At 66.1% G+C, this 57265-nt stretch carries 49 protein-coding genes (1 of these 49 cut by a window edge); 26 read left to right on the top strand and 23 right to left on the bottom strand.

The features are described from left to right. Nucleotides 1-110: 110 nt before the first annotated feature. The 5 genes from mtnA to ligA form a co-directional block, all read right to left on the bottom strand. The gene (gene mtnA / locus ACFX4F_RS08665; RefSeq protein ID WP_380654186.1) at nucleotides 111-1175 is read right to left on the bottom strand and encodes an S-methyl-5-thioribose-1-phosphate isomerase; all 1065 of its coding nucleotides are present in this window, start codon (nucleotides 1173-1175) and stop codon (nucleotides 111-113) included. Between the two features lie 46 nt (nucleotides 1176-1221). After that, nucleotides 1222-1956 (bottom strand): DUF3011 domain-containing protein, encoded by a 735-nt coding sequence (locus ACFX4F_RS08670; protein WP_205406002.1) that lies wholly within the window; start codon nucleotides 1954-1956, stop codon nucleotides 1222-1224. Between the two features lie 137 nt (nucleotides 1957-2093). Then, entirely contained in the window at nucleotides 2094-3050 is a 957-nt protein-coding gene (gene epmA / locus ACFX4F_RS08675; RefSeq protein ID WP_375070080.1) for an EF-P lysine aminoacylase EpmA, read from the bottom strand. Next, a complete protein-coding gene (locus ACFX4F_RS08680) occupies nucleotides 3047-3532 on the bottom strand; it encodes a GNAT family N-acetyltransferase (protein WP_025876917.1) in 486 nt (161 codons plus the stop codon). Before ACFX4F_RS08680 ends, epmA begins: the two co-directional genes overlap by 4 nt. A gap of 51 nt (nucleotides 3533-3583) precedes the next feature. After that, nucleotides 3584-6055 carry an NAD-dependent DNA ligase LigA gene (gene ligA, locus ACFX4F_RS08685; protein WP_380654264.1) on the bottom strand — a complete coding sequence of 824 codons (2472 nt, stop codon included), beginning with the start codon at nucleotides 6053-6055 and terminating at the stop codon, nucleotides 3584-3586. Between the two features lie 181 nt (nucleotides 6056-6236). Here ligA and ACFX4F_RS08690 point away from each other — a divergent pair, with 181 nt between their 5' ends. Next, nucleotides 6237-7361 carry a pyridoxal phosphate-dependent aminotransferase gene (locus ACFX4F_RS08690; protein ID WP_380654191.1) on the top strand — a complete coding sequence of 375 codons (1125 nt, stop codon included), beginning with the start codon at nucleotides 6237-6239 and terminating at the stop codon, nucleotides 7359-7361. 199 nt (nucleotides 7362-7560) lie between these two features. Here ACFX4F_RS08690 and zipA read toward each other — a convergent pair whose 3' ends face one another. From zipA to ACFX4F_RS08720, 6 genes are all read right to left on the bottom strand, one after another. Then, nucleotides 7561-8298: a cell division protein ZipA gene (gene zipA, locus ACFX4F_RS08695; protein WP_099820762.1), complete on the bottom strand. Its 738-nt coding sequence runs from the start codon at nucleotides 8296-8298 to the stop codon at nucleotides 7561-7563. A 46-nt stretch (nucleotides 8299-8344) separates the two neighbouring features. After that, the gene (gene smc, locus ACFX4F_RS08700; RefSeq protein WP_380654194.1) at nucleotides 8345-11848 is read right to left on the bottom strand and encodes a chromosome segregation protein SMC; all 3504 of its coding nucleotides are present in this window, start codon (nucleotides 11846-11848) and stop codon (nucleotides 8345-8347) included. 402 nt (nucleotides 11849-12250) lie between these two features. Then, complete coding sequence (gene rplI / locus ACFX4F_RS08705) at nucleotides 12251-12703, bottom strand: 50S ribosomal protein L9 (RefSeq protein WP_089236101.1); 453 nt, start codon at nucleotides 12701-12703, stop codon at nucleotides 12251-12253. Nucleotides 12704-12808: 105 nt separating this feature from the next. Next, nucleotides 12809-13039 carry a 30S ribosomal protein S18 gene (gene rpsR / locus ACFX4F_RS08710; RefSeq protein ID WP_002804494.1) on the bottom strand — a complete coding sequence of 77 codons (231 nt, stop codon included), beginning with the start codon at nucleotides 13037-13039 and terminating at the stop codon, nucleotides 12809-12811. Nucleotides 13040-13050: 11 nt separating this feature from the next. Beyond that, nucleotides 13051-13488, bottom strand: coding sequence for a 30S ribosomal protein S6 (gene rpsF, locus ACFX4F_RS08715; protein WP_025876882.1), 438 nt, complete (start codon nucleotides 13486-13488; stop codon nucleotides 13051-13053). A 224-nt stretch (nucleotides 13489-13712) separates the two neighbouring features. Beyond that, nucleotides 13713-14051, bottom strand: coding sequence for an iron-sulfur cluster assembly accessory protein (locus ACFX4F_RS08720; RefSeq protein WP_171954515.1), 339 nt, complete (start codon nucleotides 14049-14051; stop codon nucleotides 13713-13715). A 130-nt stretch (nucleotides 14052-14181) separates the two neighbouring features. On the opposite strand from ACFX4F_RS08720, the gene asnS reads away from it, so the two are divergent. The 12 genes from asnS to ACFX4F_RS08780 all read left to right on the top strand — a co-directional run bounded on the left by asnS (nucleotide 14182) and on the right by ACFX4F_RS08780 (nucleotide 24691). Next, nucleotides 14182-15576 (top strand): asparagine--tRNA ligase, encoded by a 1395-nt coding sequence (asnS, locus tag ACFX4F_RS08725; RefSeq protein ID WP_099820767.1) that lies wholly within the window; start codon nucleotides 14182-14184, stop codon nucleotides 15574-15576. A 33-nt stretch (nucleotides 15577-15609) separates the two neighbouring features. After that, nucleotides 15610-15909, top strand: coding sequence for a hypothetical protein (locus tag ACFX4F_RS08730; RefSeq protein WP_006376524.1), 300 nt, complete (start codon nucleotides 15610-15612; stop codon nucleotides 15907-15909). Nucleotides 15910-15916: 7 nt separating this feature from the next. Then, nucleotides 15917-16231, top strand: coding sequence for a hypothetical protein (locus ACFX4F_RS08735; protein WP_380654200.1), 315 nt, complete (start codon nucleotides 15917-15919; stop codon nucleotides 16229-16231). 9 nt (nucleotides 16232-16240) lie between these two features. After that, complete coding sequence (locus tag ACFX4F_RS08740; RefSeq protein WP_380654203.1) at nucleotides 16241-16879, top strand: FMN-binding negative transcriptional regulator; 639 nt, start codon at nucleotides 16241-16243, stop codon at nucleotides 16877-16879. Between the two features lie 73 nt (nucleotides 16880-16952). Then, nucleotides 16953-17615 (top strand): carbonate dehydratase, encoded by a 663-nt coding sequence (gene can / locus ACFX4F_RS08745; protein ID WP_099820769.1) that lies wholly within the window; start codon nucleotides 16953-16955, stop codon nucleotides 17613-17615. Nucleotides 17616-17638: 23 nt separating this feature from the next. Further along, the gene (locus ACFX4F_RS08750; RefSeq protein WP_099820770.1) at nucleotides 17639-18163 is read left to right on the top strand and encodes a 3-hydroxyanthranilate 3,4-dioxygenase; all 525 of its coding nucleotides are present in this window, start codon (nucleotides 17639-17641) and stop codon (nucleotides 18161-18163) included. Nucleotides 18164-18323: 160 nt separating this feature from the next. Continuing rightward, nucleotides 18324-19598 carry a kynureninase gene (gene kynU / locus ACFX4F_RS08755; protein WP_099820771.1) on the top strand — a complete coding sequence of 425 codons (1275 nt, stop codon included), beginning with the start codon at nucleotides 18324-18326 and terminating at the stop codon, nucleotides 19596-19598. Nucleotides 19599-19627: 29 nt separating this feature from the next. Continuing rightward, a complete protein-coding gene (locus ACFX4F_RS08760; protein ID WP_380654208.1) occupies nucleotides 19628-20995 on the top strand; it encodes an FAD-dependent oxidoreductase in 1368 nt (455 codons plus the stop codon). Next, nucleotides 20995-22434 (top strand): exodeoxyribonuclease I, encoded by a 1440-nt coding sequence (gene sbcB, locus ACFX4F_RS08765; RefSeq protein ID WP_099820773.1) that lies wholly within the window; start codon nucleotides 20995-20997, stop codon nucleotides 22432-22434. Before ACFX4F_RS08760 ends, sbcB begins: the two co-directional genes overlap by 1 nt. Next, a complete protein-coding gene (locus tag ACFX4F_RS08770) occupies nucleotides 22431-23117 on the top strand; it encodes a DUF2461 domain-containing protein (RefSeq protein WP_099820774.1) in 687 nt (228 codons plus the stop codon). Before sbcB ends, ACFX4F_RS08770 begins: the two co-directional genes overlap by 4 nt. Then, complete coding sequence (locus ACFX4F_RS08775) at nucleotides 23117-24097, top strand: aldo/keto reductase (protein ID WP_380654213.1); 981 nt, start codon at nucleotides 23117-23119, stop codon at nucleotides 24095-24097. The genes ACFX4F_RS08770 and ACFX4F_RS08775 overlap by 1 nt, the downstream gene beginning before the upstream one ends. A 42-nt stretch (nucleotides 24098-24139) precedes the next feature. Further along, complete coding sequence (locus tag ACFX4F_RS08780) at nucleotides 24140-24691, top strand: DUF2939 domain-containing protein (protein ID WP_380654216.1); 552 nt, start codon at nucleotides 24140-24142, stop codon at nucleotides 24689-24691. An 82-nt stretch (nucleotides 24692-24773) separates the two neighbouring features. On the opposite strand, the gene ACFX4F_RS08785 is transcribed toward ACFX4F_RS08780, so the two are convergent. The 3 genes from ACFX4F_RS08785 to ACFX4F_RS08795 all read right to left on the bottom strand — a co-directional run bounded on the left by ACFX4F_RS08785 (nucleotide 24774) and on the right by ACFX4F_RS08795 (nucleotide 31723). Continuing rightward, nucleotides 24774-25718, bottom strand: a complete 945-nt coding sequence (locus tag ACFX4F_RS08785) for a 5'-nucleotidase (protein WP_033831508.1) — start codon at nucleotides 25716-25718, stop codon at nucleotides 24774-24776. Nucleotides 25719-25764: 46 nt separating this feature from the next. Then, nucleotides 25765-26538 (bottom strand): NAD kinase, encoded by a 774-nt coding sequence (locus tag ACFX4F_RS08790; protein ID WP_089236114.1) that lies wholly within the window; start codon nucleotides 26536-26538, stop codon nucleotides 25765-25767. Between the two features lie 208 nt (nucleotides 26539-26746). Then, a complete protein-coding gene (locus tag ACFX4F_RS08795) occupies nucleotides 26747-31723 on the bottom strand; it encodes an NAD-glutamate dehydrogenase (RefSeq protein WP_380654221.1) in 4977 nt (1658 codons plus the stop codon). Nucleotides 31724-31973: 250 nt separating this feature from the next. On the opposite strand from ACFX4F_RS08795, the gene ACFX4F_RS08800 reads away from it, so the two are divergent. From ACFX4F_RS08800 to ACFX4F_RS08810, 3 genes are read left to right on the top strand one after another with little or no spacing between them, the layout of a single operon-like run. Next, nucleotides 31974-32630 (top strand): TetR/AcrR family transcriptional regulator, encoded by a 657-nt coding sequence (locus tag ACFX4F_RS08800; protein ID WP_025876846.1) that lies wholly within the window; start codon nucleotides 31974-31976, stop codon nucleotides 32628-32630. Beyond that, nucleotides 32630-33895 (top strand): efflux RND transporter periplasmic adaptor subunit, encoded by a 1266-nt coding sequence (locus ACFX4F_RS08805; RefSeq protein WP_380654224.1) that lies wholly within the window; start codon nucleotides 32630-32632, stop codon nucleotides 33893-33895. Before ACFX4F_RS08800 ends, ACFX4F_RS08805 begins: the two co-directional genes overlap by 1 nt. 14 nt (nucleotides 33896-33909) lie before the next feature. Further along, nucleotides 33910-37083 carry a multidrug efflux RND transporter permease subunit gene (locus ACFX4F_RS08810; RefSeq protein ID WP_025876842.1) on the top strand — a complete coding sequence of 1058 codons (3174 nt, stop codon included), beginning with the start codon at nucleotides 33910-33912 and terminating at the stop codon, nucleotides 37081-37083. A 157-nt stretch (nucleotides 37084-37240) separates the two neighbouring features. Here the strand turns inward: ACFX4F_RS08810 and ACFX4F_RS08815 are convergent, their stop codons facing one another. Further along, nucleotides 37241-37528 carry a hypothetical protein gene (locus ACFX4F_RS08815; protein ID WP_236512460.1) on the bottom strand — a complete coding sequence of 96 codons (288 nt, stop codon included), beginning with the start codon at nucleotides 37526-37528 and terminating at the stop codon, nucleotides 37241-37243. Between the two features lie 145 nt (nucleotides 37529-37673). Then, on the bottom strand, nucleotides 37674-38822 hold the full coding sequence (locus tag ACFX4F_RS08820; protein WP_265952562.1) for an acyl-CoA dehydrogenase family protein: 1149 nt from the start codon (nucleotides 38820-38822) through the stop codon (nucleotides 37674-37676). Between the two features lie 162 nt (nucleotides 38823-38984). Here ACFX4F_RS08820 and ACFX4F_RS08825 point away from each other — a divergent pair, with 162 nt between their 5' ends. Genes ACFX4F_RS08825 through metH form a run of 3 tightly spaced genes read left to right on the top strand, consistent with a single transcriptional unit; the run spans nucleotide 38985 to nucleotide 43758 of the window. Then, a complete protein-coding gene (locus ACFX4F_RS08825; protein WP_089236121.1) occupies nucleotides 38985-39914 on the top strand; it encodes a metalloregulator ArsR/SmtB family transcription factor in 930 nt (309 codons plus the stop codon). A 7-nt stretch (nucleotides 39915-39921) separates the two neighbouring features. Continuing rightward, a complete protein-coding gene (locus ACFX4F_RS08830) occupies nucleotides 39922-41016 on the top strand; it encodes a homocysteine S-methyltransferase family protein (RefSeq protein WP_380654230.1) in 1095 nt (364 codons plus the stop codon). A gap of 57 nt (nucleotides 41017-41073) precedes the next feature. Next, a complete protein-coding gene (gene metH / locus ACFX4F_RS08835) occupies nucleotides 41074-43758 on the top strand; it encodes a methionine synthase (protein ID WP_380654234.1) in 2685 nt (894 codons plus the stop codon). A gap of 71 nt (nucleotides 43759-43829) precedes the next feature. On the opposite strand, the gene ACFX4F_RS08840 is transcribed toward metH, so the two are convergent. The 6 genes from ACFX4F_RS08840 to ACFX4F_RS08865 form a co-directional block, all read right to left on the bottom strand. Continuing rightward, nucleotides 43830-45902 carry an acyltransferase family protein gene (locus ACFX4F_RS08840; protein ID WP_380654237.1) on the bottom strand — a complete coding sequence of 691 codons (2073 nt, stop codon included), beginning with the start codon at nucleotides 45900-45902 and terminating at the stop codon, nucleotides 43830-43832. Nucleotides 45903-45953: 51 nt separating this feature from the next. After that, a complete protein-coding gene (locus ACFX4F_RS08845) occupies nucleotides 45954-46637 on the bottom strand; it encodes a DUF2058 domain-containing protein (protein ID WP_380654240.1) in 684 nt (227 codons plus the stop codon). 10 nt (nucleotides 46638-46647) lie between these two features. Next, nucleotides 46648-46887 carry a SlyX family protein gene (locus tag ACFX4F_RS08850; protein ID WP_025876828.1) on the bottom strand — a complete coding sequence of 80 codons (240 nt, stop codon included), beginning with the start codon at nucleotides 46885-46887 and terminating at the stop codon, nucleotides 46648-46650. Next, entirely contained in the window at nucleotides 46880-48229 is a 1350-nt protein-coding gene (locus ACFX4F_RS08855) for a UDP-glucose dehydrogenase family protein (protein WP_380654244.1), read from the bottom strand. Before ACFX4F_RS08855 ends, ACFX4F_RS08850 begins: the two co-directional genes overlap by 8 nt. A 23-nt stretch (nucleotides 48230-48252) precedes the next feature. After that, nucleotides 48253-49230, bottom strand: coding sequence for an FKBP-type peptidyl-prolyl cis-trans isomerase (locus ACFX4F_RS08860; protein ID WP_099820787.1), 978 nt, complete (start codon nucleotides 49228-49230; stop codon nucleotides 48253-48255). A 96-nt stretch (nucleotides 49231-49326) separates the two neighbouring features. After that, entirely contained in the window at nucleotides 49327-49914 is a 588-nt protein-coding gene (locus ACFX4F_RS08865) for a glutathione peroxidase (protein WP_380654248.1), read from the bottom strand. Between the two features lie 622 nt (nucleotides 49915-50536). On the opposite strand from ACFX4F_RS08865, the gene ACFX4F_RS08870 reads away from it, so the two are divergent. The 6 genes from ACFX4F_RS08870 (at nucleotide 50537) to ACFX4F_RS08895 (ending at nucleotide 54884) form a co-directional block, all read left to right on the top strand. Beyond that, the gene (locus ACFX4F_RS08870; RefSeq protein WP_012511573.1) at nucleotides 50537-50896 is read left to right on the top strand and encodes a GntR family transcriptional regulator; all 360 of its coding nucleotides are present in this window, start codon (nucleotides 50537-50539) and stop codon (nucleotides 50894-50896) included. Further along, a complete protein-coding gene (locus ACFX4F_RS08875; RefSeq protein WP_089236130.1) occupies nucleotides 50896-51786 on the top strand; it encodes an ABC transporter ATP-binding protein in 891 nt (296 codons plus the stop codon). Before ACFX4F_RS08870 ends, ACFX4F_RS08875 begins: the two co-directional genes overlap by 1 nt. Continuing rightward, the gene (locus ACFX4F_RS08880; RefSeq protein WP_099820790.1) at nucleotides 51783-52808 is read left to right on the top strand and encodes an ABC-2 transporter permease; all 1026 of its coding nucleotides are present in this window, start codon (nucleotides 51783-51785) and stop codon (nucleotides 52806-52808) included. The genes ACFX4F_RS08875 and ACFX4F_RS08880 overlap by 4 nt, the downstream gene beginning before the upstream one ends. A 23-nt stretch (nucleotides 52809-52831) precedes the next feature. Next, complete coding sequence (locus tag ACFX4F_RS08885) at nucleotides 52832-53716, top strand: GIN domain-containing protein (protein WP_205405950.1); 885 nt, start codon at nucleotides 52832-52834, stop codon at nucleotides 53714-53716. Nucleotides 53717-53749: 33 nt separating this feature from the next. Then, nucleotides 53750-54352, top strand: coding sequence for a DUF2884 family protein (locus ACFX4F_RS08890; protein ID WP_099820792.1), 603 nt, complete (start codon nucleotides 53750-53752; stop codon nucleotides 54350-54352). Between the two features lie 106 nt (nucleotides 54353-54458). Beyond that, a complete protein-coding gene (locus ACFX4F_RS08895; protein ID WP_380654255.1) occupies nucleotides 54459-54884 on the top strand; it encodes a hypothetical protein in 426 nt (141 codons plus the stop codon). Nucleotides 54885-54966: 82 nt separating this feature from the next. Here the strand turns inward: ACFX4F_RS08895 and ACFX4F_RS08900 are convergent, their stop codons facing one another. Further along, nucleotides 54967-56406: a class II fumarate hydratase gene (locus tag ACFX4F_RS08900; RefSeq protein ID WP_380654258.1), complete on the bottom strand. Its 1440-nt coding sequence runs from the start codon at nucleotides 56404-56406 to the stop codon at nucleotides 54967-54969. 295 nt (nucleotides 56407-56701) lie between these two features. Between ACFX4F_RS08900 and purB the strand changes: the two genes are divergently transcribed. Then, nucleotides 56702-57265, top strand: partial view of an adenylosuccinate lyase gene (gene purB / locus ACFX4F_RS08905; protein ID WP_380654261.1) — the 5' portion only. The gene runs 804 nt beyond the window's last position; 564 of the gene's 1368 nt are visible here — the first part of the coding sequence; it begins with the start codon at nucleotides 56702-56704; the stop codon falls past the right edge of the window.

A 57265-nucleotide genomic window follows, 5' to 3' on the forward strand; every position in this document is an offset into this window, starting at 1 on the left:
TAGGGGGTTCAGCAGCCCCTGTAGAGCCGAGCCCATGCTCGGCTGCGGTGGATTCCCCGGCTGAGCCGAGCATGGGCTCGGCTCTACAGACATGCTCGACCGCGCCCGCGTCAGCCGCCGAAGGCGGCGCGCATGTTCTCCGCGGTCGGGTTCAGGATCACCCCCCGCTCGGTCACGATGGCATCGATCAGCTCGCCCGGGGTGACATCGAACACCGGGTTCCAGGCGGCGATGCCCTCGGCCACGGTGCGGGTGCCGCCCACGCCGTACAGTTCGCCCGGATCACGCTGCTCGATCTCAATTTGGCTGCCGTCCACGGTATCCATGTCCACCGTCGAGGACGGCGCCACCACCATGAACTTCACCCCGTGGTGGCGGGCCGCGATGGCCAGCTGGTAGGTGCCGATCTTGTTGGCGGTATCGCCGTTGGCGCAGATCCGGTCGGCGCCCACGATCACCCACTGCACGGCACCGGTCTTCATCAGGTGCGAAGCGGCCGAGTCGGCGATCAGCGTCGCGTCGATGCCATCCTGCTGCAGCTCCCACACGGTCAGGCGCGCACCCTGCAACCACGGCCGGGTCTCGCCGGCGAACACCCGGACAATGCGGTCCTGGGCCATCCCGGCGCGGATCACGCCCAACGCCGTACCGAAGCCGGCGGTGGCCAGCGAACCGGTATTGCAATGGGTCAACACGCCGCTGCCGGCCTCGATCAGGCCGGCACCGAGGGCGCCCATATGGCGGTTGGCGGCCAGGTCTTCTTCAGCGATGGCCTGTGCCTCGGCCTCCAGCAGCGCCTTCCAGTCGGCACCGGCGGCACTCAGGCAACGCCGCATGCGTGCCAGCGCCCAGGCCAGGTTCACTGCGGTCGGGCGTGAGGCATTCAGCCGCTGCAGCGCCGGTTCCAGCTGCTGCAGGGCGTGCGCGCCGTCGGCGGCCTGCACATTACGTGCGGCCAGCACCACACCCCAGGCGGCAGCGATGCCGATGGCCGGCGCACCGCGCACGGTCAGGGCGTGGATGGCGGCGGCCACCTCATCGCTGTCATGGCAGGCCACATGCTCGACCACGAACGGCAGCTTGCGCTGGTCAAGCAGTTGCAGGGTATCGCCGGTCCACAGGATCGGGCGGATGTGGTCGTAGCGGGCGTAGTCGAGGTCGGTGGCGGTATTCATGGGCCCATTGTAGGGCCACGCCACGCGCGGATGGATCCTGTCCGGATCAGTTCACCGAAAATTCGGCGCGGCAGCCGCCGTCGACCCAGATGCCGTTGCGGTTCCAGCCCCAGGTGCTGCCTTCCTCGCACGGGGTGCTGGAAAGCTGGTTGGAGATGGTGGCGCTGGTGGAGATGCTGGCGCCACAGAAGCGGCGCTTCTTGGACTTGGATTCGCAGGTCAGCCGGCGCGGCATGTCGACGAAACGGCCCTGCTCGTCGGCCACCTCGAAGTCACCCTGGCAACCGCGGGTGGTCCATACCTCATTGCGCTTGTAGCCCCAGCCCTGCCCTTCCCGGCACGGCAGCACCGACAGCTGGCGCAGCAACCGCACCGGCGCACCATCCAGGCGCACCGGGCAACTCTGCGGGCGACCGTTGGACTCACAGCGCACCACCCGCCGCACCAGACGCTTGCGACCCTCGGTCGACGGCGCCGCTGCATCCGTCTCGGCCGGGCGCGCGCGGAACTCGGCACGGCAGCCCAGGGTCACCCACACGCCACTGCGGTCGGTGCCCCACTCGCTGCCACGGATGCAGCTGTTGCTGGACAACTGGCGGATCAGGTCGACGCCGTTGCTGACATCGATATCGCAGTGCACCCAGCCCATGTCGCGGGATTCACAGGTCACCACTTCGCTGTCATAGCCAAGCGACTGCGCCGATGCGGTCGACGGAAGCAGGCCACCCCATATCGCCACGGAGTACATCGGTGCCGCTACGACCGCGAACCACTTGACCAAAGCCTTCCCCATGAATGGATGAACCACGACGCAAGTGTGCGGTATCGGCTGTGATAAGAGCATCATCGTGCTTGCTGAATCAAGCGCGACAAAACGCGTTTTCGTTCAGCCTGCCAGGTCCATGGGAAATCGTCGGGTCATGCGTGGGCGAAATCGAATGCAAGTACATCTGCAATGCGCGGTGTACGGTGCATCGCCATCAACAGGCGATCAATGCCAACGGCAACGCCGGCACAGTCGGGCATCAAAGGCAGTGCATGCAGCAACGCTTCATCCAATGCGGGCTGTACCTGTCCGCGCGCGTGGCGGCGCTGCAGGTCATGCTGGAAACGCGCGCGTTGTTCAGCCGCATCGTTCAGTTCGTGATAACCGTTGGCCAGTTCCACCGCGCCCAGGTACAGCTCGAAACGCTCGGCCAACGGCGGTGTGCCGGCACGGATGCGCGCCAGTGCCGCCTGGCTGGCGGGCCAGTCGTGGACGACGGTCATGACCGCGTCATCGAAATGCGGTTGGATACGGTGGGTCATCAACAGATCCAGCCAGTCATCGCGGGTCAGGCCCACCGGATCGATGTGCACCTCACCCAGCGCAGCGCGCAGCGCTGCCTCATCGGCATCGAACGGGTCCACGCCTGCGTGCTGCTGGAACAGTTCGCGATAGCTCAGCACACGCAACGTCGCGCTGCGCCCCACCAGCGCCAGCGCCTGCCCCACCAGTTCTGCGGTTTCCTGCAGCAGCCGATGGTGGTCCCAGCCAACCCGATACCACTCCAGCATGGTGAACTCGGGATTGTGGCGGCCGCCCGCTTCGCCGTTGCGGAACACCCGGCCCAGCTCATAGCAGTCGCCCACGCCGGCAGCGAGCAGTCGCTTGAGCGGGAACTCCGGCGAGGTGCGCAGCCAGCGGCGGCGACCGCCCGCATCGACGTGGCCGCTGAAATCGGTGTGGAAGCTGTCGATGTTCGGCTCGGTGTTGCCCGCCACCGACAGGATCGGCGTTTCCACCTCCAGCACGCCACGCTCGGCGAAGAAGCGCCGCACCAGTGCATTGAGGGTGGCGCGCTGTTGCAGGCTGCGCAGCAGTGCCTCGCTCACAGGATGCCCTCCGGGCGCGGATGATCCAGCGGCAGGGTCAGCAGATCGCGGGTGTCATCGATGTAGCCGCTGGCCAGATACAGGCGGCGCGCCAGTTCGTTGTGATGATTGACCTCCAACCGCAGCCGGCTCACGCCGCGCCCCCGCGCGCGCTGTTCGCAGATGGCCAGTGCCCGCTTGCCACGGCCACGGCCGCGTGCGCGGTGGCTGAGATAGAGCTCGTCCAGCAGCATGAAATGGCCGCCCTGCTCCAGGCTGAAGCCCATCGCGATCACCGCATAGCCGACGACGGCTGCGGCCTCGTCCAGCCACAGCAGCACTTCACCGTTGCGCGGATCGGCCAGCAGCGCATCGACACCACGGCGCACGCGCGCATCGTCGAATTCGATCTTGTCTTCGGCGTAGAAATCGCGCATCAGCGCGATCAGCAGTTCCTCGTCGGCACGGGTGGCCAAGCGGAAATCCAACGGAGCGGTCTGCATCAGTGTTCCTCTGCGGTTGCGTGCCGGGCGCCTGCGCACCCGGCCGATTCATCATTCGTGTTCGGAGAGGTAGGCCAGCAGGCGCTCTTCATCCCACACCGGAACGCCCAGCGCTTGCGCCTTGTCCAGCTTGGAACCGGCCTCGGTGCCGGCCACCACGAAACTGGTCTTCTTCGACACGTTGCCGGACACCTTGGCGCCCAGCGCCTCCAGGCGCTCCTTGGCCGTATCGCGATTGAGCTGGGCCAGCGTGCCGGTCAGCACCACCGTCTGCCCGTCCAGCGGGCCGGCCACCACTTCGGCCAGGGCTGGTGCGCTGGCCAGGATGTGCTTCATCTCCACTTCGGCCGCCAGCAGCATCGCGCCATGGCCCTCGCTGTCCAGCCAGTCAGCGACGCCTCGCGCGGTGTCATCGGGCAGGCCGGCGTTGACGAACTGGCCGTGTTCGGCGTCCAGCACCGATTGTGCGCTGGGCAGTGCGGCGACCAGCTTCTCGGCACGCAGGCGGGTGATGCCGGGAATCTCCGCTTCCACCAGCAGCTGGGCCAGGTCAAGTCCTTCGCGCAGCCTTGCGCTCGGCGGATGCACGTCGCTGATACGTACCTGCCCTACCTGCAGCAGTGCATCGATGGCCTGCTGGTTGCCCTCCTGCTCGAAGAAGTGACCCAACGAACGTGCCACCTCGCCACCGATATCCGGAACGCGCTTGAACAGCGGCCACGGCAGACGGCGGATCAACGCCAGATCGCCAAACCACTGTGCCAGCGCCTTGGCGGTGCTCTCGCCGACGTGCTCGATACCCAGTGCGAACAGCAGTCGTTCCAGCGTCGCGTCACGGCTGGCGTCGATCGCAGCAATCAGGTTGTCGGCCCACTTGGTGGCGATCTTCTTCGTGTTCCATTCGAAGGCTGCCGGCTGCGCCAGTGCCTGTGCGCGCCATCCGGCATCGTTGCCATCCAGCTTCAACACGGCGTTGAGCACCGCGCCGCTGCCTTCGGCTGGCAGGTGTAGTTTCAGACTGGCCGCCAGTGCCGATGGGTCTTCAGCATCCAGCACCAGCTTCAGGTGCAGCAGCTGGTCACGGCTGAGGCGGTACAGATCGGCCACGCTCTTGACGATGCCGGCGTCCACCAGGGTTTCGATGTACTTGTCGCCAAGGCCGTCGATATCCATCGCACGTCGGGAGGCGAAATGGGCGATGGCTTCCTTGCGCTGTGCCGGGCAGGACAGCTCGCCCGAGCAGCGCCAGGCAGCAGCGCCTTCCTCGCGCACGATCTCCGAGCCGCATACCGGGCAGCTGGCCGGCATCTGCCAGGGCGTAGTGCCCGCAGGGCGGCGATCGAGGATGACGCTGACCACTTCCGGGATCACATCGCCGGCACGTCGCACGATCACGCTGTCGCCCACGCGCACGTCCAGCCGTGCGATCTGGTCAGCGTTGTGCAGGGTGGCGTTGGAGACGATCACTCCAGCCACCGCTACCGGCGCAAGACGTGCCACCGGCGTGGCAGCACCGGTGCGGCCGATCTGGATTTCGATGGCTTCCAGGGTAGTGCTCTGTTCCTGCGCCGGGAACTTGTGCGCGATGGCCCAGCGCGGTGCACGCGAAACGAAGCCCATGGTCTGCTGGCCGGCGCGATCATCGAGCTTGTAGACCACACCATCGATATCGAATGCCAGGCTGTCGCGACGCTCGCCGATGTCCCGGTAATAGGCCAACAGGCCGTCGCTGCCCTCCACCACCTTGCACAGGTCGCTGACCGGGAAGCCCCATTCGCGCAGCTGTGCCAGCGTGCCCGAATGCGTATCGGGCAACTCACCGCCCTGTACTTCACCGGTACCGTAGGTGAAGAAGCTGAGCCTGCGCTGCGCGCTGATCTTCGGGTCAAGCTGGCGCAGCGAACCGGCGGCGGCATTGCGCGGATTGGCCAGCACCTTGCCGCCGTGCAGGCGCGCGCGTTCGTTGTAGGCCTCGAAGTCGGCGCGGGCCATGTAGACCTCGCCACGCACTTCCAGCACATCCGGCCAGTCCTTGCCTTTCAGGCGTTTGGGGATGTCACCGATCTCGCGCAGATTGGCGGTCACGTCCTCGCCGGTGCTGCCATCGCCACGGGTGGCGCCCAGCACGAAATGGCCGTCCTCGTAACGCAGGCTGATCGCCAGGCCGTCCATCTTCGGTTCGGCGGAAAAACGCAGGGTGCCGCGGCGCAGACGCTCATCGATGCGGCGCACGAAGTCGGCGACTTCCTCATCGCTGAAGGCATTGGACAGCGACAGCATCGGCACGGCATGGGTGACTTCTGCGAAGCGTCCCGACGGCCGGGCGCCCACCTGCTGGGTCGGGCTGTCGGCACGGGCAAGATCGGGATGCTCGCGCTCCAGCGCCTCCAGCTCACGCACCAGACGGTCGTAGTCGACGTCGGGGATCTCCGGCGCATCCAGCTCGTGATAGGCGCGGTTGGCCTGGGCGATCTGCCGGCGCAGGTCTTCGGCACGTTCGGCGGGGCTGGGGCTCATCGGAATCCGCGGGTTCTGGGATGGCCGGGAATTCTACCGCGCCTGCGCGTTAGGCCCTGTCTGCGGCGTCGAGCCAGGCTCAACGGGCGGCGAACAGCAGGCGTGCGCGGCTCGACTCTGGACAACCGCTTGCCGGTAATCATTGCCAGCGCTAGCGTGCGTCGATAGCCCTTCAGGAACCGCGCCTGTGACCCTGCCCGCCTCCCGCCGCCACTTCCTGCAACTGGCCGGCGCCGGTCTCGCTCTTGCCAGCAGCGGCCTGCCTCGGCCCGCCCTGGCACAGCCAGCAACTGTGGCCCCGCCAACCGCCAATGAAGGCGCGGTACTGCTGAATTTCAACGAGTGCCCGTATGGCCCCTCGCCCGCCGCACAGCAGGCGGCGCGCGACAGCATCGCCAGCTGCGGGCGTTACCGCTTCGCCTTGGCCGGTGAGGTGCGCGATGCCTTCATCGCCCAGGCCGGCGTTCCCGCCGACCACGTGCGCCTGTATCCGGGCTCCAGCGAGCCGCTGAACCGCGCGGCGACGATGTGGACCGGCCCGCAGGCGGGCCTGGTGGTGGCCGACCCGACCTTCGAGACATTGGGTGAGATGGCAGCCGCGCGCGGCGCGCATGTGCAGAAGGTGCCGCTGCGCAGCGATGGTGCGCACGACCTGCGCGCGATGGTGGCCGCCGCGCACGCGCGACCGACTGGCCTGCTGTACGTGTGCAATCCCAACAACCCCACCGGCTCGATCAGTCCCCCCGACGAACTGGCTTGGCTGCTGGCCAACAAGCCGGTCGGCACCCGCGTGCTGCTGGACGAGGCCTACCTGCAGTACAGCGAACAGCCCAGCCTGATTGCGCAGGTGGCCCGGCGCGATGACCTGATCGTGCTGCGCACCTTCTCCAAGCTGTACGGCATGGCCGGCCTGCGTCTTGGCGTGGCGGCAGCACATCCCGAGCGCCTGCGCGAGCTGGCCAGCCTGGGCGAGAACCCGCTGCCGGTGCCTGCGCTTGCGGCGGCACTGGCCAGCCTGCGTGACCCGCAGCTGGTTCCGCAGCGACGCCTGCAGAATGCCAAGGCCCGGCAGACCACCATCGCCTGGCTGGGCAAGCGTGGCTTCCACTGCCTGCCGACGGAAGCGAACTGCTTCGTGGTGGATGTGCAACGTGACGGCGCGGCCTTCGCCAAAGCCATGGCGGACAACGGCGTGGTGATCGGCCGCAGCTGGCCGATCTGGCCGCAGCGCGTGCGCGTGACCGTGGGCACCGAGGAAGAGATGGTGCGCTTCCGCAGCGCGTTCGCGAAGGTGGCGGGCGTACCGGCCTGACCCGGTTGGTGGGGGCGAACCTTGATTCGCCCCATCCACGCATGGCGTGGATCTACTACCGGCAGAACCTTGGTTCCCCCGTCCACGCATGGCGTGGATCTACTACTGGCAGAACCTGAGTGCCCCCATCCACGCATGGCGTGGATCTACGGGTCTGGTGGGTGCCGACCGTTGGTCGGCACGCCAGGATCTGCTGCGCTTACCAGCGCGGCGTCTTGGTCAGCGGCGGGGCCTGGTGCTGGCGGTCATAGGCGCGCAGCTCATCACGGATGTGGGCGATGCGCTGGCGACCGAGCGCGTTGCGGCCGTCATCCAGTACCACGCCATCCAGCAGCTCGGCCATGCGCTGCACGGTCGGCAGCATCTTCTCCCAGGCGTCCAGCGCGGTCAGCGGCGCCGGCAGGGTCAGGAAGAAGGCGATGGCCGGGGTTTCCATGGCGCGGATGTTGCCCATGTCGAAGCTGCCCGGCTTCATGATGCTGGCCATCGAGAAGATCGGGCCGCGTTCGGGATGCCCCTCGACCAGCCGGTGGAACACATTCATGTGGCCAAACACCAGGCCGGTCTTTTCCGCGGCCACGACGATGTCTTCGCCACGCAGCTGTTCGCCGGCGCGGGCGGCCACGAACAATGAAACGATCTTGTCGAAATCCTGGGTCGCGCGCTTGCCCAGATCGCTCGCCGCGCCATCAACATCGGGCAGCCCCAATTCGGCCTGCTCGACCGTCTCGCCCATGCCAGGCTCGACGCGGGCGTCGGCCACGGGTACGCCATCCTCGCCCAGCACCGGCTCGCGGCGCTCGCCGCTGGTCGGCTCGGCGCTGTCCAGACGACGGCCCTGGGGCTTCTTCTTGGGACGGCCAAACAGGAAGATCGCAGCGACCAACAGCAGGCCGGCGGCCAGGATGCCGATGCGCAACAGTGCCGTGTCGGACATTCGTTAGGTTCTCCGGCTAGTTCATTCAGGTAACTAGGATGGCACGTCAGGCCGCGCCCGCCAATCGCGCGGCTTCTTCCAGGTCCACGCTGACCAGGCGGCTGACGCCCGGTTCGCGCATCGTCACGCCCGACAACTGGTGCGCTGCTTCCATCGTGGCCTTGTTGTGGCTGACGAACAGGAACTGCACCTTCTCGCTCATTTCCTTGACCATGTTGGCCAGGCGGCCGACGTTGGCTTCATCCAGCGGCGCGTCCACCTCGTCCAGCAGGCAGAACGGCGCCGGGTTGAGCTGGAAGATCGCAAACACCAGCGCCACGGCGGTCATCGCCTTTTCGCCACCGGACAGCAGCGAGATGCTCGACACCCGCTTGCCCGGGGGGCGCGCCATGATGGTCACACCGGTGTCGAGAAGGTCTTCGCCGGTCAGTTCCAGGTAGGCGTGGCCGCCGCCGAACAGGCGCGGATACAGGGCCTGCACACCGGCATTGACCCGATCGAAGGTGTCCTTGAAACGGCCGCGGGTCTCGCGGTCGATCTTGCGGATCGCATCTTCCAGGGTCTCCAGCGCCGTGGTCAGATCCACGTGCTGGGCGTCCAGATACTCCGAGCGCTGCGAGGCTTCGCCATATTCGTGGATCGCGGCCAGGTTGACCGGCTCCAGCCGGCGCATGCGGCCATCGATCTGGTGCACGGCTTGTTCCCAGTCGCCCAGGCGCGCGTCTTCGGGCAGCGTGTTGATCACATCCTGCAGTACGAAACCGGCCTTCTCCACTGCGCCCTGCAGGGTTTCGGCACTGAGCACCAATGCCTGCTGGTCCAGCTTGCGCTGCGAAATGCGCTCGCGCTGGGACAACGCCTGCTCGTCGCGCTGGTGGCGGGTCTGCTCGTAATTGCGCAGCTCGGCGTCGATGCCGTCCAGCAGCGTGCGCGCCTCGGTCAGCACGCGATCGGCACGCACACGCTCTTCCAAGGCGTTCTGGTGCTCTGCCTGCAGCGACTCGACCGGTGTATCGCCTTCGTCCAGCTGCGAATGCAGTTCGCCCAGGCGCGAATCCAGCTGGCTACGCTGGGTACTCATGCGTTCCAGCGCCTGGCTCAACGAGGCCACCTGGGCGCGCTGCGATTCCAGGGTCAGGGCCAACGCGTGCGAACGCTCGCGTACCACGCGGGCGGCGTCGCGGGCCAGATCACGCGCCTCGGTCAACTGACGGCGTTCGCCCTCCAGGCCCTGCCGGTTCGACTCCAGGTCGCCCATGCTGTTGACCGCATTCTCCAGCCGCGAACGCGCTTCCCGCGCCTGTTCGCGATTGATGTCCAGGGTCTCCAGCAACTGGCTGAGCTCGCCTTCGATGCGGTCGATGCGCGTACGTGCCGCCTCGACCTTGCCCTGCTGGCCCTGCAGCTGGCCGGCCAGTTCGGACACCGCGCGGTGCGCCAGGTACAGCGCCCGCTGCGCATCCTCGCGCTGCTGTTCGGCGGCCAGCAGGTGCTCACGGAAACCGGCCAGCTGTTCTTCCAGTTCGGCTTCGCGCGACTGCAGCTGCTCGATCTGCTCGCGCAGCTCGTTGATTTCGCGTTCGCGCAGCAACGCGCCCTGCTTGGCGGCGCCGGAGCGCGATACGCGCACCCAGCCCTCGCCCAGACGCTCGCCGCCCTGGGTGATGATGGAATCGCCCTCAGGCAGGCTGGCCTGCAGCGCGTTGGCTTCGGCGAGGTCGCGCGCGCCGTGCAGTCGCGCAAGCAGGCGACGGATCGGCGCCGGGCCGCGCACGCGTGCCGCCAGCGAGGTCGGCGCGACCTTCAGGTCCGCGCCGTCATTGGCGACCAGCGCGATGCGGCCTTCGCCCAGCTCGCCCAGCGCGTCGACCAGGCTGGCGGGGTCATCGACCAGAACGCCTTCGATCAATTGGCCGAGGGCGCTTTCCACCGCGTTTTCCCAACCGGCATCGACATCCAGGCGCTCGCCCACGCGTGCGGCCGAATCCAGGCCACGCGACTTCAGCCAGGCCACCGCCGCGCCCTGCTCCTGGCCGAGTGCGGCCTGCTGCAGGGTTTCCAGCGAGGACAGGCGCCCGCGCAGACCATTGACCTGCTTGCGCAGTTCGGCCAGTTCGTTCTGGCCGCTGCGCTGCTGCTCCTGCACGGCAGCGACACCGTGCTTGCGCTCCTCGACCTGTTCGGTCAGCTCATCCAGCGCGGTCTTCTGCGTGTCGTGCTGCAGATGCAGTTGTTCGAAGACTTCATCCAGCGCATCCACGTCAAGGCCTGCGCGCTCGGCCGCCAGCGCTTCGCGGCGACGATCGGCGTCAAGGATCTGCTTGTCCAGGTAGTCCACGCGGGTGCGCTCGACCTCGCCGGCGCGCGAGGCTTCCGAGCTCTGCGACGTGTGCTGCTCCCAACGCTGCTGCCAATCGGACAACCGCGCTTCGGCCTCGCGCAGGCCTTCCTGCTTGATCTCGTTCTCTTCCTGCAGCGCTTCCAGCTGCGGGGTGGCCGCATCGACCGCTTCGCGCAGCACCAGCAGCTTGGCTTCGTCACCACTGATGTGCTGGCCCAGTTCGGCCAGTGCCTGGCGGGTTTCATCGCGCGCCTTGTGCAGGCGCTGCGACAGTTCGCGCTGGTGCTGGATCTGCTGTTCGAGACGGGCCAGCGTGCTGCCCACCTGGTAGACCTCGGCCTGCGCGGCATTGAGCGCGTCTGCAGCCTCCTCGCGGCGCACACGCGAGGTCTCGATCCGCGCCTCTGCGTCACGCTGGTCGGCAATCAGCTGCTGAAGCTTGGTTTCTTCTTGCGACAGGCCTTCGCGCAGCTTGGACAGGCGACCATCCAGGCCGCGGTATTCCAGCGCCTTCCACTCGGCGTCCTTGACCCGGCGCTCTTCCTGCAGCGTCTGGTACTGCTCGGCCTGTTTGGCCTGCCGCTTGAGGTGTTCAAGCTGCTTGGTGATTTCCTCGCGCAGATCGCCAAGGCGGTCCAGGTTCTCGCGGGTGTGGCGGATGCGCGTCTCGGTTTCCTTGCGGCGCTCCTTGTACTTGGAGATTCCGGCGGCCTCTTCCAGGTACACGCGCAGGTCTTCCGGGCGCGCCTCGATGATCTGGCTGATCATGCCCTGCTCGATGATCGAGTAGCTGCGCGGGCCCAGGCCGGTGCCGAGGAACAGGTCGGTGATGTCGCGGCGGCGGCACTTGGTGCCGTTGAGGTAGTAGTTGCTGCTGCCGTCGCGACTGACGGTGCGCTTGACCGAGATCTCGTTGAACGAGGCGTACTCGCCGGAAATCGTGTGATCCGAATTGTCGAAGATCAGCTCGACGGTGGCCTGCGACACCGGCTTGCGGGCATTGGAACCGGAGAAGATCACGTCGGTAAGCGAGTCACCCCGCAGGCGGCTGGCCGAACTCTCGCCCATGACCCAGCGCACCGCATCGATGATGTTCGACTTGCCGCAGCCATTGGGGCCCACCACGCCGGTCATGTTGGTCGGCAGGTGCAGGGTGGTCGGATCGACGAAGGACTTGAAGCCGGACAGCTTGATCGTGGAAAGACGCATGGCGTGATTGGGTTCCGGGCAAGGGCCTTACGGCCGCCACCATAGTGGATGTCAGGTCAGCCAGCACCTCAAGCCATTGATTTCAAAAGAATTCAACAGGGCCAAGGGTGACGCAATGGAATGAGTATAGCGGGGCCAATGTTCCACGGGCGGGATGACGGGAGGAGGAAGCTCCGCGCTCACGCCCGCTCCTGCTCTCCGGCGTCGCCGCAGGCCGCTCCGGATGCCGACGCGTGTCCGGAAAATGGAAGCAAGGTGTTGATATTCATGGATTCATGCTGAATCCGCCGGCACATGCGTCACCCGCCAAGCACCGGCCCGGCCAGGTCGCCTTCGCCCAAAACAAAAACGGGCACCCTTGCGGGCGCCCGTTCTGGTGATACCAGGCCTTGCGGCGTGGGATCAGGCCTTTTCGGCTTCAACCACGACCTTGACGGTGGTCTCGACGTCCGCGTGCAGGTGCACCAGGACTTCGTACTCGCCAATGTTGCGGAAGGCGCCTTCGCCCAGGATGACTTCGCTCTTGCTCAGCGGCAGGCCAGCAGCGGTGAAGGCATCGGCGATTTCGCGGGCGCCGACCGAGCCGTACAGCTTGCCTTCGGTCGAAGCGTTGGCGGCGACGGTCACGCTCGCGCCTTCCAGCTTGGCCTTGCGGGCTTCAGCGTCGGCGTGAATGGACTGGGCCTTGGCTTCGTAATCAGCGCGCTTGGCTTCGAACTCGGCCTTGTTGCTCTCGGTGGCCGGAACGGCCTTGCCCTGCGGCACGAGGAAATTACGGCCGTAGCCCGGCTTCACGTCGACCAGGTCGCCGAGGTTGCCGAGGTTGGTGACTTTCTGCAGGAGGATCAGCTGCATGGTATTGCTCCAGATAAGTTATTCGTTAGCGAGGCGCGGGCCCCGCAACAAAGGCTGTCCGAATAGCTGGCACAGCGGGGGCAGCGCGGAGCTGCCCCGCCGGCATCAGACGTCGTGGTTGTCGGTGTACGGAATCAGGGCCAGGAAGCGAGCGCGCTTGACGGCGGTCGCCAGCTGACGCTGGTACTTCGACTTGGTACCGGTGACGCGGCTCGGCACGATCTTGCCGTTCTCGGTCAGGTACTGGCGCAGGGTGTTGAGATCCTTGTAGTCGATCTCCTTGACACCTTCGGCCGTGAACTTGCAGAACTTGCGGCGACGGAAGAACTTGGACATGTCAGTGCTCCTTAGGCGGCCGAAGCGGCGTCGTCGCCGGCATCGTTGTCAGCGGCGGGGGTGGTTTCGCCTTCTTCGTCATCACGACGACGACGCTCACCACGCTCGGGCTTGTCGCCCTTCTCGTCCTTGCTCTTCATGATCAGCGACTGCTCGGTGTCAGCCTCGTCACGCTTGATGACCAGGTTGCGCAGCACGGCGTCGTTGAAGCGGAAGCTCTCGGTCAGTTCGGTCAGAACAGCCTGGTCGACTTCGATGTTCAGCAGCACGTAGTGCGCCTTCACCAGGTTCTGGATCGGGTACGCCAGCTGGCGGCGGCCCCAGTCTTCCAGACGGTGGATGGTGCCGTTGCCGTTCTCGACCAGCGACTTGTAGCGCTCGATCATGGCCGGGACCTGCTCGCTCTGGTCCGGGTGGACCATGAACACGATTTCGTAATGACGACTCATGTTTTTCTACCTTTCGGATGTGGCCTTGCGGCCGGACAGCCCCCCGCCGTTGATACCGCGGTGGGGCAAGGGATCCTGCCAGGGAGGCAGGAAGCCGCGCATTATGGCGCAGATGGGGGGGCTGGGCAACCGGTGCGTAACCGGGCCAGCTGAACCGGGGGCGCCCTGCTCCCGTGCCGACCAAGGTCGGCAGCTACCAAAGCGGGGCCAGGCCCCGCCAGCACTCAGGCCTTGTCGGCGTCGGTGGTGAAGCTCTCGCCGCAGCCGCACTCGGCGGTGGCATTCGGGTTGCTGAACGTGAAGGTCTCGCTCAGGCCGTGCTTGCCGAAGTCGATCACGGTGCCGTCCACCAAGGCCAGGCTCTTGGCGTCGACGTAGATCTTCACCCCGTCCTGGTCGAACACGGTGTCGTCCGCGCGCTCGTCGCGGGCCAGGTCGGTGATGTGGCCCCAGCCGGAGCAGCCGGTCTTGGTCACGCCAAAGCGCAGGCCCAGCGCGCCGGGGGTCTGGGCGACGAAGCGCTGTACGCGCTCGAAGGCAATAGGGGTCAGGCGGACAGCCATGATGGATCACTCCAGAGGTACCGGGACATTATAGGGAGCCGATGACCGCAGAAATGCCTCGCAAGCAGAACGCTGCAACCGGTAAACTCCCGTGTTCAGAGATCGAGTCGATCAGCAGAGGATTCAAGTCATGACGGTGGTCAGCGTTGAACATGCGCTTGCCGGGAAGATCCCGGAAGGTGGCGAAGTCACGGTACGCGGTTGGGTGCGCACGGTGCGCGGTTCAGCAAATCTGGCTTTCGTGAATGTGACCGACGGCTCCTGCTTCGCCCCGATCCAGGTCGTGGCCGGCGACGCGCTGGCCAACTTCGACGAAATCAAGCGCCTGACCACCGGCTGCTCGCTGGTGGCCACCGGCACTTTGGTGAAGTCGCAGGGCAAGGGCCAGTCGTTTGAGATCCAGGCCAGCGCGGTCGAGGTGGTCGGCTGGGTCGAAGACCCGCTCACCTACCCGATCCAGCCCAAGCCGATGACGCCGGAGTTCCTGCGTGAAGTGGCGCACCTGCGCCCGCGCACCAACCTGTTCGGCGCGGTCACCCGCATCCGCAACTGCCTGGCCCAGGCCGTGCACCGCTTCTTCCACGAGAACGGCTTCAACTGGATCAGCACCCCGATCATCACTACCTCCGATGCCGAAGGCGCCGGCCAGATGTTCCGCGTGTCCACCCTGGACATGGTGAATCTGCCGCGTGATGCCCAGGGCGGGATCGACTTCAGCCGCGACTTCTTCGGCAAGGAAACCTTCCTGACCGTGTCCGGCCAGCTGAACGTCGAGGCTTACTGCCTGGCGCTGAGCAAGGTGTACACCTTCGGCCCGACCTTCCGCGCCGAGAACAGCCACACCACCCGCCACCTGGCGGAGTTCTGGATGATCGAGCCGGAAATCGCCTTCGCCGACCTGGCCGAAGACGCACGCCTGGCCGAAGAATTCCTGAAGTACCTGTTCCGCGCAGTGCTCAACGAGCGCGGCGACGACCTGGCCTTCATCGCCGAGCGCGTGGACAAGAACGCGATCACCAAGCTGGAAGACTTCATCAACGCGCCGTTCGAGCGCATCGACTACACCGATGCGGTCGCCCTGCTGCAGAAGTCCGGCAAGAAGTTCGACTTCCCGGTCGAATGGGGCCTGGACCTGCAGACCGAGCACGAGCGCTGGCTGACCGAGGAACACGTCGGCCGCCCGGTGGTGGTGACCAACTACCCCGAGCACATCAAGGCCTTCTACATGCGCCTGAACGATGACGGCAGGACCGTCGCCGCGATGGACGTGCTGGCCCCGGGCATCGGCGAGATCATCGGTGGCAGCCAGCGCGAAGAGCGTCTGGATGTGCTGGATGCACGCATGGCGCAGTTCGGCCTGGATCGCGAGCATTACAGCTGGTACCGCGATTTCCGCCGCTACGGCTCGGTACCGCACGCCGGTTTCGGCCTCGGCTTCGAGCGCCTGGTGGTCTACGTCTGCGGCCTGTCCAACATCCGCGATGCGATCCCCTACCCGCGCGCCCCGGGCAGCGCGGACTTCTAAGCCCACACGCCCGACCACGGAGGTACTGCCCCCATGACCCTGTTCTTCGCCCTGTGTTTCGTCGGCGTGGCAGTGGCCGGGTTCAGTGCCTTCGTGATTTTCTGGCCGCTGACCCTGGTGCATGTGCGCGACCGCCATCCGGCGCTGGCGCAGCGCTTCGGCAGTGGCGCCTTCCTCAAGCCCGATGCGCTGGGCTGGCTGCTGCGGCGCGAATACCGCACCCAGCCGGACCGCTCGCTGTCCGGGCTGGCGACGCCCGCCTGGGTATCGCTGCTGACCCTGCTGGCCGGACTGGGCATGGCTGCCCTGCTCTGGCTGGCCTCGCTCTGGTAAGACACACATGAACGACCTTTCCCACGCCCGCGACAGCTGGTGGCTGGCCAGCCTCGGCAACACCCTGATCTGGGCACGCCTGCGCATCCGCGAGGCCGGCACCGCCGAAGTGCTCGACAGCGACGGCAATACGCTGAGCTACGACAGCGAGGACACCGCCCGCTCGCAGCTGTTCGACGCCGAGTTCGTCGAGTACGACGGCCTGGACGAAGAAGATGCGCTGGTACGCGGCTTCTCGCTGCATGAGGTGCAGCCACCGCAGGCGGGCAGCGACGAAGGCCTGCGCGGGCGCATGGTGCAGTCACTCGGCAGTAGCGCCTGAGGCCAACCGATGTTCACCCCGCGCGCTTTCGCACAGACCGACCTGCAGTGGCTGGATCGCCTGTTGGCGCGTGATCCATTCGTCACCGTGCTCACCGCCGGTGGCGACGGCCTGCCTGAACTGACCCGGCTGCCGGTGCTGTACCAGCGCGACGGCAACCACATCGAGCTGCGCGGCCACTGGGCCCGCGCCAACCCGCAGGCACGCCACAGCGGTGCGGCCAAGGTGCTGGTGGACGGGCCGCATGGCTATATCTCGGCCAGCTGGTACCCGGACAAGGAGCCTGCCGCGCGGGTGCCTACCTGGAACTACGCCGCCGCCGAGCTGCGCGGCCAGCTGCAGACCTTCGATGATACCGATGCCCTGGCCCAGCTGGTCAGCGATACCGGTGACCGCTTCGAAGCCAGCGTCGGTCAGGCGTGGAAGTTCGAACCCCAGCGCGACGACCACCGCCGCCAGCTGCGCGGCATCATCGGCTTCCGCTTCACCGTCGAACAGGTGCAGCTGACGTTGAAGCTGAGCCAGAACCACCCCGAGGCCAACCAGCAGGCGGTGATGGCCGAGCTGGAACGCCTGGACAATCCCCATTCCACCGAACTGGCGCAGTGGATGCGCCGGTATCGCGACGAAGCCGCCGCAGGCAGCTGAGCGCCCTGTTTCCCGCGACGACGCGACCAGAACGGCCGCGCCTTGCCCCCACCCGACGTCAGGGACCCCGAACATGAAAGACATCCACAAGCTGCTGCAGAACAACCGCGACTGGGCGGACCGGATCGAGAAGGAAGACCCGGACTTCTTCCATCAGCTGGCCAAGCAGCAGCATCCGGAATACCTGTGGATCGGCTGCTCCGACTCGCGCGTGCCGGCCAACCAGATCATCGGCATGGCTCCGGGCGAAGTGTTCGTGCATCGCAACGTAGCCAACGTGGTGGTGCACACCGACCTGAACTGCCTCAGCGTGATCCAGTACGCCGTGGACCAGCTGAAGGTGAAGCACATCCTGATCGTCGGCCACTATGGCTGCGGCGGCGTGCACGCCAGCTTGAACAACACGCGGGTGGGCCTGGCCGACAACTGGTTGCGCCATGTCGGTGACGTGGCACAGAAGCACGCGGCGATCATGGACGCGATCGAGGAGCCGGAGCTGAAGCATGCACGCCTGTGCGAACTGAACGTGATCGAGCAGGTGGTCAACGCCTGCCGCTCGACGATCGTGCAGGACGCCTGGGCACGCGGCCAGAAGCTGATGGTGCACGGCTGGGTGTACAGCCTGAAGGATGGCCGCGTGCGCGAAATGGGCATCGACGTGGGCGCGCCGGAAGACCTGCAGCCTGCGTATGAGAAGGCCCTGTCCTACGTTCCGCGCCACGGCCGGCGCGACTGACCCTTCCTCCCACGGACATCCCCATGCTTGCCTCCCCCATCAACCTGCTGGGCTGGATCGAGGAAAACCGGCATCTGTTGAAGCCGCCGGTCGGCAACAAGATGATCGACAACGGCGATTTCATCGTGATGGTGGTCGGCGGACCGAACAGCCGCACCGATTTCCACTACGACGAAGGACCGGAGTGGTTCTATCAGTTGGAAGGCGAAATGGTGCTGAAGGTGCAGGAGGATGGCGCGGTGCGCGATATCCCGATCCGCGCTGGCGAAATCTTCCTGCTGCCGGGCAAGGTGCCGCACTCACCGCGGCGCCCACCCGGCGGCGTCGGCCTGGTGGTGGAACGCAAGCGCCTGCCGCATGAACGCGATGGCGTGATCTGGCATTGCGAGCGCTGCAACCACAAGCTGTACGAAGAGTACTTCACGCTGCAGAACATCGAAACCGACCTGCCGAAGGTGTTCGCGCGCTACCAGGCCAGCCTGGAACTGCGCACCTGCAGCGAGTGCGGCCACGTGGATCCGTTGCCGGCACCAGCGCGGGCTGGCTGACAATCCGCCCTTGTAGAGCCGAGCCCATGCTCGGCTGTGGGCCCACGTAGCCGAGCATGGACTCGGCTCTACAGGCTTGGCGGCATGCATGCTTCCCCGCCACCGGCTACGCCATGCCAGGCGCTACACTGACAGCCCCGTTGCAGCCTGTTGCCCGACCATGTCCGACCTGCTCAGCCGCACCCACGCCATTGCCCTTGATGCCGCCGATCCGCTGCGGCCGCTGCGGCAGGAATTCCTGATTCCGCGCCACGGTGGTGGTGAGCAGACCTACTTCGTCGGCAACTCGCTGGGCCTGCAACCGCGCGGCGCGCAGGCGGCGGTGCAGGAAGTGATGAAGCAGTGGGGCGAACTGGCGGTGGAAGGCCACTTCACCGGACCGACCCAATGGCTGTCGTACCACCGACTGGTCAGCGCACAGTTGGCGCGCGTCGTCGGCGCCCTGCCCAGCGAAGTCGTGGCGATGAACACACTGAGCGTGAACCTGCACCTGATGATGGTCAGCTTCTACCGGCCGACGGCCGAACGCCCGGTGATCCTGATGGAAGCCGGCGCGTTCCCGACTGACCGCCATGCAGTGGAAGCACAGATCCGCTTCCATGGCTTCGACCCGGCAGACTGTCTGGTGGAAGTGCAGCCGGATGAAGCCAACGGCACGATCTCGATGACCGCGATCGAACGCGCGATCGCCACGCACGGTCCGCGCCTGGCGCTGGTGCTGTGGCCTGGCGTGCAGTACCGCAGCGGCCAGGCCTTCGACCTGGATGCGATCACCCGCGCCGCACGCCTGCAGGGTGCGCGCATCGGCTTCGATCTGGCGCACTCAGTCGGCAACCTGCCGCTGCGCCTGCATGACGTCGCCCCGGACTTCGCCGTGTGGTGCCACTACAAATACCTCAACAGCGGCCCGGGCGCCGTGGCCGGTGCCTTCGTGCACGAGCGCCATCATCGCGACACCACGCTGCCGCGCTTTGCCGGCTGGTGGGGCCATGACGAGGCCACCCGCTTCCAGATGGCGCCGCAGTTCCAGCCCGCAGTCGGTGCCGAGGGCTGGCAGCTGAGCAATCCGCCGATCCTCGGCCTGGCGCCGCTGCGTGCGTCGCTGGACCTGTTCGAACGTGCCGGCATGGAATCGCTGCGCAGCAAGTCGCTGGCACTGACCGGCCTGCTCGACGCACTGGTACGCGCGCGCCTGCCGCAGGTATTGGAGATCGTCACCCCGGCCGAGCCGGAGCGCCGCGGCTGCCAGCTGTCGCTGCGGGTGATCGGCGGCCGCGAGCGTGGGCGCGCCCTGTTCGAGCACCTGCGTGCCATCGGCGTGCTGGGTGACTGGCGCGAGCCGGACGTCATCCGCATCTCACCCACTCCGCTCTACAACCGCTACCTGGACGTGCACCATTTCGTCGAGGAAGTGGAAGCCTGGGCCGGCCTGTAAGCCGCCCTCCCCTACTGCTGGACAGTTCGTTGATCGCACATGCATCCCGCTCGCTGAGCATTGTCGGCGCCGGCCTGGCCGGATCCCTGCTGGCCATCCTGCTGTCACGGCAGGGCTGGCGCATCACCCTGTACGAACGCCGTGGCGATCCACGCATCGCCGATTACGAAAGCGGCCGCTCGATCAACCTGGCCCTGGCCGAGCGCGGACGCAACGCGTTGCGCCAGGCCGGCGTGGAAGAGGAAGTGATGGCACGCGCGGTGATGATGCGCGGGCGCATGGTGCATCCGCGCGACGGCGCGCCGCAACTGCAGCGCTACGGTCGCGACGACAGCGAAGTGATCTGGTCGATCCATCGCAGCGACCTCAACACCACACTGCTGGAACTGGCCGAGCAGGCTGGTGCCACCGTGCATTTCCACCGGCGCCTGCACACGGTCGATTTCGATGCAGGCTACGCGCGCTTCATCGATGATCGTGACGACAGTCCGCACGATATCCGCTTCGATACGCTGGTGGGTGCCGACGGCGCAGGCTCGGCGCTGCGTGCAGCGATGAACCGGCGCGAACCGCTGGGCGAGGACATTGCCTTCCTCGACCATTCCTACAAGGAACTGGAGATCCCGCCCACCGACGATGGCGGCTTCCGTATCGAGCGCAATGCGCTGCACATCTGGCCGCGTGGCCACTACATGTGCATCGCCCTGCCCAACCACGAGGGCACGTTCACCGTCACCCTGTTCCTGCCCAACCAGGGCGATCCGAGCTTCGCTACGGTCAACACCGGCGCCCAGGCGGAAGCACTGTTCGCGCGCGAGTTCGCCGATACCCTGCCGCTGATTCCCAACCTGCGTGCGGACTGGGAGCAGCATCCGCCGGGCCTGCTCGGCACGCTCACCCTGGAACGCTGGCACCAGCAGGACCGCGCCGTGCTGATCGGCGATGCTGCGCACGCGATGGTGCCGTTCCACGGCCAGGGCATGAACTGTGCGTTCGAGGACTGCGTGGCACTGGCCCGCCATCTGATGGAGGCGGACGACCTGCAGGGTGCGTTCGCGGCGTTCGAAGCCGAACGCAAACCGAACGCGCGTGCGATCCAGCAGATGGCGCTGGAGAACTATCTGGAAATGCGCGACCGGGTGGCCGATCCGGCCTTCCTGCTGCAGCGTGAGCTGGAACAGGAGCTGCAGCAGCGCTGGCCGACGCGCTTCGTGCCGCACTACACGATGGTGACCTTCCTGCACACGCCCTATGCCGAGGCACTGCGCCGCACCGACATCCAGCGCGAGATGCTGATCACCGCCACCGCTGGCCACGATACGCTGGACAACATCGAATGGAATGCACTGGAGGCGCAGATCCATGCGCGGCTGCCGGTGCTGGAGGGCGCGCACTGATGGCCGACAGCTTCCTGTTCTACGATCTGGAAACCTTCGGCCAGGATCCGCGCCGTACCCGCATCGCCCAGTACGCGGCGATCCGCACCGACAGCGATCTCAATGAAATCGACACGCCGGTCAGCTTCTTTGTTCGCCCGGCCGACGATCTGCTGCCCTCGCCGATGGCCACGATGGTCACCGGCATCACCCCGCAGCAGGCGCTGGCCGAAGGCATCAGCGAAGCCGAAGCATTCGATCGCATCAACGAGCAGCTGTCGCGCCCCGGCACCTGCGCGCTGGGTTACAACACCCTGCGCTTCGACGACGAGTTCATCCGCTACGGCCTGTTCCGCAACTTCCACGACCCGTACGAACGCGAGTGGCGCAACGGTAATTCGCGCTGGGACCTGCTGGACATGCTGCGGCTGATGCATGCCATCCGTCCGGAGGGCATCCACTGGCCCAAGCGCGAGGACGGCGCCACGTCGTTCAAACTCGAACACCTGGCCGAGGCCAATGGCGTGCGCGAAGGCGATGCCCACGAAGCACTGTCGGACGTGCGCGCCACGATCGGCATGGCGCGCCTGTTCAAGCAGTCGCAGCCGCGCCTGTGGGACTACGCGTTGAAGCTGCGCGACAAGCGTTTCGTCGGCAGCCTGCTCGACATCACCGCGTTGAAGCCGGTGCTGCACATTTCCATGCGCTATCCGGCCAGTCGCCTGTGCGCGGCGCCGGTGCTGACGCTGGCGGTACATCCGACCATCAACAACAGGGTGATCGTGTTCGACCTCGATGGCGACATCGATGACCTGTTGGAACTACCCGCCGAGGTGATCGCCCAGCGCCTGTACCTGCGTGCCAGCGAACTGCCCGAAGGCGTCGCCCGGGTACCGCTGAAGGAAGTACACCTGAACAAGGTGCCGGCGCTGGTCGCCTGGAACCACCTGCGCGCCGATGACCACGCACGACTCGGATTGGACGTGGCGGCGATCGAAGCCAAGGTCGAACGACTGCGCGCGTTTGCTCCACAGCTGGCCGAGAAGGCGCGCCAGGTCTACAACCAGCCGCGCGCGGCGAGCGTGTCCGATGTGGACGCTTCGCTGTACGACGGCTTCCTCGGTGCCGGTGACAAACCGCTGCTGGCACTGGCACGGACCACGCCGGCCGAGCAGCTGGCAGCGCTGGAAGGCCGCTTCCGCGATCCGCGCCTGCCCGAACTGCTGTTCCGCTATCGCGCCCGCAATCATCCCGGCAGCCTCGCACCGGAAGAGCACGAGCGCTGGAAGGCCTATCGCCGCCAGCGCCTGTTCGGCGAGGAAGGCCTGGGCGAACTCAACCTGGCCCAGTACCAGCAGCAGCTCGACGCGCTGGCGGCCGACGCACCCGACGACGCCCGCCGCGCCGCGCTGCTGCAATCGCTGCGTGACTGGGGCCAGCACCTGCAGGAGGACCTGTGAGCACCTATTTCTCCGATGCCAGTTTCAAGTTCCTGCGCAGCCTGGCGCTGCACAACGACAAGACCTGGTTCAACGACCATCGCCAGCAGTATGAAGACCACGTTCGGCAGCCGTTCCTGCGCCTGCTGGGTGACCTGCAGCCGGCGCTGACCGAGGTCAGCGACCACTTCCGCGCAGACACCCGTGGCGTGGGCGGTTCGTTGTTCCGCATCCACCGCGATGCGCGCTTCTCCCATGACAAGTCGCCGTACAAAACCTGGCAGGGTGCACGCCTGTTCCATGAGCGCCGCCGCGAAGTGGCTGCACCCTCGTTCTACGTGCACCTGCAACCGGGCGAGAGCTTCGTCGGCGCCGGGCTGTGGCATCCCGAACCGGATACCCAGCGCCGCGTCCGCCACTTCATCCTCGACAACCCCGGCAGCTGGAAGGCAGCCGCGCATGCACCGGCGCTGCGCAAGCGTTTCGACTTCGAGGAAACCGAGAAGCTGGTGCGCCCGCCCCGTGGTTTTCCGGCCGACTTCGAATTCATCGATGACCTCAAGCACCGCAACTGGGTGATGTGGCGTTCGCTGGACGATGCCACGATGACCGGCCCGCGCCTGCTGTCCACGCTCGGCAAGGACCTGGCGGCGCTGGGCCCGTTCGTCGACTACCTGTGCGCTGCGTTGGATCTGGAGTTCTGATGGGACTGGCGCGACAACGTCGCACGCTGGGCCGCACGGACCTGGCCGTTTCGCCGATCGGCCTGGGCTGTTCCGGTTTCTGGGGACACCACCGTTTCTCCGAGGCGACGGCAGCCGATGTGGTCGAGCACGCACTGGCACATGGCGTAAACCTGCTCGATACCGGCCACAACTACTCGGGCTTCCATGCTGAGCCACGTCTGGGCCGGATCCTGCGTCCCCTGCTGGCGCGCTATCCGCGCCATTCACTGGTCATCTCCAGCAAGGGCGGCACGCTGACCGGCCAGGCCGGCATCAGCGGCGCCGAGCAGCGCAACTTCTCGGCCGTGGCGATCACCGCCAGCTGCGAGGCCTCGCTGCGCAATCTCGGCCTTGATTATCTCGATATCTATCAGTTGCACGGTGCCAGCGAGCACGACATCAACGACGACCTGCTGGCCGCCCTGCAGCGCCTGCGGGAACGCGGTCTGATCCGGCACACCGGCATCAACACGCATTCCGCATCGACATTACGCTGGATGATCGCCAACCCGACGCTCTTCGACGTGGCTCTACTTGACTACAACGCCCTCCAGCAGGACCGCGAGCCCCTGATCGACCAGCTGCAGGCAGTCGGCATCGGTGTGCTGGCGGGTACGGTGCTGGCACAGGGACATCTCCTGCCCGCCCGGCCACGCCTGCCACGCCTGGCCGACGCCTGGTACCTGGCCCGCGCCTGGCTCAAGCCGAGCAGTCGTCAATTGATGCGCAGCGCACGCCAGATGCGCAGGGCGGTAGCGGCGATCCACAGCCAGCGTCCCGCCCAGACCGCCTTCGCCTATGCGCTGGGCCATCCTGGCGTGGCCAGCGGCATCCTCGGCACCACCCGCATCCAGAGCCTGGACGAAGTACTGGCCACGCAACTGGACGCATTGACCGTGGCCGAACGCCAGCTGCTGATCGACGCATTCGGAGATGGCCGCGGCTCGCCCAGTCATTGAGTCTTCACCCGGTACTGCCGCAGTTGCGGCAGTCTGTGCGGCATGAAGAAACTCATTGCGCTCGTAATCCTGCTGGTCATGGGCGTGGCCGCCTGGTGGTTCGGCGGCCCCTACCTGACCGTGCATGGCCTGTCCAAGACCATCGAACAACGCGACACCGCGCGCCTGGAACGCTACGTGGATTTCCCACGCGTGCGCACCAGCCTGCGCGCCCAGCTCAATGATTACCTGGTGCGCCAGGCCGGCCCCGAGGTGGCTGCCAGCCCCTTCGGCGCGCTGCTGTACGGGTTGGGCGACCAACTGGGCGGCGCCGCGGTGGACACCATGGTCACCCCCACCGGCATCGGCGCGATGCTGCAGGGCCACGTGCTGTGGAAGCGCGGCCGCAATGAACTGCAGGGTGGCGATGCCTTCGGCACGACCGAACCGGCGCGACCGCTGAAGAACGCCGAACACCACTTCGAAGCGCTGGACCGCTTCGTGGTCGACGTCGATCGCGGCCCCGGCCAGCCACCGTTGAAGGTAGTGCTGGAACCGCAGGGCCTGCGCTGGAAAGTGGTGGACCTGCAGTTGGGGATGTCGGGAAGCCCGTAGCCCCGCTCTGGTAGACGCCCACCTTGGTGGGCGCCGATGTATGGCAGTGCCAACCAACGGTTGGCACGCACCGGCCATGGTTTCAGCCCTCGTTGGCTACACCATGCGGCACATGGCCGGCCGCCACGTGTTCACGCGCACTGTCGATGTTGTGCTGCGAATCGTCGAAGAAGATATCGGCACCGAACGCCTGCAGGAACGGACCCTTGTGCCGACCACCGAGGAACAGCGCCTCGTCCAGGCGTACGCCCCATTCGCGCAGGGTGCGGATCACCCGCTCGTGCGCCGGTGCCGAACGCGCGGTCACCAGCGCCGTGCGGATGGGCGCGCTGTCGCCAGCCGGGAATACTTCCTGCAAGGTGTGCAGCGCCGAGAGGAAACCACGGAACGGACCGCCACTGAGTGGCTCGCGTGCACGTTCGCGTTCGTGCCGGCCGAAGGCTTCCACGCCCTGCTCGCGCGAGATGCGCTCGCTCTCATCACCGAAGATCACCGCATCACCATCGAAGGCGATGCGCAGCTGCCCGGCCGGGCGGGTGATGTCGATCTGGTCGGCGGCAGCGGCAGCGGTCTCGCCCGGCGGCTTGGGCAGGATGGTCGCCGCGGCGATGCCATGGCGCAGCGCGCTGCGCACCGATTCCGGGTTGGCCGACAGGAACAGGTCGGTGCCGAACGGCTTCACGTACGGCCACGTCGGCTCACCGGCGGTGAAGGTCGCGCGGATGATGCCCAGCCCGTAGTGCTGGATGGAATTGAAGATGCGCAGGCCGGTATCGGCCGAGTTGCGCGACAGCAGGATCACTTCCACGCGCGGGTTCTCGGGGCTGGCGCCCTGGTTCAGCGCCAGCAGTTTGCGCACCACCGGGAAGGCCACGCCCGGCCCGAGGATGTCGTCCTCGTGCTGGCGCTGGTACTCGGCATAGGCGGCCACGCCATCGCTCTCGAACAGCGCATGGCTTTCTTCCAGGTCGAACAGCGCACGCGAGGTCACCGCGACGGTCAGCAAACGGGGGGAGTTGTCGCCCATCGGTGGGGTCCTTCAAGCGGTCGGCAGGGCCGGCCGCCTATTGTCGTCAAAAAACGAACTGTTCGCTCAGGATCCGGTCTTCCAGGTTGTGCTCCGGGTCGAACAGCAGGGTCACCCGGTGCTCACGCGACTCACGGATCGTCACTTCGACCACGTCACGGGTCTCGTGCGAATCGGCGGTGACGCTGACCGGACGCTTGTAGGGATCGAGCACGCGGAAGCGCACTTCGGTGTCGGCCTTGAGGATGGCGCCGCGCCAGCGCCGCGGGCGATACGGGGCCAGCGGCGTCAGGGCGATGGTGTGCGAGCCCAGCGGCAGCACCGGTCCATGCGCCGAGTAGTTGTAGGCGGTGCTTCCGGCCGGGGTTGCCACCAGCACACCATCACCGATCAGTTCGCCCACCCGCTCCTGGCCATTGAGGTCGATGCCGATATGCGCCGCCTGCCGGGTCTGCCGCAGCAGCGAGACGTCGTTGTAGGCCAGCGACCCGGTGGTGGTGCCCGATTCGGTCAGCGCCACCATTTCCAGCGGGCGCAGGTGGGCCGGCTCGGCGCGAGCGATACGCGCGTGCACGTCGTCGTCGCCACGGTACTGGTTCATCAGGAAACCCACTGTGCCCAGCTTCATGCCGAATACCGGTTTGCCCAGGTGTCCGTGCCGATGCAGGGTCTGCAGCATGAAGCCATCGCCACCGAGCGGACACAGCACGTCGGCCTGGTCGGGCGCGTGGTCGCCATAGCGCGAGACCATCGCTGCGCGGGCCATCTGCGCCGGTTCGGTGGTACTGGCCAGGAAAGCGATGCGGGGGGTGTCGCTCATCGGTGGATCCGGGGAGGTTTGATGGAGAGCATAACCGAGCGCCGGGAGTTGGACCCCGCGGGGCGGATGACCGGCATATCCACCTGGCAGATTCACGGCCGGCGTCGGGTCAGGTGGTCGCAAAGGTCAAGGGCAGAAACAGAACGGCCCCGCTTTCGCGGGGCCGTTCCGGTTCACGCATGCCAGGCATGGCCTGGCACTACATCACTTACGCGCCGTGGGCGGCGAGCTGACCCAGGCGCTGCACTGCGACCGAAACGGTCGGGTAGTCCAGGGTCTTCTGCTCGGCCAGTTCGGCCAGCATCGCCAGGGTGAAGCGCAGGCTGCTGTCGTCACGACCGATCCATGCGGCCACCTTGGCTTCAGCGGTGCTGCCCTTGGTGGCCAGCACCTGGCCAGCCAGGCTGCGGTGGTGTGCGGCCAGTTCGTCGCGCAGCACGCCACGTGCCACCGCGTGCCAGCGGCCGTTGACCTCCAGCGCGTCGATCTGCTCGAACAGCCACGGCAGCTGCAGGGCGTCGCCCAGGCGGAAGTGGATCTTGGAGACATCCACCGGCTTCAGCTTGCGGGTACGGGCCAGTTCGATGATGTCGAACGCCGGCTCCAGGAAGTGCAGTTCGGCCAGCTGCTGTGCCAGTGCCGACGGCAGGCCCTTTTCCTTCCACTCGGCCACCAGGGCTTCGTAGGTCGGACGCTGCGAATCCGGCAGCACACCCGAAGCAACACGGATGTCGTTGAACGGACCCTGGTAGCGGTTGACCGCCTCGGTGATGCCCGGCATCGGGCCCGGACGCGACAGCAGCCAGCGCACGAACGAACGCTGCAGCTTCCAGATCACTTCCAGCGCATCGATCTGCACCGACTCCGGCAGGGTGCCGTCGAGGGCGTCGATCTGCGCCCACAGCGCGCGTGCATCCAGCGTTTCGCGGCTGATGGTGTAGGCCTTGGCGACCTCGGCGATGGTGCGGCCGGTGTCTTCCTGCATGCGCATCAGGAACGTGGCGCCCATGCGGTTGATGGTCTGGTTGGTCACGGCCGTGGCGATGATTTCGCGCTTCAGGCGGTGACGCTCCATCGCGTCGGCGTACTTCTTCTGCAGCGGGGTCGGGAAGTAGCGCTGCAGTTCCTTGGACAGGTACGGATCTTCCGGGATGTCCGAATCCAGCAGCTGGGCGAACGCCACCAGCTTGGAATAGGACAGCAGCACCGACAGTTCCGGACGGGTCAGGCCCTGGCCGCGCGCCTTGCGCTGGGACAGCTCGGCATCGGACGGCAGGAACTCGATCTGGCGATCCAGCAGGCCCTGCTGTTCCAGCGTACGGATGAAGTGCTGCTTGGAACCCAGGCGCTTGACCGCCATCCGCTCCATCAGGCTCAGCGCCTGGTTCTGGCGGTAGTTGTCGTTGAGCACCAGCGCAGCGACTTCGTCGGTCATCGACGCCAGCAGCTTGTTGCGCTGCTCGACGGTCAGCTTCTTGGCCCGCACCACATCGTTGAGCAGGATCTTGATGTTGACTTCATGGTCGGAGGTATCCACACCGGCCGAGTTGTCGATGAAGTCGGTGTTGAGCAGCACGCCGGCCTGGGCGGCTTCGATGCGGCCCAGCTGGGTCATGCCCAGGTTGCCGCCCTCGCCCACCACCTTGCAGCGCAGCTCGCCACCGTTCACGCGCAGGGCGTTGTTGGCGCGGTCGCCGACATCGCTGTGCTGCTCGCTTGCGGCCTTGACGTAGGTACCGATGCCGCCGTTCCACAGCAGGTCGACCGGCGCCTTCAGGATCGCGCTCATCAGGTCATTCGGCGACAGCGCCTTGACGCTCTCGTCCAGGCCCAGCACCTCACGCACCTGCGGGGTGATCTCGATCGACTTCAGGCTGCGCGGATACACGCCGCCGCCCTTGCTGATCAGCTTGGCGTCGTAGTCCGCCCAGCTCGAACGCGGCACGGTGAACAGACGCTCACGTTCGACGAACGTGGTCGCTGCATCCGGGTTCGGGTCCAGGAAGATGTGGCGGTGGTCGAACGCAGCGACCAGGCGGATGTGGCGCGACAACAGCATGCCGTTGCCGAACACGTCGCCGGACATGTCGCCGACGCCGACCGCGGTGAAGTCCTGGGTCTGGCTGTCACGGCCCAGTGCACGGAAGTGGCGCTTGACCGACTCCCATGCGCCGCGCGCGGTGATACCCATGCCCTTGTGGTCGTAGCCGACCGAACCACCGGAGGCGAACGCATCGCCCATCCAGAAGCCGTGCGCGATGGCCAGGCCGTTAGCGATGTCGGAGAAGGTCGCGGTGCCCTTGTCGGCGGCCACCACCAGGTACGGATCGTCCATGTCGTGGCGCACGACATCCACCGGCGGCACGATCTTGTTGTTGACGATGTTGTCGGTGATGTCCAGCAGGCCCTGGATGAACAGCTTGTAGCAGGCCACACCGTTGGCGAAGATCGCATCGCGATCGCCGTTCACCGGCGGCATCTTGGCGAAGAAGCCACCCTTCGCGCCGACCGGCACGATGACGGTGTTCTTGACCATCTGCGCCTTGACCAGGCCCAGCACTTCGGTACGGAAGTCTTCGCGACGATCCGACCAGCGCAGGCCGCCACGGGCGACGGCACCGAAGCGCAGGTGGGTACCTTCCACGCGCGGGCCGTACACGAAGATTTCGCGGTACGGGCGCGGCTTCGGCAGATCCGGCACCAGGGCCGAATCGAACTTGAAGCTGATGACATGGCCGTGCTGGCCGTTGCCATCGGTCTGGTAATAGCTGGTGCGCAGGGTCGCATCGATCACGCCCATGAAGGAACGCAGGATGCGGTCCTCGTCCAGGCTCGACACGCGGTCCATCAGCTTCAGCAGCGCTTCGCGCGCGGCCTGCATCTGCGCATCGCGGTCACCCTTGCGGGCGTCGACCACGGTCTTGAGCACCTTCAGGGTGGCCTCGTCGCCGGCAGCCAGCACGTCGAGGTGGGCCTTCAGCTGGGCCTGGCCGGTGGCGATGTCTTCCTTGCTTTCATGACCGGTGGCCGGATCGAAGCGGGCTTCGAACAGTTCGACCAGCAGGCGTGCCAGCAGCGGGTAGCGGGTGAAGGTACCTTCCACGTACGCCTGCGAGAACGGCACGCCGGTCTGCAGCAGGTACTTGCAGTAGCCGCGCAGCATGGCGACCTGGCGCCAGTGCAGGCCGGCCGCCAGCACCAGGCGGTTGAAGCCATCGTTCTCGGCATCGCCGTGCCACACGCGGGCGAAGGTCTCACCGAAGGCTTCGTCGACACTGGCCGCATCGATCGCACCAGCGGTCGATTCGACCTCGAAGTCCTGCACGTACACCGGCGCGTTGTCCACCGACAGGCGGTACGGACGCTCGGCGATCACGCGCAGGCCCATGTTTTCCATCATCGGCAGCGCGTCCGACAGCGGGATGTCATCCAGCTGGCGGTACAGCTTCAGGCGCAGGCCATCGCCGGATTCGCGCGGCACGGCCTGCAGGCTCAGGCGCAGGTCGTCCGGGCCGGTCAGCGCATCGAGCTGGCTGACATCGTTGGCGGCAACGGCGGTGCTGTTGTCTTCGATGTAACCGGCCGGCAGCGCCTTGCCGATACGCGCAGCAATGCGCAGGCCTTCGGCTTCGCCATGGCGGGTGACCAGCGCTTCGCGCAGATCGTCCTGCCAGTTGCGCAGCACCTGGGCCAGCTTCTGCTCCAGTTCGGCGGTATCGACGTCGAGCATTTCGCCCGGCTTCGGACGCACGATCAGGTGCACCTGGGCCAACGGCGATTCACCCAGCACCACCGAGCTGTCCACGTACTCGCCGTGCAGTGCTTCCTTGAGCATCGCTTCGATGCGCAGGCGCACGTCGGTGTTGAAACGCTCGCGCGGCAGGTAGACCAGCGCGGAAATGAAACGGCTGTACTTGTCGCGACGCAGGAACAGGCGGCTGCGCACACGCTCCTGCAGGCCCAGCACGCCCATCGCGGTGCGGAACAGTTCGTCCTCGCTGGACTGGAACAGTTCTTCGCGCGGCAGGGTTTCCAGGATGTGACGCAGGGCCTTGCCGCTATGGCTGGAGCCGGCCAGGCCGGACTGCTTCATCACGTGTTCGTAGCGCTGCCGCACCAGCGGGATTTCCCACGGGCGGCGGTTGTAGGCGCTGGAGGTGAACAGGCCGAGGAAGCGCTGTTCGCCGATGATCTTGCCCTTGGCGTCGAATTCCAGCACGCCGATGTAGTCCATGTAGCCGGCGCGGTGCACGCGCGAACGGGCATTGGTCTTGGTCAGGATCAGCGCGTCCTTCAACCCGGACGTGGTGTTCAGACCCTGGGCGGCCAGGGTCTTGACCGGACGTGCGGCCGACTTGTCCTTGCCGCGCATCAGGCCCAGGCCGGTGTCGTTCAGCGGTGCCAGTACGTCTTCCTTGCCCTGCTTCTCGACGCGGTACTCGCGGTAGCCGAAGAAGGTGAAGTGGTTGTCGGCGGCCCAGCGCAGGAATTCCTGTGCTTCCTTGCGCGAGGCAGCGTCGACGGGCAGCTGGCGGCTGCCGAGGTCGTCGGCCAGCGCCAGCGCCTTGTCCTGCATCGGCTGCCAGTCGCGCACGATGGCGCGCACTTCATCCAGCGCCTTGTTGATGGCCTGCTCGATGTCTGCCATGGCTTCGGCCGGCTGGCGGTCGATCTCCAGCAGCATCACCGATTCCAGCGGACCCTCGCCGACCTTGGTCAGCTTGCCGGCCTTGTCACGGGTGAAATGCAGCACCGGGTGGCCCAGCACATGCACGCCAACGCCATGCTCGGCCAGCGACATGGTCACGGTGTCGACCAGGAACGGCATGTCGTCGTTGATGATCTGCAGCACGGTGTGCGGCGATTCCCAACCGTTGGCCTTCACCGTCGGGTTGAAGACGCGGACGTTGGCCTTGCCGGACTTGCGGGCGCGGGCGAATTCCAGCGTTTCGGCAGCAAGCGCGGCCCATTCCTCAGCGCTGTGATGGGGAAACTCGTCGGCCTCCATGCGCTTGTAGAAGCTGGAGGCAAATGCCACTGCCTCGGCCTGAGCGGCCGCGGGGTAACGCTTGCGCAAGGCCGTGTACACCGGCTCCAGGGAGAAACCAGCGGTCACTGCGACCTCCGACTCAACTGGTTTGCTTTTGTTTTTCACGGTCTTGGCTGCGGTTTTTTGCGGTTTCATGGCAGAGCGGCGCGCTTGCTCAGTTGGGAAAATGAAATTGTAGCCCTACCGCACGAAAAGGCCTTGCTGCAGGACGGAATAACCAGATTCGGGTTTGCTGCGGTTTAGACGCCCTATTCAGTTCGCACCGGTATGGGCATCGCGGTCGCACAGCGTTGCCGACAGGATCGGCAAAACGTGTTACCGGAAGACACATGCGGCAACATCGGCGCGATTCCACAATCCTGAACTGGACGGTATAGTCCACCGCGTGAATCCGGCCTACCTTCCTGTCGCCCTCGACGCGCGTGATGAGCGCGTGTTCGATGCCGTGCGCGAACTGCTTGCCCAGCAGGGCATGCAGATGAGCATGGACGCGGTCGCCCAGCACGCCGGGTGTTCAAAGCAGACCCTGTACTCGCGCTACGGCAACAAGCAGGCCCTGCTGCGGCGGGTGATGCAGCGCCACGTCGGTCACGCGACCGGGGCCATGCTGCGTGCACTCCGCGGTGACGACCTGCGTGGCAGCCTGCTGCAGTTCGCCACCGACTTCCTGGAGCACTTCAACCAGCCCCACGTCGGTCAGGCCTGCCGCCTGATCGCCGCCGATGCAGCACAGTTTCCCGAAGAGGCGCGTACGCTGTACCGGCATGGCGCCGGCGCGCTGACGCTTCATCTTGCTGAATGGATTGAAACCGTTTGCAGTCGCGGTCTGCTGCGGCATGACGACCCGCACTTCATGGCCGAACTGCTGCTGAGCATGATCGCCGGTCAGGATTTCGACAAACAGCGCTTCCATACCCCCCATCGTGATGACGCTGCGTTGCGTCGGCGCTGGGCAGAGTTCTCCGTCGATGGCTTTCTGCGCGCGTTCGCGCCGCAGCCCTCGCCGGCCCCGTCTTCAAACCAACCCCGGAGTTCCTCCTGATGACCGCCCCACTCCGCACCCTTGCCTTGACGTGCGCCGTTGCTGTCGCCGTAGCTGCCTGCAAGAAGCCGGAACAGCCGACGCCCCCACCGCCGGAGGTGGGCGTGATCGACGCCAAGCCGCAGACCCTGCCGCTGCAGCGCGAGCTGGTCGGTCGCCTGTCGCCGTTCCGCAGCGCCGATGTGCGCGCCCGCGTACCTGGCGTGCTGCTCAAGCGCGTCTATCAGGAAGGCAGCGAGGTCAAGCAGGGCCAGACCCTGTTCCTGATCGATCCGGCACCGCTGCGCGCCTCGCTCAGCGCCTCCGAAGCCCAGCTGGCTTCGGCCCGCGCGACCTACGCCAATGCCAAGGTCGCCGCTGACCGCGCCCGTTCGCTGGCACCGCAGAAGTTCGTGTCCAAGGCCGACCTGGACAACGCCGAGTCGGCCGAGCGCACTGCGCTGGCCGCGGTCAAGCAGGCCGAAGCCTCGGTGACCAGCAGCCGCATCAGCCTGGGCTACACCAACGTCACCGCCCCGATCAGCGGCGTGGCCAACAAGCAGCAGGTCACCGAAGGCGCGCTGGTCGGCCAGGGCGATGTGACCCTGCTGACCACCGTGGACCAGCTCGACCCGCTGTACGTGAACTTCTCGCTGAGCGTGGATGAACTGACCCAGCTGCGTGCGCAGCAGGCCAAGGGCACGCTGGCCCTGTCCGGCGACGGCAAGGCCACGGTCAACGTCAAGCTGGCCGACGGCAGCACCTACAGCGAACCGGGCACGCTGGACTTCTCCTCGACCACGGTCGACCCGGCCACCGGCGCGGTGTCGCTGCGTGCGGTGCTGCCGAACCCGCAGAAGATCCTGCTGCCGGGCGCCTTCGTCAGCTTCCAGGCCAACCTGGGCGAGCGCAACAACGCCTACCTGGTGCCGCAGCAGGCGCTGCTGCGTGACACCACCGGCGGCTATGTGATGGTGGTCGGCGCCGACGGCAAGGTTGTCCGCAAGAACGTCAAGACCGATGGCGCGCAGAACGGCAACTGGCTGGTCAGCGAAGGCCTGGCCGCCGGTGACAAGGTGGTCGTCGCCGGCGTACAGAAGGTCAAGGAGGGTACGCCGGCCACGGCCAAGCCGTGGACCCCGGGCCAGGACGCCAACGGCAAGCCTGCCGCCGGCGCTGCTGCTCCGGGCGCGGCTGCTGCGGCTCCGGCCGACGCCAAGGCACCGGCCAAGGCTGACCAGGCCGACCAGGCCGAGCCGGCCGCCACCGAATCGAACAAGCAGTAACGGGACCTTCCGTCATGCCTAAATTTTTCATTGAACATCCAGTCTTCGCCTGGGTGGTGGCGATCCTGATCTCGCTCAGCGGCGTGATCGCGATCCTCAACCTCGGCGTAGAGTCCTACCCCAACATCGCCCCGCCGCAGGTGACCGTCTCGGCCACCTACCCGGGCGCGAGCGCGGACACCACGGAGAAGTCGGTCACCCAGGTGATCGAGCAGCAGCTGACCGGTATCGATCACCTGCTGTACTTCAGCTCCTCGTCCGCGTCCAACGGCCGCGCCTCGATCACCCTAACCTTCGAGACCGGTACCGATCCGGACATCGCCCAGGTGCAGGTGCAGAACAAGGTCTCGCTGGCCACGCCGCGACTGCCTTCGGAAGTCACCCAGCAGGGCGTGGTGGTGGCCAAGGCCAACGCCGGCTTCCTGATGGTGGTGGCGCTGCAGTCCGATACGCCGACCATCAACCGTGACGCGCTGAACGACATCGTCGGCTCGCGCGTGCTCGACCAGGTCTCGCGCATCCCCGGCGTCGGCAGCACCCAGCAGTTCGGTTCCGAGTACGCCATGAACATCTGGCTCAACCCGGAAAAGATGCAGGGCTATGGCCTGTCGGCCAGCCAGGTGCTGGCGGCGGTACGTGCGCAGAACGTGCAGTTCGCCGCCGGTGCACTGGGCTCCGACCCGTCGCCGGAAGGCCAGCACTTCACCGCCACGGTATCGGCCGAAGGCCGCTTCAGCTCGCCGCAGGAGTTCGAGAACATCATCCTGCGGGCCAACGCTGATGGCTCGCGCGTACTGTTGAAGGACATCGCCCGCGTTGCCTTCGGTGCCAACAACTATGGCTTCGATACCCAGTACAACGGCAAGCCCACCGGCGCCTTCGCGATCCAGCTGCTGCCGGGCGCCAACGCCCTGAACGTGGCCGAGGCCGTGCGCGGCAAGATGGACGAGCTGCAGCCCAGCTTCCCGGCTGGCGTCACCTGGTTCTCGCCGTACGACAGCACCACCTTCGTCAAGATCTCGATCCAGGAAGTGGTCAAGACCCTGTTCGAAGCCGTGTTGCTGGTGTTCCTGGTGATGCTGATCTTCCTGCAGAACTTCCGCGCCACCCTGATCCCGACCCTGGTCATCCCGGTGGCCCTGCTGGGTACGTTCCTGGGCATGTGGATGATCGGCTTCACGATCAACCAGCTGACCCTGTTCGCGATGGTGCTGGCGATCGGCATCGTGGTCGATGACGCGATCGTGGTGATCGAGAACGTCGAACGCATCATGACCGAGGAAGGCCTGGCGCCGAAGCCGGCCACGCAGAAGGCGATGACCCAGATCACCGGCGCGGTGGTGGCGATCACTGTGGTGCTGGCGGCGGTGTTCATCCCCTCGGCCCTGCAGGGCGGTGCGGCCGGTGAGATCTACAAGCAGTTCGCCCTGACCATCGCCATCTCGATGGCGTTCTCGGCGTTCCTGGCACTGGGCTTCACCCCGGCGCTGTGCGCGACGTTCCTCAAGCCGACGCACAACGACAACCCGAACATCGTCTACCGCACCTTCAACAAGTACTACGACAAGATCAGCCACACCTACGTGGGCCACATCACCTCCGCGGTGCGCCATGCCCCGCGCTGGATGATCCTGTTCGTGGTGCTGACCGCGCTGTGCGGCTTCCTGTTCACCCGCATGCCGGGCAGCTTCCTGCCTGAAGAAGACCAGGGCTATGCACTGGCGATCGTGCAGTTGCCGCCGGGCTCGACCAAAAGCCAGACCAACGAAGCGTTCGCACAGATGCGCGGCATCCTGGAAAAGCAGGATGGCTATGAAGGCATGCTGCAGGTGGCCGGCTTCAGCTTCGTCGGCTCCGGCGAGAACGTGGGCATGGGCTTCATCCGCCTGAAGCCGTGGGAAGAGCGCAAGTTCACTGCTCCGGAATTCATCCAGAACATGAACGGCGCGTTCTACGGCATCAAGGAAGCGCAGATCTTCGTGGTCAACCTGCCGACCGTGCAGGGCCTTGGCCAGTTCGGTGGCTTCGATATGTGGCTGCAGGACCGTAGTGGTGCCGGTTACGAGCAGCTGACCCAGGCCCGCAACATCCTGCTCGGCCAGGCCGCGCAGAAGCCGGACCATCTGGTGGGTGTGCGCCCGAACGGCCTGGAAAACGCCCCGCAGCTGCAGTTGCACGTGGACCGCGTGCAGGCGCAGTCGATGGGCATGTCGGTGTCGGACGTGTACAGCACCATCCAGCTGATGCTGGCCCCGGTGTACGTCAACGACTTCTTCTACGAAGGCCGCATCAAGCGCGTGACCATGCAGGCCGATGGTCCGTACCGCACCGGCCAGGAATCGCTGAAGAGCTTCTACAGCCCGTCCAGCCTGACCACCAATGCCGATGGCACCAACGCGATGATCCCGTTGAGCACGGTGGTCAAGTCCGAATGGGTCTCGGCACCGCCCTCGCTGAGCCGCTACAACGGCTACTCGGCGATCAACATCGTCGGTTCGCAGGCACCGGGCACCAGCTCGGGTGAAGCGATGCAGACCATGGAAGGCATCGTCAACGACGACCTGCCGGCGGGCTTCGGCTACGACTGGTCAGGCCTGTCCTACCAGGAAATCCTGGCCGGCAACGCGGCGACGCTGCTGCTGGTGCTGTCCATCGTGGTGGTGTTCCTGTGCCTGGCCGCGCTGTATGAAAGCTGGTCGATCCCGGTGGCGGTGCTGCTGGTGGTACCGCTCGGCGTGCTGGGTGCACTCGCCCTGTCGATGATGCGCGGCCTGCCGAACGATCTGTTCTTCAAGATCGGCCTGATCACCGTGATCGGCCTGGCCGCGAAGAACGCGATCCTGATCGTGGAGTTCGCGGTGGAGCAGCGTGCGGCGGGCAAGACCCTGCGCGATGCCACCATCGAAGCGGCGCGCCTGCGATTCCGCCCGATCCTGATGACGTCCTTCGCGTTCATCATGGGCGTGATCCCGATGGCGATCTCCACCGGTGCCGGCGCCAACTCGCGTCACGCCATCGGCACCGGCGTGATCGGCGGCATGCTGTTCGCCACCCTGCTCGGCCTGCTGATGATCCCGGTGTTCTTCGTGGTCGTGCGGCGCATGCTGGGCGACAAACTGGATGAACCGTCGAAGGAATTCCTCGGCCGCCAGCGTGATGCGGAATCCGCCCACCGCCCGGATCGTTGATCTGTCGGTGAGTTGCTGAAATGAAAAAAGCCCCGGAGCGATCCGGGGCTTTTTTCTTTGCTGCTTTTGAATCCATGCCAACCAAGGTTGGCATCTACCAAAGCAGCGGCATGCCCGGTAGTCGCCAACCTTGGTTGGCGCTCTCCAGGGCGACGTGTCAGCGCAGCAGCGCGATCACCACGCACACAGCCACGAGAATCAGCGCAGCCCACTGCATCGGCACGAAGAAGAAATGATGGCGCGCGGCCTCACCCTTCTGCCGGGGCACACGGTTCAGCCACAGGCCCAGCAGCATGTTCACTGCCGCACCGATGCCACCGCCCAGCAGCACCTGCTGCAGCGGAATGTTGCCCTTGGGGCCGTCGTGCGGGAAGAAGTACGCCAGCAACAGGATGCCTGCGATCGGCGTCACCAGCGTCATGAAGCCCCAGCCGCGGTAGATCATGCGGTATCTCCAGAAAAACGATCCGCATTACAGCAGCATGGATCCTGGCAGGCCAGAGGCGGGTACGCCACTTGGACACAACGCCATCCACGCGTGGCGTGGATCTACGGCCGCGCCGCCATTGCAGCGGCGCGGCCGTTGGTGATCAACGCAGCCCGGTCTCGTTGCGGGCGATCACCAGGCGCTGGATCTCCGAGGTGCCTTCGTAGATCTCGGTGATCTTGGCATCACGGAAGTAGCGCTCCAGCGGCATTTCCTTGGAATAGCCCATGCCGCCATGGATCTGCACGGCCTGGTGGGTGATCCACATCGCCGCTTCCGAAGCAGTCAGCTTGGCGATGGCCGCCTCGTTGCTGAAGCGCTTGCCCTCGCCCTTCACCCAGGCCGCACGCAGGGTCAGCAGCAGCGCCGCGTCCAGTTTGCACTTCATGTCGGCGATCTTCGCCTGGGTCATCTGGAAGGTACCGATGGCCGCACCGAAGGCCTTGCGGTCCTTCACGTACTCCAGGGTCGCTTCATAGGCGGCACGCGCAATGCCGATCGCCTGCGAGGCGATGCCGATGCGGCCGGCGTCGAGCACGCCCATGGCGATCTTGAAGCCCTCGCCTTCCTGGCCCAGCACGTCTTCCGGCTGCGCCACGTAGTCGTTGAACTCGATCTCGCAGGTGGCCGAGGCACGGATGCCCAGCTTCGGTTCGGTCTTGCCGCGACCGAAACCGGCCTTGTCGGTGTCGATCATGAACGCCGTGATGCCGCGCGCGCCCTTGTCAGGCTCGCTCATCGCGAACAGCACGATGTACTTGGCCACCGGGCCCGAAGTGATCCAGCTCTTCTTGCCGTTGATCACGTAGCTGCCGTCGGCCTGCTTGATCGCACGGCAACGCATCGCGGTGGCGTCCGAACCCGACTGCGGCTCGGTCAGCGCGAAAGCACCGATGGCCTCGCCCTCGGCGATGGCGCGCACGTATTTCTGCTTCTGCGCTTCACTGCCATGGGTCAGGATGCCATTGCAGAACAGCGAATTGTTGACCGACATGATGGTCGAATGCGCAGCATCACCGGCGGCGACCTCCACCATCGCCAGCACGTACGCGATCGGGTCCATGCCTGCGCCACCATACTCGGACGGCACTTCGATGCCCATCAGGCCGTTCTCGCCCAGCAGGCGGATGTTGTCCAGCGGGAACTCGCCCGTACGGTCATGGTGTTCCGCACTCGGGGCGATCTTTTCCTGCGCGATGCGACGCGCCACGTCCTGCAGCATCAACTGCTCTTCGGTAAAGCTGAAATCCACAACACCCTCCCGGGTACATGATGTTATGGGCGCGCAGCGCGCGCCCAGGTGCCCCGATTGTACCGGGGCCGCGCATCGGCGGCTGACTGACTGGGAGCTGCGACTTGACCACAAGGGGGATGGTCGGCGAATATATCTCTATATCGCGATAGGTAGATGTTTATGGACCTGGAAGACTGGTCGACCCGCCTGAAGGTGTTCGCCGACGCTACCCGTGTGCGCCTGCTGGCGCTGCTGGAGCAGGAGGAGCTGACCGTGGCCGAGCTCTCGGCCATCACCCGGCTGGCGCAGCCGCGGGTGTCCACTCATCTGGCGCGCCTGAAGGAAGCCGGCCTGGTGCGCGACCGCCGGGCGGGCGTGTCGGCCTATTACCGCTTCGACGAGGCCCAGCTGGACCCGGCGCAGCGTGCATTGTGGCATGCCCTGAGCAACGGAAGCGACGACCCCTTGCTGCGCCAGGACGCTGAGCGGGTTGCTGCGGTGCTCGCCCACCGCGCTTCCGACCAGAACTGGGCCGACAGCGTGGCCGGTGACATGGAACGCCACTATTCCCCGGGTCGCACCTGGGAAGCGCTGGCGCGCACCGCGCTGCCGTTGCTGGAAACCGGCGACGTGCTGGATATCGCCTCCGGTGATGGTGTGCTGGCCGAACTGGTCGCCCCGCACGCCCGGCGCTACGTCTGTATCGACACCAGCGCACGTGTGGTGGCTGCCGCCAGCGAACGCCTGCGCCGCCTGCCCAATGTGGAAGTGCGCGAGGGTGACATGCATGCCCTGCCCTTCAAGGACCGCAGCTTCGACCTGGTCGTGCTGATGCACGCACTGACCTACGCCAGCAAGCCGGCGCAGGCGGTCACCGAAGCCGCGCGCGTGCTGCGCCCGGGCGGTCGCCTGCTGCTGTGCAGCCTGGCCCGCCACGAGCACAAGGCCGCGGTCGATGCCTATGGCCACGTCAACCTCGGCTTCAGCGACAAGGAACTGAAGAAGTTCGTCGACAAGGCCGGCCTGCAGGTCTCCAACCTGGAAACGGTCACTCGCGAAAAGCGCCCGCCGCATTTCGAAGTGATTTCGCTGATTGCCAACAAGCCCTGAGGTCGACATGCCCGCCCTGCCCTGGCTGCACCCGGAACGTGTGGAATCGCTGCTCGCTGCCCTGCGTGATCGCATCCTGATCATCGACGGCGCGATGGGCACGATGATCCAGCGCCACGGCCTGCAGGAAGACGACTACCGGGGCGAGCGCTTCGCCGGCGGTTACGACCACGCCCATGGCCCCGGCTGCGACCACGGCGGCACACCGGAAGGCCACGACCTGAAGGGCAACAACGATCTGTTGCTGCTGACCCGGCCAGAGGTCATCGCCAGCATCCACACCGCCTACCTGCAAGCGGGCGCGGACCTGGTGGAAACCAACACCTTCAACGCCACCTCGGTCAGCCAGGCCGACTACCACCTCGAACACCTGGTGTACGAGCTGAACAAGGCGGGCGCTGCCGTTGCCCGTGCCTGTTGTGATGCGGTGGCGGCGACCACGCCGGGCAAGCCGCGCTTCGTCATCGGCGTACTCGGCCCGACCAGCCGCACCGCCTCGATCAGCCCCGACGTCAACGATCCGGGCTTCCGCAACACCAGTTTCGATGAGCTGCGCGGCACCTACCGCGAAGCCATCGATGGCCTGATCGATGGTGGTGCCGACACGATCATGGTCGAGACCATCTTCGATACGCTCAATGCCAAGGCCGCGCTGTATGCCATCGAGGAAGCCTTCGATGGACGTGGCGCGCGACTGCCGATCATGATTTCCGGCACCATCACCGATGCCTCCGGGCGCACCCTGTCCGGGCAGACCGCCGAGGCCTTCCAGGCCTCGCTGGCGCATGCACGGCCGTTGTCGATCGGCCTGAACTGCGCGCTCGGCGCCGATGCCATGCGCCCGCATGTGGAAACCCTGTCGCAGGTGTCGGACTGCTACGTCAGCGCCCATCCCAATGCCGGCCTGCCCAATGCGTTCGGTGAGTACGACGAAACACCCGAGGAAATGGCGGCCACCCTGCGCGGCTTTGCCGAAGATGGCCTGCTGAACCTGGTCGGCGGCTGCTGCGGCTCCACCCCGGACCACATCCGCGCGATCGCGCTGGCGATGGCCGGGCTGCCGCCGCGCGCCCTGCCGGCCGCCCAGGTCCAGGCCGCATGAGCAGCACTGCCACCGCCATCCACCTTCCGCCCTGTTGCCGCTGAGCCGCCGCCCGCCATGACACCTGTCCGCCCTACCCGCCTGTCCGGCCTGGAACCGCTGGTCATCACGCCGGACCTGCTGTTCGTCAACGTCGGTGAACGCACCAACGTCACCGGCAGTGCGCAGTTCCGCAAGCTGATCAAGGAGGGCCGTTACGAAGAAGCGGTGGACGTGGCCCGGCAGCAGGTGGCCAGCGGCGCACAGATCCTCGACGTCAACATGGACGAGGGCCTGATCGATTCGGAAGCGGCGATGACCCGCTACCTCAACCTGATCATGTCCGAGCCGGACATCGCCCGGATTCCGGTGATGGTCGATTCCTCCAAATGGAGCGTGATCGAGGCTGGCCTGAAATGCCTGCAGGGCAAGAGCGTGGTCAATTCGATCTCGCTGAAGGAAGGCGAGGACCTGTTCCGCGAGCATGCGCGCAAGGTACTGCGCTATGGCGCCGCCGCGGTGGTGATGGCCTTCGATGAGACCGGGCAGGCCGACACCTGCGCGCGCAAGGTCGAAATCTGCACCCGCGCCTATCGCCTGCTGGTCGATGAAATCGGCTTCCCGCCGCAGGACATCATCTTCGACCCGAACATCTTCGCCGTCGCCACCGGCATTGAAGAGCATGACAACTATGCGGTCGACTTCATCGAAGCCACCCGCATCATCAAGCAGACGCTGCCGCACTGCCATGTGTCCGGCGGCGTGTCGAATGTTTCGTTCTCGTTCCGTGGCAACGAGACCGTGCGCCAGGCGATCCACTCGGTGTTCCTGTACCACGCGATCGCTGCGGGCATGGACATGGGCATCGTCAACGCCGGCGCGATGCCGATCTATGACGAACTGGAACCGGACCTGCGCGAGCGCGTGGAAGACGTGATCCTCAACCGCCGCCGTGATGCCACCGAGCGCCTGCTTGAAATCGCCGAGCGCTACAAGGGCAGCAAGGGCGCGGCGAAGACCGAAGACCTGGCCTGGCGCGAGAAGCCGGTGGACGCACGCTTGGCGCATGCGCTGGTGCATGGCCTGGACGCGTGGGTGGAAGCCGATACCGAAGAAGCCCGGCAGCGCTCCAGCCGTCCACTGGACGTGATCGAAGGCCCGCTGATGGATGGCATGAACGTGGTCGGCGATCTGTTCGGTGCCGGCAAGATGTTCCTGCCGCAGGTGGTGAAGTCCGCACGCGTGATGAAGAAGGCGGTGGCCTACCTGCTGCCCTACATCGAGGCCGAGAAGGCACGCAGCGGCGACACCGCCCGCAGCAATGGCAGGATCATCATGGCCACGGTCAAGGGCGATGTGCACGACATCGGCAAGAACATCGTCGGCGTGGTCCTGGCCTGCAACAACTTCGAGGTGATCGATCTCGGTGTGATGGTACCGGCGCAGAAGATCCTCGATGCCGCGCGCGAGCACCACGCCGACATCATCGGCCTGTCCGGCCTGATCACGCCGTCGCTGGAGGAAATGAGCCATGTCGCCCGTGAGATGCAGCGACAAGGCTTCGATCTGCCACTGATGATCGGCGGCGCGACCACCTCACGTGCGCACACCGCGCTGAAGATCGACCCGCATTACAAAGCGCCGACGGTCTGGGTGAAGGATGCTTCGCGCGCCGTGGGCGTGGCACAGTCGCTGATCTCACGCGAGCTGCGCGATGCGTTCGTCGCTGCCAACGAGGCCGACTACGCCGAGATCCGTACCCGCCATCGCAACCGCGGCGACGCCAAGCGCCTGGTCTCGCTGGAGCATGCACGCGGCCAGAAATTCAAGTGCGACTGGGAGGCGTACACGCCACCCGCACCGAAGCAGCCGGGCCTGCATGTATTCGATGACTACCCGCTGGCCGAGCTGGTGCCCTACATCGATTGGACGCCGTTCTTTCAGGCGTGGGAACTGGCTGGCAAGTACCCGGCGATCCTCACCGACGAGATCGTCGGCACCCAGGCCAGCGAGCTGTACCAGGACGCGCGCGCGATGCTCGACCGCATCGTCAACGAGAAGTGGCTGCAGGCCAAGGCCGTGTTCGGCCTGTGGCCGGCCAACAGCATCGGCGATGACGTGCGTGTGCAGCATCCCGATGGCCAGACCACCCTGCACTTCCTGCGGCAGCAGGTGGACAAGCCGGCCGAACGCCCGGATTTCTGCCTGGCCGATTTCATCGCCCCGGCCGACAGCGGCAAGCAGGATTGGATCGGTGCCTTCGCGGTGACCGCCGGCATCGGCATCGACGCGCACGTGGCCCGTTTCGAGGCCGACCATGACGACTACAACGCGATCCTGCTGAAGGCGCTCGCCGACCGTTTTGCCGAAGCACTGGCCGAACGCCTGCACCAGCGCGTACGCACCGGATTCTGGGGCTACGACCACGCCGAAACACTCGACAACGAAGCGCTGATCGACGAGAAATATCGCGGCATCCGCCCAGCGCCCGGCTACCCCGCCTGCCCCGAACACAGTGAAAAGCGCCGATTGTTCGACCTGCTGGGCGCGGAAACCAACGCCGACATGCAACTGACCGAGAGCTTCGCGATGCTGCCGACCGCGGCGGTGTCGGGCTATTACTTCAGCCACCCGCAGAGCCAGTATTTCGTGGTCGGGCGGCTGGGGCGCGAGCAGGTGGCTGACTACGCACGCCGCAAGGGTGTGGACCGCGCCCAGGCCGAACGCTGGCTGGCGTCCAACCTCGACTACGACCCGGAATGATCCGCTGACAGGGCTGGCTTGGTGCTACCCCTGCCCGCGAAGGCTCCGGAAGGGCCGGGTCACGCCCGGTTTCACGGTTGCAGAAGCACCTGCCGCAGCGACGGCAACAGCATGCGATTGCCGTATGCGCTGAGGTGGTCGCCATCGAAGTACAGCGGCCTGCCCTCCCGCTGCGCCGGGCACTGGTTGGCATCGCACAGCACCGGCAATGGGTCCCACAGCACCGCACCGGGCAGGCCATCGACCACCTGCCGCAGGCTGCCCAGCATGGGCGCACGCAGGGTGTCCATGGCCACGCGGGTGCTGTCCATACCATTTCGGCAGACCTCGTTGCGCGCATTGAAGCGGTCCGAACAGCGATAGGGCGGCGCCGGAAGCACTGGCTTGGGTGCTTCCAGCACGATCCGCACACCGCGCTCGGCCAACGGCTTCCACTGCGTGATCGACTCGGCCACTTCCGTCTCGCGTCCGGCGGTGGCTTCCGGTGTCAGTTCACCGGCCAGCTGCGCCTGCGCATCGAACAATACGAACTGGTCGGACAGGCGCGGGATCCGCAATGACACCAGCACCACCACATCACCGGGCTGCGCCCGCTGCGTGATGTCGGCCAGCACGGCCGCATCGAACGCCGCGCAGCCAGCGCCGGCGCCTCGCCACTTCTGCAGGCTGATCTGCGGGCAGCCGCCACGGCCATACAGCGATACCTGCGTCCCGGTATCCAGAGCCAGTCGCTGCAGCAGTTCGATATAGGCCATGGCGTGCGAATCACCGGCAACGAACACCTGCGCCGGCACGCCTGCAACCACCGGGCGGCTGCATTGGCCGCGGGCGAAGGTGCGTGCACTGCCCCCTTCGAAACGGTGCTTGCCGACGTCCAGCGCGCAGTCCGGGTAGTCGTGGGCCACGCTCTTGCCATTGGGGTACCAATCGGCGGGATGTCGACTCACCGTGCTCAACGAAAGCAGCGGCGCCTGCGCGTACAGCAGCATCTGCATGCCACCTGCAAGCAGCAGCATCACTCCACCGGTGCCTACCCAGCGTGCGGACGTCAGGCGCTGCGCGAGCGGTCCACGGAACGGTCGTTCCACCCAGCGCCAGGACAGCCAGGACAACACCACCACCAGTCCGACAGCGGCGGCCATCTGCGCCGGCGTCTGCAGGCCAACGGTCCAGCGCATCAGCACGAACACCGGCCAATGCCACAGGTACAGCGAATAGGAAAGCAGGCCGATGCGGCGCATCGGCGAACTGGCCAGAAGACGGCCGATCCACGCCTGCGGGTGATGATGGAGGGACCACAGCAGGCCGGCGGTGGCGAAGGCCGGCAGCAGGCCGTCGGGCCACGGCGAGTGGCCGGCGCGCGCTGACCACAGGGCCCATCCCAGCAGCGCCAGCGACAACGTGGCCAGCAGCGAGAACAATGGCGCACTGCGTTTTGCCGGTAGCCCCGTCAACGCAATGTGCGGTTCGCGCACATGCAGCAGCTGGAACAGCAGCACGCCCACGCCCAGCTGCCACAGACGGGTACTGGTGGCATAGAACGCCCACGGCGGCGGCGCCTCGCGCATGCCCAGCGCGGCGGCATGCAACAGCGACGCCACGCTGACCAGCGCAAACAGCCCCAGGCTGATCCGGCGCCCGTGCCGGCCGCGCGCCCAGGCCAGGAACAGCAACGGGAACAGCAGGTAAAACTGCTCTTCCACGCCCAGCGACCAGGTATGGGTATACGGATTGAACTCGGCCCTGGGCGCGAAATAGTCGTTGCCGATGGCCGCCAGCACCCAGTTGCTGAAACCGAAGAAGGCCATCAAACCGGTCTTGTCGCTGGCCTCGCTGAGCCAGGATTCGGGGATGAACAACACGCTTGCCACGGCGGTCAGCAGCAGGCAGGTCAGCAGCGCCGGGGCGATGCGGCGGATGCGGCGCGCATAGAAGCGCAGCATCGACTGCCCCAGCGAAAGCGCCGGCAACCGATGTACGGACGCGCTGACCACGAAACCGGAGATGACGAAGAACACGTCAACGCCGGTAAACCCGCCCGGCAGCCAGGCCGGGTCCAGGTGGAACACGATGACGGCCAGCACGGCGATCGCACGCAGGCCGTCGATGTGCGGCACGTAGCCGCGGCTTGGATCAACGGTCATCCCTACCCTCGCGGCCGCGACGACGCAGGGCCCGCCGCGGCCATCCTGTGCTTACCAGACCAGGTCGTCAGGCACCTGGTACTGCGGGTCGGCGTAGGGATCGTCCTCGGCCGGCGCATTCGGGTCGACCTTCAACGCCACCGAGGCGGCAAACACCGCTTCAGACTGAGCCAGAACCTCGGCCGTCACCAGCAGGTAGCGACCGTTGAGCTGGACCACGCCCAATTCGCCAGCGTTGAGTGCCTTGAGCTGCTCGGCGGTGACGTAGATGCGCTTGATCTTGCCGCCATAGGGGAAGTGGCGCGCGATGTCGGCCGCTTCAGCATTCAGGCCCTTGTCCTTCAGCAGTTCTTCCAGCTTCACCTTGGCCTCGCGGCGCTGGCGTGCTTCTTCCTGCTTCAGGCGCTCGGTCTCGATACGCTCTTCCTTCTCGCGCTGGGCACGGATCGCGTAGGCCTTGGCCAGATCCATTTCCTCGGCGGTACGCGGCTTGCGCGGCCCCTGCCCGTGGCCCTGGCCACGCGGCTGGCCGGGCTTGCCCGGACCACCATTGCCATGCGCCCGCCGCTCGCCGGGCTTGTGTTCGCCCTTGCCTGCGTGCTGCGGCTTTCCATTGCCAGCGCCACCCTTGCCCTGCGGGCGGCCATCACGGCGGGGGCCATCATTCTTGCGCTCGGGCTTGGGCGCGGGCTTGAAGCCCAGGCCCATCAGCTGGTCGCGGAGGGTATCGCTCATAGGATATGGATCAGTAGTGCGGCGGCGGCGGTTCGCTCGCCGGATCAGAAGAATTCAATGCATTGCGGACCTTGCCCAGGTCCTCCAGCAGCACGCGCAGGATGCCGGCATTGCGGCTGCCTTCCATACGCGCGTCTGCCAGTGCATCGCTCAGTTCGGCCAGCGCGTGTTCCTGGAAGGACACGCGCATCTCCAGCTCGACCAGGCGCGCTTCCAGCGCCTGCTCGCGTTCGGTCGGTACTTCAGACATGCAGCGAACGCCCCCGGCCTATGCCGTAATACGCAAGGCCAGCGGCCTCGACGTCGGCCGGCTCATACAGATTGCGGCCATCGAACACCACCGCATCCTTCAGCCGCTCACGCAGCATCTGGAAATCGGGGCTGCGGAACTGCTTCCACTCGGTCACCACGACCAGCGCATCGGCACCCTGCAGCGCGTCCTCGGCGCTGTCACAGAACACCAGATCGTCGCGCTCGCCGAAGATCCGCTGCGATTCATGCATCGCCTCCGGATCGTACGCGCGCACGGTCGCACCGCCTTCCCACAACTGGGCCAGCAGGCGGCGGCTGGAGGCCTCGCGCATGTCATCGGTGTTCGGCTTGAACGCCAGGCCCCACACGGCAAACGTCCTGCCGCGCACGCCTTCGTCTTCGCCCTTGTCGTAGTGGCGCTGGATCAGGGCGAACAGGTGCCCCTTCTGCGACTCATTGACTGCCTCCACCGCGTTCAGCAGCTTCGGCTCAAGGCCGGCCTGCTGCGCGGTGCGGGCCAGTGCCTGCACATCCTTGGGGAAACACGAACCGCCGTAACCAGCACCCGGATAGATGAAGTGCCAGCCGATGCGCGGGTCCGAACCGATGCCCTGGCGGACCTGCTCGACGTCGGCGCCGACGCGCTCGGCAATGTTGGCGATCTCGTTCATGAACGAAATCTTGGTGGCCAGCATTGCATTGGCGGCGTACTTGGTCAGCTCGGCCGAACGCACGTCCATCTCCACCACACGATCGTGGTTGCGATTGAACGGTGCGTACAGGCGCCGCATCACGGCGACCGACTCGGCATTGGTGGCACCGATGATGATGCGGTCAGGCCGCATGCAGTCGGCAACGGCGTCGCCTTCCTTCAGGAATTCAGGGTTGGACACGACATCGAAGGCGATATCCGCGCCACGTGCGGCCAGTTCCTCGGCGATGGCCGCACGCACCTTGTCGGCGGTGCCTACCGGCACCGTCGACTTGTTGACCACCACGGTCGGCACCGAGATGTACCGGCCGATGGTGCGGGCCACGGCCAGCACGTACTGCAGGTCCGCGCTGCCATCCTCGTCCGGCGGCGTGCCCACGGCGATGAACACCACCTGGCCGTGGCCGATGGCGGTCGCCGCGTCGGTGGTGAACACCAGCCGCGACGCGCCGTGGTTGGCCTTCACCATCGGCTCCAGGCCGGGCTCGTAGATCGGGATGATGCCCCGGTTGAGGCCATCCACCTTGGCCTGGTCGATATCGACACAGACCACCTGGTGGCCGACGTCGGCCAGGCAGGTGCCGGTCACCAGGCCTACATAACCGGTACCAAAAATCGCAACGCGCATATCCGTGCTGACTCCGTGGTGGCTTACGGCAGAACGCCCAGCAACTCGACGTCGAAGGTCAGGGTGGCGTTCGGACCGATCGGACCACCCGGGGTGCCGTTCTCGCCGTACGCCAGTTCACCCGGGATCCAGAAGCGGTACTTCGAACCGACCGGCATCAACGCCACGCCCTCGGTCCAGCCCTTGATGACCTGGTCCAGACCGAATTCGGCCGGACCACGGCCTGCGGAACTGTCGAACACGGTGCCGTTGAGCAGCTTGCCTTCGTAGTTCACGCGCACCTTGCTGGACGGCAACGGACGCTCGCCGCTGCCCGGGCGGATCACCTGGTACTGCAGGCCCGACGGGGTGGTCACCACGCCCGGCTGGGTCTTGTTCTTGGCCAGGAATGCATTGCCTTCCTGACGGTTGGTCTGCGCAGCCTGTGCGGCCTTGGCCTGCATCTCGGCCTGCTTGGTGCCCATGAACGCCTGGATGGTGGCAGTGGCGTCAGCTTCGGTCATCTTCGGCTGGCCCTTGCTCAGGCCAGTGTTGATCGCGTCAAACAGCGAGGCGGTATCGATATCGTCCTTCAGCTGTGCCAGCGACGGACCCACCGAATAGGCGCCGATCATCTGCGCGACCTTTACCCGGTCGACCTTCGCCGGCTGCGAGCCCGGCGCGACGCCCGGCACCTGCTGGCCGCTGCGGGCCATTACGACCTGGCGCAGGGCGGCATCGGTGGCCTTGGCCTGTTCCTGGGTGATCTGCGGCTGCAGGCCTTCGAAGGAACGTTCCACGGCAGTGCGCAGCGCGGCCGCATCGATTTCATCGGCGATCGGCGCGAACGACTTGGCCACGTCCAGACCAATGGCGTAGCCGAGCTTCTGCTTGGGGGAATTCAAGGGTGCGGTCTCCTTGGCGGCCGAGGGAGCGGCCGGTTGTTGCGACAGGGCGACACCGGAGGTGCCCATCGCCAGAATCAGAACCGACGCCGCGGCGCCGCGCATTCCCATTTTCATTCGCTGCATTCCTGGAAGTGACTGGACGCCGACGTCGGCGCGAAAACACGTATTGTCGCACGCATGCCGTCGATGTCGAGGCATCCGTGCCGTCATTCAATGTGCAGCCGGAGCCGCAAGTGCCTTGTCGATGGCCGCTATCAACTGCGGATCATCCGGCGTGATCTTGCTGGCGAACTGGGCAATGACCCGGCCATCGCGGCCGACCAGATACTTGTGGAAGTTCCAGGCGGGCGCCACGCCGGTAGCGGCGGTCAAGCGCTGGTAAAGCGGCGTGGCCTGCGCGCCGGTCACGTGCACCTTTTCGAACATCGGGAACTTCACGCCATAAGTAAGCGTGCAGAAATCCTGGATCTGCTTTTCGTCACCGGGCTCCTGCCCCTTGAAATCGTTGGACGGGAAGCCGAGCACGGCAAACCCCTTGCCGGCGTACTGCTTCTGCAGCGCTTCCAGGCCTTCGTACTGCGGGGTATAGCCGCACTTGCTGGCGGTATTGACCACCAGCAGCACCTGGCCGTGGTAGCGCTGCTGCAGATTGACCTGCTGCTTGCCCGCCAGCGGCCGATACGACAGATCCAGCAGATCAGCGGCAAACGCGCCGGCCGACGTGGCCAGGCCAGTGGCCAGCAGGGTCAACAGGGACAGGCCGCGAAGGCGGCGCGAGGAGGCAGTCGACAAAGGCATGGGAGACGTTCCGCAGTAGCCGTTCCAAGGGTCCGGCCGTGACCGGCCGGGAATCGGCCGAACTATAGCATCGGGGTCTGCAAGCCCATGCAGCACACACGCTGCCGGGCTTTGCGCGACTTGGCGGAAGGCTCCCGGGGGCCGTATCACCGCCCCGTTGATGACATAGCATGGACATGGCTGAATGGGAGGCTGGCCGAAAACAGTCCGCCGCAACTTCGTTTTTCAATAAAAATCAACTAGTTGAACGAATATTTCGGCACCATGACCACCCCTGCCATCAGTTGGGTAGGGGCAGGACTTGCACACAGGCGTGCCGGTGTTATAGTTGCATACAACACCAGTCACCTGAGACAGGGGGAACCATGAACACCCGGATGCGTCGCAGCCTCACCGCCCCCGCGGTCACCGCGGTATCGACCCTGTTCGTCCTGGTCTGGCTGGCCATGCCGGCACCACCGGCCGCCTCCTCCCCCGCCCTTTCCGAAGACAGTACGCAGGACGCAGCAGCAACCACGGCAGGGAATGCCGCTCCCTCCCCCTCCCCCCCGCGTCGGCTGCACAGCTCCCTGTCCATGCCGTATTTCTCGTTCGCACAGCCGCTGACCCCACGGAGCTGAATATGAGCGACATCCAGTGGAGCGACGGCGCTCCCATCTACCGCCAGCTGAAGGAACGCGTGATCGCCATGATGCTTGACGGAATCCTCAAGCCGGGCGATGCCCTTCCTTCGGTGCGCCAGGTGGCCGCCGATTACCAGCTCAACCCCATCACCGTTTCGCGCGCCTACCAGGAGCTGGCCGATGAAGGCCTGGTCGAGAAGCGCCGCGGGCTGGGCATGTTCATGACCGAACAGGCGGCCACGCAGCTGCGCAGCAGCGAGCGCGAACGCTTCCTCAATGAAGAATGGCCGGCCGTACTGGAACGGATCCAGCGACTGGGCCTGAGTCTCGACGAATTGTTGCCCCAGGGGAAATTCTGATGAATGCCAGTCCCACTACCGCTGTGCCAAGCGACGCTGTCATTACCGCCCGTGGCCTTCGCAAGGCCTACAAGAACACGCTCGCGCTCGACAATGCCAGTTTCTCCATACCGGCAGGCCGGATCATCGGCCTGATCGGCCCCAATGGTGCCGGCAAGACCACCGCGCTGAAGGCGGTGCTCGGGCTGACCTCGGTGGAAGGCGAGCTGAGCGTGCTCGGCCGTGACCCGCGTGCGCACCGCGACGATCTGATGAACGACATCTGCTTCATCGCCGATGTCGCCGTGCTGCCGCGCTGGCTGAAGGTGCGTGAGGCGATCGACTTCGTCGCCGGCGTGCACCCGCGCTTCGACCGTGCCCGTTGCGAACGCTTCCTGGCCAACACCAAGCTGCAGCCCAAGCAGCGCGTGCGTGAATTGTCCAAGGGCATGATCGTGCAGCTGCACCTGGCCCTGGTGATGGCCATCGACGCCAAGGTGCTGGTGCTGGACGAACCCACGCTCGGCCTGGACATCCTGTACCGCAAGGAGTTCTACCAGCGCCTGCTGGAAGACTACTTCGACGAGCAGAAGACCATCATCGTCACCACCCACCAGGTGGAAGAGATCGAGCACATCCTCACCGACGTGATGTTCATACGCGACGGCCGCATCGTGCTCAATGCGGAAATGGACGAGGTCGGCGAGCGCTATACCGAGCTGCTGGTCGGCGCCGATCAGCTTGAAACCGCCCGCGCACTGAAACCCATCGACGAGCGCAGCCAGGCCTTCGGCAAGACCGTCCTGCTGTTCGACGGGGTGCCACGCAGCCAGCTGGCCAGCCTGGGTGAAACCCGCAACGCCGGCCTTGCCGATCTGTTCGTCGCTGTCATGAAGGGGACCTACGCATGAATGCCGTCAACCATCCTGTCAGTCCCGCAGGCACCCTGCGCTGGCTGCTCAAGCGCGAATACTGGGAAAACCGCGGTGGTTTCCTGTACGCCCCGGTGATCGCCGGCATCGTCTCGCTGCTGATGAGCAGCATCGGCATCGGCCTGGGCCTTTTCGCCCTGCATCGTGCCGCGCGCGACGGTGGCCTGCACATCGACGGCGAGGACGTGAACATCAACGGCCTGGATCTGGGCCTGCTGACCCGCCAGATCAGCGCCAAGGACATGGCTGACCTGGGCAACGGCCTGGACCTGACCCTCATCCTCAGCTCGACCTGGCCATTCCTGGTGCTGGCCTTCGTGGTGTTCTTCTACTGCCTGGGTGCGCTGTACGACGATCGCCGCGACCGCAGCATCCTGTTCTGGAAGTCGCTGCCGCTGTCCGATACCCAGACCGTACTGTCCAAGGTGCTCAGCGCACTGATCGTGGCCCCGCTGGTCGCCACCCTGGCTGCCATCGTCACCATGTTCGGCTTCCTGCTGATCATCAGCCTGGTCGCGTTGACCCATGGCGGCAGCCCCACCACCCTGATCTGGGGGCCGGCCAGCCCGCTGACCCTGGGCGCCGGCCTGCTCGCCGCCATCCCCGTCTATGCGTTGTGGGCGCTGCCCACCGCCGGCTGGCTGCTGCTCTGCTCGGCCTGGGCCAAGAGCAAGCCGTTCCTGTGGGCGGTGATGCTGCCCCTGTTCGCCGGCATCATCGTCAGCACCACCAAGTTGATGCATGTATTCGACATGAGCACCGGCTGGTTCTGGCAGCACATCGTCGGCCGCCTGCTGCTGGGCACCGTTCCCGGCGTGGACCTGCTGTACCGCCTGGGCGCCAGCGACGAACACAAGAGCCTGGATTCGATCGTCTCGCTGATGAACCCTGCCCAGCAGCTGAAGTCGCTGGCAATGCCCGACCTGTGGATCGGCGCGGCCTTCGGCGTGGTCTTCATCTTCATCGCCATCCGCCTGCGCAAGCGCGCTGGCGAAATCTGATCTTCAACCTGGAGGCACCACCCATGCGTTCCTTGATTGCCTGTAGTGCGCTGTTGCTGTTGCCCCTGTCGGCGCTGGCCGCCGATGCACCGAACTGCAAGTACTCCGCGCCGCGCGCGTTGAAGATCGACACGGCCGGCGCCAAGGCGGTGGTGTTCGAGATCAACCAGCATGACCTGAAGGTGGTCGCCAGCGCGGGTGGCGGCCAGCTCGACGGCCGCGCGTGCGCGTCCAACAAGGACTGGCTGGACCAGCTGGTGCTGGACCAGCGGCGCGTGGGCGACAAGCTGGTGGTGAGCCTGCGCCGCGACAGCCGCGATGCACTGTCGATGGGCAACAGCTACGCCTGGCTGGACATCCGTGGCAGCGTGCCGGACAACCTGCCGCTGCAGTTCAAGATCGGCTCCGGTGATGGCAGCATCGAGAACGCGCAGTCGCTGAGCATGGACGTGGGCTCCGGTGATGGCATCGCCCGCGGTACCCGTGGCAGCGTGCATGCCGCCGTGGGTTCGGGCGACCTGGACGTCGATGGCGCCGCATCGTTCAACCTGCTCTCGCTCGGTTCGGGCGACGTCAACGCCCGCAACATCGGCGGTGATGCCAGCGTCGGCACCGTCGGCTCCGGTGACCTGAAGGTGACCGACGTGCGTGGCAACGCGCGACTGGATACCGTCGGCTCAGGCGACATCGGCTTCAAGCAGGTGCAGGGCAACGTCGAGATCGGCGTAGTCGGCTCCGGCAATGTCGAGATCGAGCAGGTCGGCGGCAATGTCCGTGTGCGCAGCCACGGCTCGGGCGACATCGATGTCGATGGCGTGCGCGGCAACCTCACCGTCGAGCACAGCGGCAGCGGCGACGTCCAGCATCGCAGCGTGACCGGCACCGTCACCCTGCCCCGCGGCAAGTAACGCCCAACCATCCGACGATTCGAGGGGAATGCCATGAACCTGCTGCGCCTGCTGCCTGCTGCCCTGCTGTGCCTGCCGCTGATCGCCTGTGGCGGCACCTCCAGCCCCGACAAGACCGCCGGCAAGGCGGTGGCCGAGACCGCCGGTGGCGTCGGCCAGACCGTCAAGGAAGCGATGGACGACGCCCGCAAGGAAATCGCCGAGGGCAACATCAAGATCTCCGCTGACAACCAGCCGCGCGCGGAGATCACCCCGCAGGGACAGCTGTTGATCGGCGGCAAGCAGGTGACGCTGGACGATGGCCAGCGCCGCCAGCTGCTCGATTACCGCGGCCACGTGGTGGCGGTGGCGATGGACGGCATGGACGTGGGCCTGGCGGGCGCCAAGCTCGGCGCCAACGCTGCCGGGGAAGCACTGAAGGGCATCTTCAGCGGCGACAGCGAAGGCATCGAAAAGCGGATCAACGCCGAGGCCGCCAAGATCGAAGCGCAGGCCAAGCGCATCTGCGACCGCATGCCGGCCCTGCTGGCCAGCCAGCAGGCGCTGGCGGCCTCGCTGCCGGCGTTCAAGCCCTACGCCACGATGGACCAGAGCGATGTGGACGACTGCGGCAAGGACACCGTCGTCAACCGCTGACCCTGTGACACATCAGCGCACCCGGCCGGCGGCGCACCTGCGTTGCCGGCCGCTGCGCCCCGGCAGGCTTACAATGGCGGCCCCGGATGCACTTCATTGAACCGCCATGAAAAAGCTGTTTCTGCTGCTGGCCGCCCTGCTCTGCCTGGGCCTGGTCGGCTGTGACCAGGACTACCGCAACCACCGCGCCGAGCGCGGCAAACCGAAGATCTCGGTCAGCGAGAGCATCGTGACCGTGCGCCGCCAGCCGGCGCCGAACATCATCATCCTGCCGGACGGGCAGATGAAGATCGACGAGATCCTGATCCCGCTCAACGCCGAGCAGAAGCAGATGCTGCAGACGATGTTCGGCAAGCTGCAGGTGCTGCGCCAGAACACACTGGTGGCCGCCCCGGCCGATCCCAACATGCAGCCGGTGAAGATCGTGCCGCCGGAAGGCATGCAGGTGATTCCGTCGGACCTGGTGCAGACCATTCCCGAGTTCAAGGATTACACCGAGACCTTCGGCAACATCGTCGCCGACCGTCGCTGAAACGAGAACGCCGCCCTCCCGGGCGGCGTTTCCGTTTGTAGAGGCGAGCATAGGCTCGGCTCTACAGAGTGCAGATTGCAGATCAGCCGCCGGCACCACCGCCGCCGGCCTGGATGCCACCGGCGGTCAGCGCGGTCGGGTCCAGCAGCCGGCGGAGTTCGGCTTCGGCCAGGCCGCTGTCTTCCAGCGCCACGTCCAGCACCGGGCGCTGCTCCTTGTAGGCGCGCTTGGCGATCGCAGCGGCCTTCTCGTAGCCGATGATCGGGTTCAGCGCCGTCACCAGGATCGGATTGCGCGCCAGCGCCTCGGCCACGCGGTCCTCGCGCACCTTCAGTCCGGCAATGGCGCTGTCGGCCAGCAGGGTCGACACATTGGCCAGCAGGCCGATGCCATCGAGCAGGTTCACCGCGATCAGCGGCAGCGTCACATTGAGCTGGAAATTGCCGGTCTGGCCGGCCACGGTGATCGCCGTGTGGTGGCCGATCACCTGCGCGCAGGCCATCACCGTCGCCTCCGGAATCACCGGATTGACCTTGCCCGGCATGATCGAGGACCCCGGCTGCAGCGCCGGCAGTTCGATCTCGCCCAGGCCCGCCAGCGGACCGGCATTCATCCAGCGCAGGTCGTTGGCGATCTTGATCAGGGCCACCGCCAGCGCATTGAGCTGGCCCGACAGTTCCACCGCATCATCCTGCGCGGCCAGGCCTTCGAACTTGTTCTCGGCACTGTCGAACTTGAAGCCGGTCTGCTGCTTCAGCGCCTTGGCCACCTGCGCACCAAAGCGCGGGTCGGCATTGATGCCGGTGCCGATGGCGGTACCGCCCAGCGGCAGGCGGCGCACGCGCTTCAGGCTGTCTTCGATGCGCTCCTGTGCCGAGGCCAGCTGCGCCGACCACGCACCAAATTCCTGTTCGAAGGTCAGCGGCATCGCGTCCATCAGGTGGGTGCGGCCGGTCTTGACCACCTTGCGCAGGCTGCGGCCCTTCTTGTCCAGCGTCCTGCGCAGGTGCACCAGCGCTGGCAGCAGCTGCTCATGGGTGGCCAGCACGGCCGACACGCGCAGCGCCGTCGGAATCACGTCGTTCGAGCTCTGCCCCTGGTTGACGTGATCGTTCGGGTGCACGGTGGTCTTGCCTGCCTTGCCGGCACGGTTGGCCAGCGTGGCGATGACCTCGTTGGCATTCATGTTCGAGGAAGTGCCCGAGCCGGTCTGGTAGACATCGATCGGGAACTGCGCATCCCACGTACCGTCTGCCACTTCGGCGGCGGCGGACTGGATGGCCTTGGCCACGGTCTTGGGCAAGTGGCCCAGCTCGGCGTTGACGCCGGCGGCGGCTCCCTTGACCAGGCCCAGTGCACGGATGAAGCCGCGCGGCATGCGCTGGCCCGACACCGGGAAATTCTGTACAGCGCGCTGGGTCTGCGCGCCCCACAGGGCGTCGGCAGGCACCTGCAGTTCGCCCATGCTGTCGTGCTCGATCCGGAAACCCTTGGGGGCGCTCTTGCTTGCAGCTTTGCTCATTGCATCGACTCCGCACTACTTCGGTTGGGGAAAGGGAAGCGGCGGCTGGCAGGGTGTCGCTTCCCGGGCTGGCGGCTGCGACAACGATACTCCCTTGTCCGCAGCGTGGGATGGCGAGGACGGGCCAGATCGTTTCATCCGAAGGGCCGATTGTGTTGTAGAGCCGAGCCCACGCTCGGCTGCATCTGCGGTCTGGCGCCTGAGGAGCAGCCGAGCGTAGGCGCGGCTCTACAGGGCGCTCCCGCCCGGCACGTCGTAGAATATGGCCCCCGCCGCTCGTCCCAGCCCTGCCGACATGTCCGAATCCGCCCTGCTCGCCCTGTCCCCGCTCGATGGCCGCTATGCCGGCAAGGTCGACGCCCTGCGCCCGATCTTCTCCGAGTACGGCCTGATCAAGGCCCGCGTCACGGTCGAAGTGGAGTGGCTGCTGGCCCTGGCCGCCGAGCCGGGCATCGTCGAGCTGGCCGCGTTCTCTGACACCGCTATCGCCCGCCTGCGTGCGCTGGCCAGCGGCTTCAGCCCGGCCCAGGCCGCGCGCGTGAAGGAAATCGAGCGCACCACCAACCATGACGTCAAGGCGGTGGAGTACTTCATCAAGGAACAGCTGAAGGACGATGCCGAGCTGGCCCCGGCGCTGGAATTCGTGCATTTCGCCTGCACTAGCGAAGACATCAACAACCTCAGCTACGGCCTGATGCTGGAACAGGCCCGTCGCGACGTGCTGCTGCCGACCCTGGACGGCGTCGCCGACGCACTGCGCACGCTGGCCCACGCCCAGGCGGGCCAGCCGATGCTGTCGCGCACCCACGGCCAGACCGCCTCGCCGACCACCCTCGGCAAGGAGCTGGCCAACGTGGTC

It is taken from the genome of Stenotrophomonas sp. YIM B13575, from assembly GCF_042787595.1.
In the GTDB taxonomy this organism is placed as follows: domain Bacteria; phylum Pseudomonadota; class Gammaproteobacteria; order Xanthomonadales; family Xanthomonadaceae; genus Stenotrophomonas; species Stenotrophomonas lactitubi_B.

Excerpts from the sequence above, each read along its gene's own strand:
- mtnA (WP_380654186.1), bottom strand. The coding sequence starts at position 1,175 with ATGAATACCGCCACCGACCTCGACTACGCCCGCTACGACCACATCCGC.
- ACFX4F_RS08680 (WP_025876917.1), bottom strand. The coding sequence starts at position 3,532 with ATGCAGACCGCTCCGTTGGATTTCCGCTTGGCCACCCGTGCCGACGAG.
- zipA (WP_099820762.1), bottom strand. The coding sequence starts at position 8,298 with ATGTCCGACACGGCACTGTTGCGCATCGGCATCCTGGCCGCCGGCCTG.
- smc (WP_380654194.1), bottom strand. The coding sequence starts at position 11,848 with ATGCGTCTTTCCACGATCAAGCTGTCCGGCTTCAAGTCCTTCGTCGAT.
- rplI (WP_089236101.1), bottom strand. The coding sequence starts at position 12,703 with ATGCAGCTGATCCTCCTGCAGAAAGTCACCAACCTCGGCAACCTCGGC.
- rpsR (WP_002804494.1), bottom strand. The coding sequence starts at position 13,039 with ATGTCCAAGTTCTTCCGTCGCCGCAAGTTCTGCAAGTTCACGGCCGAA.
- rpsF (WP_025876882.1), bottom strand. The coding sequence starts at position 13,488 with ATGAGTCGTCATTACGAAATCGTGTTCATGGTCCACCCGGACCAGAGC.
- ACFX4F_RS08720 (WP_171954515.1), bottom strand. The coding sequence starts at position 14,051 with ATGGCTGTCCGCCTGACCCCTATTGCCTTCGAGCGCGTACAGCGCTTC.
- asnS (WP_099820767.1), top strand. The coding sequence starts at position 14,182 with ATGACGGTGGTCAGCGTTGAACATGCGCTTGCCGGGAAGATCCCGGAA.
- ACFX4F_RS08730 (WP_006376524.1), top strand. The coding sequence starts at position 15,610 with ATGACCCTGTTCTTCGCCCTGTGTTTCGTCGGCGTGGCAGTGGCCGGG.
- ACFX4F_RS08735 (WP_380654200.1), top strand. The coding sequence starts at position 15,917 with ATGAACGACCTTTCCCACGCCCGCGACAGCTGGTGGCTGGCCAGCCTC.
- ACFX4F_RS08740 (WP_380654203.1), top strand. The coding sequence starts at position 16,241 with ATGTTCACCCCGCGCGCTTTCGCACAGACCGACCTGCAGTGGCTGGAT.
- can (WP_099820769.1), top strand. The coding sequence starts at position 16,953 with ATGAAAGACATCCACAAGCTGCTGCAGAACAACCGCGACTGGGCGGAC.
- ACFX4F_RS08750 (WP_099820770.1), top strand. The coding sequence starts at position 17,639 with ATGCTTGCCTCCCCCATCAACCTGCTGGGCTGGATCGAGGAAAACCGG.
- kynU (WP_099820771.1), top strand. The coding sequence starts at position 18,324 with ATGTCCGACCTGCTCAGCCGCACCCACGCCATTGCCCTTGATGCCGCC.
- sbcB (WP_099820773.1), top strand. The coding sequence starts at position 20,995 with ATGGCCGACAGCTTCCTGTTCTACGATCTGGAAACCTTCGGCCAGGAT.
- ACFX4F_RS08775 (WP_380654213.1), top strand. The coding sequence starts at position 23,117 with ATGGGACTGGCGCGACAACGTCGCACGCTGGGCCGCACGGACCTGGCC.
- ACFX4F_RS08780 (WP_380654216.1), top strand. The coding sequence starts at position 24,140 with ATGAAGAAACTCATTGCGCTCGTAATCCTGCTGGTCATGGGCGTGGCC.
- ACFX4F_RS08785 (WP_033831508.1), bottom strand. The coding sequence starts at position 25,718 with ATGGGCGACAACTCCCCCCGTTTGCTGACCGTCGCGGTGACCTCGCGT.
- ACFX4F_RS08790 (WP_089236114.1), bottom strand. The coding sequence starts at position 26,538 with ATGAGCGACACCCCCCGCATCGCTTTCCTGGCCAGTACCACCGAACCG.
- ACFX4F_RS08795 (WP_380654221.1), bottom strand. The coding sequence starts at position 31,723 with ATGAAACCGCAAAAAACCGCAGCCAAGACCGTGAAAAACAAAAGCAAA.
- ACFX4F_RS08805 (WP_380654224.1), top strand. The coding sequence starts at position 32,630 with ATGACCGCCCCACTCCGCACCCTTGCCTTGACGTGCGCCGTTGCTGTC.
- ACFX4F_RS08810 (WP_025876842.1), top strand. The coding sequence starts at position 33,910 with ATGCCTAAATTTTTCATTGAACATCCAGTCTTCGCCTGGGTGGTGGCG.
- ACFX4F_RS08815 (WP_236512460.1), bottom strand. The coding sequence starts at position 37,528 with ATGATCTACCGCGGCTGGGGCTTCATGACGCTGGTGACGCCGATCGCA.
- ACFX4F_RS08825 (WP_089236121.1), top strand. The coding sequence starts at position 38,985 with ATGGACCTGGAAGACTGGTCGACCCGCCTGAAGGTGTTCGCCGACGCT.
- ACFX4F_RS08830 (WP_380654230.1), top strand. The coding sequence starts at position 39,922 with ATGCCCGCCCTGCCCTGGCTGCACCCGGAACGTGTGGAATCGCTGCTC.
- metH (WP_380654234.1), top strand. The coding sequence starts at position 41,074 with ATGACACCTGTCCGCCCTACCCGCCTGTCCGGCCTGGAACCGCTGGTC.
- ACFX4F_RS08840 (WP_380654237.1), bottom strand. The coding sequence starts at position 45,902 with ATGACCGTTGATCCAAGCCGCGGCTACGTGCCGCACATCGACGGCCTG.
- ACFX4F_RS08845 (WP_380654240.1), bottom strand. The coding sequence starts at position 46,637 with ATGAGCGATACCCTCCGCGACCAGCTGATGGGCCTGGGCTTCAAGCCC.
- ACFX4F_RS08850 (WP_025876828.1), bottom strand. The coding sequence starts at position 46,887 with ATGTCTGAAGTACCGACCGAACGCGAGCAGGCGCTGGAAGCGCGCCTG.
- ACFX4F_RS08855 (WP_380654244.1), bottom strand. The coding sequence starts at position 48,229 with ATGCGCGTTGCGATTTTTGGTACCGGTTATGTAGGCCTGGTGACCGGC.
- ACFX4F_RS08860 (WP_099820787.1), bottom strand. The coding sequence starts at position 49,230 with ATGAAAATGGGAATGCGCGGCGCCGCGGCGTCGGTTCTGATTCTGGCG.
- ACFX4F_RS08865 (WP_380654248.1), bottom strand. The coding sequence starts at position 49,914 with ATGCCTTTGTCGACTGCCTCCTCGCGCCGCCTTCGCGGCCTGTCCCTG.
- ACFX4F_RS08870 (WP_012511573.1), top strand. The coding sequence starts at position 50,537 with ATGAGCGACATCCAGTGGAGCGACGGCGCTCCCATCTACCGCCAGCTG.
- ACFX4F_RS08875 (WP_089236130.1), top strand. The coding sequence starts at position 50,896 with ATGAATGCCAGTCCCACTACCGCTGTGCCAAGCGACGCTGTCATTACC.
- ACFX4F_RS08880 (WP_099820790.1), top strand. The coding sequence starts at position 51,783 with ATGAATGCCGTCAACCATCCTGTCAGTCCCGCAGGCACCCTGCGCTGG.
- ACFX4F_RS08885 (WP_205405950.1), top strand. The coding sequence starts at position 52,832 with ATGCGTTCCTTGATTGCCTGTAGTGCGCTGTTGCTGTTGCCCCTGTCG.
- ACFX4F_RS08890 (WP_099820792.1), top strand. The coding sequence starts at position 53,750 with ATGAACCTGCTGCGCCTGCTGCCTGCTGCCCTGCTGTGCCTGCCGCTG.
- ACFX4F_RS08895 (WP_380654255.1), top strand. The coding sequence starts at position 54,459 with ATGAAAAAGCTGTTTCTGCTGCTGGCCGCCCTGCTCTGCCTGGGCCTG.
- ACFX4F_RS08900 (WP_380654258.1), bottom strand. The coding sequence starts at position 56,406 with ATGAGCAAAGCTGCAAGCAAGAGCGCCCCCAAGGGTTTCCGGATCGAG.